Annotated in this window: 39 protein-coding genes (1 of these 39 running past the window's edge); 9 read left to right on the top strand and 30 right to left on the bottom strand. The window is 69.3% G+C overall.

Annotated features, from left to right (window positions below; all coding sequences use genetic code 11):
• On the top strand, nt 1–124 hold the end of the coding sequence (locus AC5592_RS08135) for a GAF domain-containing protein (RefSeq protein ID WP_232329259.1). The gene continues 914 nt to the left of window position 1, outside the view; the window shows 124 of its 1,038 coding nt (coding positions 915–1,038); the start codon falls outside the window, past its left edge; it ends in the stop codon at nt 122–124.
• Between the two features lie 28 nt (nt 125–152).
• On the opposite strand, the gene AC5592_RS08130 is transcribed toward AC5592_RS08135, so the two are convergent.
• Nucleotides 153–962: an S-methyl-5'-thioadenosine phosphorylase gene (locus AC5592_RS08130; protein WP_036498275.1), complete on the bottom strand. Its 810-nt coding sequence runs from the start codon at nt 960–962 to the stop codon at nt 153–155.
• 99 nt (nt 963–1,061) lie between these two features.
• Between AC5592_RS08130 and AC5592_RS08125 the strand changes: the two genes are divergently transcribed.
• On the top strand, nt 1,062–1,445 hold the full coding sequence (locus AC5592_RS08125) for a metal-sensitive transcriptional regulator (protein WP_232329258.1): 384 nt from the start codon (nt 1,062–1,064) through the stop codon (nt 1,443–1,445).
• A 62-nt stretch (nt 1,446–1,507) separates the two neighbouring features.
• Here AC5592_RS08125 and AC5592_RS08120 read toward each other — a convergent pair whose 3' ends face one another.
• Nucleotides 1,508–2,353 carry an LLM class F420-dependent oxidoreductase gene (locus AC5592_RS08120; RefSeq protein ID WP_036498250.1) on the bottom strand — a complete coding sequence of 282 codons (846 nt, stop codon included), beginning with the start codon at nt 2,351–2,353 and terminating at the stop codon, nt 1,508–1,510.
• A 166-nt stretch (nt 2,354–2,519) separates the two neighbouring features.
• Here AC5592_RS08120 and AC5592_RS08115 point away from each other — a divergent pair, with 166 nt between their 5' ends.
• On the top strand, nt 2,520–2,969 hold the full coding sequence (locus tag AC5592_RS08115) for an Hsp20/alpha crystallin family protein (RefSeq protein ID WP_036498273.1): 450 nt from the start codon (nt 2,520–2,522) through the stop codon (nt 2,967–2,969).
• A 216-nt stretch (nt 2,970–3,185) separates the two neighbouring features.
• Here AC5592_RS08115 and truA read toward each other — a convergent pair whose 3' ends face one another.
• The 9 genes from truA to AC5592_RS08070 all read right to left on the bottom strand — a co-directional run bounded on the left by truA (nt 3,186) and on the right by AC5592_RS08070 (nt 9,621).
• Nucleotides 3,186–4,082 carry a tRNA pseudouridine(38-40) synthase TruA gene (truA, locus tag AC5592_RS08110; RefSeq protein ID WP_063063851.1) on the bottom strand — a complete coding sequence of 299 codons (897 nt, stop codon included), beginning with the start codon at nt 4,080–4,082 and terminating at the stop codon, nt 3,186–3,188.
• A 105-nt stretch (nt 4,083–4,187) separates the two neighbouring features.
• Nucleotides 4,188–4,751 carry a 50S ribosomal protein L17 gene (gene rplQ, locus AC5592_RS08105; protein ID WP_063063850.1) on the bottom strand — a complete coding sequence of 188 codons (564 nt, stop codon included), beginning with the start codon at nt 4,749–4,751 and terminating at the stop codon, nt 4,188–4,190.
• 49 nt (nt 4,752–4,800) lie between these two features.
• The gene (locus AC5592_RS08100) at nt 4,801–5,859 is read right to left on the bottom strand and encodes a DNA-directed RNA polymerase subunit alpha (protein WP_030513445.1); all 1,059 of its coding nucleotides are present in this window, start codon (nt 5,857–5,859) and stop codon (nt 4,801–4,803) included.
• A gap of 102 nt (nt 5,860–5,961) precedes the next feature.
• Nucleotides 5,962–6,567 carry a 30S ribosomal protein S4 gene (gene rpsD, locus AC5592_RS08095; RefSeq protein WP_030513444.1) on the bottom strand — a complete coding sequence of 202 codons (606 nt, stop codon included), beginning with the start codon at nt 6,565–6,567 and terminating at the stop codon, nt 5,962–5,964.
• A 21-nt stretch (nt 6,568–6,588) separates the two neighbouring features.
• Entirely contained in the window at nt 6,589–7,002 is a 414-nt protein-coding gene (gene rpsK, locus AC5592_RS08090; protein ID WP_025347281.1) for a 30S ribosomal protein S11, read from the bottom strand.
• A 10-nt stretch (nt 7,003–7,012) separates the two neighbouring features.
• On the bottom strand, nt 7,013–7,384 hold the full coding sequence (gene rpsM / locus AC5592_RS08085) for a 30S ribosomal protein S13 (protein ID WP_036498248.1): 372 nt from the start codon (nt 7,382–7,384) through the stop codon (nt 7,013–7,015).
• 223 nt (nt 7,385–7,607) lie between these two features.
• Nucleotides 7,608–7,721 carry a 50S ribosomal protein L36 gene (rpmJ, locus tag AC5592_RS08080; RefSeq protein WP_025347279.1) on the bottom strand — a complete coding sequence of 38 codons (114 nt, stop codon included), beginning with the start codon at nt 7,719–7,721 and terminating at the stop codon, nt 7,608–7,610.
• 168 nt (nt 7,722–7,889) lie between these two features.
• Complete coding sequence (infA, locus tag AC5592_RS08075; RefSeq protein ID WP_003886926.1) at nt 7,890–8,111, bottom strand: translation initiation factor IF-1; 222 nt, start codon at nt 8,109–8,111, stop codon at nt 7,890–7,892.
• A 241-nt stretch (nt 8,112–8,352) separates the two neighbouring features.
• A complete protein-coding gene (locus tag AC5592_RS08070; RefSeq protein WP_036498247.1) occupies nt 8,353–9,621 on the bottom strand; it encodes an MFS transporter in 1,269 nt (422 codons plus the stop codon).
• 276 nt (nt 9,622–9,897) lie between these two features.
• On the opposite strand from AC5592_RS08070, the gene AC5592_RS08065 reads away from it, so the two are divergent.
• Nucleotides 9,898–12,900: a nucleotide-binding protein gene (locus AC5592_RS08065; RefSeq protein ID WP_232329257.1), complete on the top strand. Its 3,003-nt coding sequence runs from the start codon at nt 9,898–9,900 to the stop codon at nt 12,898–12,900.
• A gap of 9 nt (nt 12,901–12,909) precedes the next feature.
• Here AC5592_RS08065 and AC5592_RS08060 read toward each other — a convergent pair whose 3' ends face one another.
• Entirely contained in the window at nt 12,910–13,902 is a 993-nt protein-coding gene (locus AC5592_RS08060) for a GlxA family transcriptional regulator (protein WP_063063849.1), read from the bottom strand.
• 108 nt (nt 13,903–14,010) lie between these two features.
• Here AC5592_RS08060 and AC5592_RS08055 point away from each other — a divergent pair, with 108 nt between their 5' ends.
• A complete protein-coding gene (locus AC5592_RS08055; protein ID WP_157121668.1) occupies nt 14,011–14,520 on the top strand; it encodes a hypothetical protein in 510 nt (169 codons plus the stop codon).
• Between the two features lie 6 nt (nt 14,521–14,526).
• On the opposite strand, the gene AC5592_RS08050 is transcribed toward AC5592_RS08055, so the two are convergent.
• Nucleotides 14,527–15,048, bottom strand: coding sequence for a DUF4254 domain-containing protein (locus AC5592_RS08050; RefSeq protein ID WP_232329256.1), 522 nt, complete (start codon nt 15,046–15,048; stop codon nt 14,527–14,529).
• A 151-nt stretch (nt 15,049–15,199) separates the two neighbouring features.
• On the opposite strand from AC5592_RS08050, the gene AC5592_RS08045 reads away from it, so the two are divergent.
• Nucleotides 15,200–16,039, top strand: a complete 840-nt coding sequence (locus AC5592_RS08045; protein ID WP_063063847.1) for a GntR family transcriptional regulator — start codon at nt 15,200–15,202, stop codon at nt 16,037–16,039.
• Nucleotides 16,036–16,620 (top strand): GNAT family N-acetyltransferase, encoded by a 585-nt coding sequence (locus tag AC5592_RS08040; protein WP_051024305.1) that lies wholly within the window; start codon nt 16,036–16,038, stop codon nt 16,618–16,620. Before AC5592_RS08045 ends, AC5592_RS08040 begins: the two co-directional genes overlap by 4 nt.
• Before the next feature lies 1 nt (nt 16,621).
• On the opposite strand, the gene AC5592_RS08035 is transcribed toward AC5592_RS08040, so the two are convergent.
• Genes AC5592_RS08035 through eccD form a run of 3 tightly spaced genes read right to left on the bottom strand, consistent with a single transcriptional unit; the run spans nt 16,622 to nt 23,674 of the window.
• Nucleotides 16,622–20,701: a type VII secretion protein EccC gene (locus AC5592_RS08035; protein WP_036498243.1), complete on the bottom strand. Its 4,080-nt coding sequence runs from the start codon at nt 20,699–20,701 to the stop codon at nt 16,622–16,624.
• A 2-nt stretch (nt 20,702–20,703) separates the two neighbouring features.
• Nucleotides 20,704–22,197, bottom strand: a complete 1,494-nt coding sequence (mycP, locus tag AC5592_RS08030; protein ID WP_084506465.1) for a type VII secretion-associated serine protease mycosin — start codon at nt 22,195–22,197, stop codon at nt 20,704–20,706.
• A gap of 7 nt (nt 22,198–22,204) precedes the next feature.
• Nucleotides 22,205–23,674 (bottom strand): type VII secretion integral membrane protein EccD, encoded by a 1,470-nt coding sequence (gene eccD / locus AC5592_RS08025; RefSeq protein WP_063063846.1) that lies wholly within the window; start codon nt 23,672–23,674, stop codon nt 22,205–22,207.
• A 129-nt stretch (nt 23,675–23,803) separates the two neighbouring features.
• On the opposite strand from eccD, the gene eccA reads away from it, so the two are divergent.
• Nucleotides 23,804–25,621: a type VII secretion AAA-ATPase EccA gene (gene eccA / locus AC5592_RS08020; protein ID WP_063063845.1), complete on the top strand. Its 1,818-nt coding sequence runs from the start codon at nt 23,804–23,806 to the stop codon at nt 25,619–25,621.
• Nucleotides 25,622–25,661: 40 nt separating this feature from the next.
• Here the strand turns inward: eccA and eccB are convergent, their stop codons facing one another.
• On the bottom strand, nt 25,662–27,173 hold the full coding sequence (gene eccB, locus AC5592_RS08015) for a type VII secretion protein EccB (RefSeq protein WP_063063844.1): 1,512 nt from the start codon (nt 27,171–27,173) through the stop codon (nt 25,662–25,664).
• 117 nt (nt 27,174–27,290) lie between these two features.
• On the opposite strand from eccB, the gene eccE reads away from it, so the two are divergent.
• Nucleotides 27,291–29,048, top strand: a complete 1,758-nt coding sequence (gene eccE, locus AC5592_RS08010) for a type VII secretion protein EccE (protein WP_063063843.1) — start codon at nt 27,291–27,293, stop codon at nt 29,046–29,048.
• A 74-nt stretch (nt 29,049–29,122) separates the two neighbouring features.
• On the opposite strand, the gene AC5592_RS08005 is transcribed toward eccE, so the two are convergent.
• The 13 genes from AC5592_RS08005 to AC5592_RS07945 all read right to left on the bottom strand — a co-directional run bounded on the left by AC5592_RS08005 (nt 29,123) and on the right by AC5592_RS07945 (nt 57,549).
• Nucleotides 29,123–29,434 (bottom strand): WXG100 family type VII secretion target, encoded by a 312-nt coding sequence (locus tag AC5592_RS08005; RefSeq protein ID WP_036498239.1) that lies wholly within the window; start codon nt 29,432–29,434, stop codon nt 29,123–29,125.
• A 49-nt stretch (nt 29,435–29,483) separates the two neighbouring features.
• Nucleotides 29,484–29,819 carry a WXG100 family type VII secretion target gene (locus AC5592_RS08000; RefSeq protein ID WP_030513428.1) on the bottom strand — a complete coding sequence of 112 codons (336 nt, stop codon included), beginning with the start codon at nt 29,817–29,819 and terminating at the stop codon, nt 29,484–29,486.
• 93 nt (nt 29,820–29,912) lie between these two features.
• On the bottom strand, nt 29,913–30,701 hold the full coding sequence (locus tag AC5592_RS07995; RefSeq protein ID WP_063063841.1) for an ESX secretion-associated protein EspG: 789 nt from the start codon (nt 30,699–30,701) through the stop codon (nt 29,913–29,915).
• An 8-nt stretch (nt 30,702–30,709) separates the two neighbouring features.
• Nucleotides 30,710–31,678: a PPE domain-containing protein gene (locus AC5592_RS07990; protein WP_036498237.1), complete on the bottom strand. Its 969-nt coding sequence runs from the start codon at nt 31,676–31,678 to the stop codon at nt 30,710–30,712.
• 15 nt (nt 31,679–31,693) lie between these two features.
• Nucleotides 31,694–31,990 (bottom strand): PE family protein, encoded by a 297-nt coding sequence (locus AC5592_RS07985; RefSeq protein ID WP_036498236.1) that lies wholly within the window; start codon nt 31,988–31,990, stop codon nt 31,694–31,696.
• 9 nt (nt 31,991–31,999) lie between these two features.
• On the bottom strand, nt 32,000–33,379 hold the full coding sequence (locus AC5592_RS07980) for a hypothetical protein (RefSeq protein ID WP_198163786.1): 1,380 nt from the start codon (nt 33,377–33,379) through the stop codon (nt 32,000–32,002).
• On the bottom strand, nt 33,376–33,690 hold the full coding sequence (locus AC5592_RS07975) for a type VII secretion target (protein ID WP_036498234.1): 315 nt from the start codon (nt 33,688–33,690) through the stop codon (nt 33,376–33,378). Before AC5592_RS07975 ends, AC5592_RS07980 begins: the two co-directional genes overlap by 4 nt.
• A gap of 124 nt (nt 33,691–33,814) precedes the next feature.
• Nucleotides 33,815–34,201: a YbaB/EbfC family nucleoid-associated protein gene (locus AC5592_RS07970; protein WP_232329255.1), complete on the bottom strand. Its 387-nt coding sequence runs from the start codon at nt 34,199–34,201 to the stop codon at nt 33,815–33,817.
• Complete coding sequence (locus tag AC5592_RS07965; protein ID WP_036498233.1) at nt 34,195–34,515, bottom strand: hypothetical protein; 321 nt, start codon at nt 34,513–34,515, stop codon at nt 34,195–34,197. Before AC5592_RS07965 ends, AC5592_RS07970 begins: the two co-directional genes overlap by 7 nt.
• A 47-nt stretch (nt 34,516–34,562) precedes the next feature.
• The gene (locus AC5592_RS07960; protein ID WP_063063839.1) at nt 34,563–35,375 is read right to left on the bottom strand and encodes an ESX secretion-associated protein EspG; all 813 of its coding nucleotides are present in this window, start codon (nt 35,373–35,375) and stop codon (nt 34,563–34,565) included.
• On the bottom strand, nt 35,372–37,315 hold the full coding sequence (locus AC5592_RS07955; RefSeq protein ID WP_063063838.1) for a hypothetical protein: 1,944 nt from the start codon (nt 37,313–37,315) through the stop codon (nt 35,372–35,374). The genes AC5592_RS07960 and AC5592_RS07955 overlap by 4 nt, the downstream gene beginning before the upstream one ends.
• A gap of 196 nt (nt 37,316–37,511) precedes the next feature.
• Entirely contained in the window at nt 37,512–39,140 is a 1,629-nt protein-coding gene (locus tag AC5592_RS07950; protein ID WP_084506463.1) for a hypothetical protein, read from the bottom strand.
• Between the two features lie 100 nt (nt 39,141–39,240).
• The gene (locus AC5592_RS07945; RefSeq protein ID WP_063063837.1) at nt 39,241–57,549 is read right to left on the bottom strand and encodes a WXG100-like domain-containing protein; all 18,309 of its coding nucleotides are present in this window, start codon (nt 57,547–57,549) and stop codon (nt 39,241–39,243) included.
• Nucleotides 57,550–57,671: the final 122 nt, after the last annotated feature.

Here is a 57,671-nt window from a genome sequence, read left to right as displayed (position 1 = left end):
TACGGCCGGGGGGTGGATCACCGTGGACGTGGAGGTCTCACCGCTGCCCCACGGTCCGGACGGAACCGGCACGCCGCATTTCGCGCTCGCCCGGATCGATCTGCGCGAGGCAGGTACCCGGTAGCGTTCGACGCGGTGCGCCGGTCGATCCGTCAGGGCAGTTCGAACGGCAGCGCCACCCCGGCATGCACCGTGCAGTGATCGCAGGTCTCGGTACCCTCGACACCGGCGACCGCGCGGCGCACCAAGGTCTTGAACGGCACCAGGTTGCGCTCGAATTCGGCGAAGACGGCGGCCGCGCTGACGCCCTCCCCGGCCTCCAGGCCCGCATCGAGGTCGGTCACCAAAGCGATAGCGGCATAACACATTTCGAGTTCGCGAGCGAGCACGGCTTCCGGGTATCCGGTCATGTTCACCAGTTCCCACCCCTGTCCGGCGAACCAGCGGCTCTCGGCCCGGGTGGAGAAGCGCGGGCCCTGCACCACGACCATGGTGGCGGCCGACCGCATCGGCAGTTCGGGCACCGCCGCCCGCGTCGCGACCGAGCGCAGGTCGTCGCAGTACGGATCGGCGAAGGAGACGTGGATACCGCCGTTGTCGAAGTAGGTCTGCGCGCGGCCGGAGGTCCGGTCCACCAGTTGGTCGGGAACGGCCACAGTGCCCGGCCCCCAGTCCGCCCGCAGGCTGCCGACCGCACACGGCGCGAAGATCCGCCGCACGCCGATCGACCGCAGCGCCCACATATTGGCCTGATACGGCACCGTGTGCGGGGAATATTCGTGCTTGCGCCCGTGCCGCGGCAGGAAGGCGACCTGGCGGCCCTCGACCTCTCCGACCGTGATCGGCGCGCTCGGCACACCATAGGGTGTCTCTATCTCGAGTGTGGTCGCGTCGTCGCCGAAGAAATCGTAGAAGCCGCTACCGCCGATGATGGCCAGCGCGGGGCGGGGATCCGAACTCATAACCGCAATTCTCGCGTACGCCGCGGCGGCGGCCCCCGCCGCCTCACCCAGCACCGGCTACCCTGACAGTACCCCTCCGATAATGTACCCTAGGGGGGTATGAACTACCAGGGCGGGAGCGAGGAACAGCCGGTGAGCGAGGATCAGATCAACACGGTTCGAACGGCCGAGGCGGCCGCGCAGCCCGGGCACGACCACGCCACCCACGGCTACATCACCGCCAAGGACGACTACCTCAAGCGGCTGCGCCGGATCGAGGGGCAGGCGCGTGGCCTGCAGCGCATGGTCGAAGAGGAGAAGTACTGCATCGACATCCTGACGCAGGTTTCGGCCATGACCAAAGCGCTGCAGGCGGTGGCCATGGGCCTGCTGGAGGACCACATCAGTCACTGCGTGGTCGACGCGGCTGTCCAGGGCGGCCCCGAGGCCGAGGCGAAGATCAAGGAGGCCACCGACGCCATCGCGCGGTTGGTCCGCTCCTGAGCATCGGCGGGATCCCCCACGACCGCCGCTGACCATGGCCGCGGCGGTCGCGAGGGAGACGATCAGACGCGCGCGGCGAGCGCCGGGGCCAGCGCGCGCAGCACCCCGATGTGATCCTCGTCGGTGACCTGGATGGCCACCTGATCGGCGCCGGCCTTCAAATGCTCGACCAGCGCGTCGGCGATCTGCTCGGCCGAGCCGTGCAGTGCCAGCGCGTCGATCAGCCGGTCGCTGCCGGGCGGCGTCAGGTCCTCGTCGCCGAAGCCGAGCCGGCGCAGATTCGCCACGTAATTACGCAGGTTCAGGTAGAACTCCGTGCGCGGGCGAGCGGTCAGGCGCGCCTGGACCGGGTCGGTGCTGAACGAGATCTTGTGTTCGGGCACGAGCAGCGCGTCCGGACCCAGAATTTCGCGGGCCTGCCGGGTGTGTTCGGCGGTCACGAGGTACGGCAGCGCTCCCGCGGTGCGGTCGGCGGCCAGCTTCAGCACCCGCGGCCCGAGCGCCGCGAGCGCGAGCTGCTGCTTCGGGACGCCGTTGGCGTCGAGCACATCGACATAGTCGACGAGCGCGTCGTAGGGCTTGCGGAAATCGGAATCCTGCTCGGGATGCCCGGCGCCGAAGCCGAGGATGAAGCGGCCCGGGAAGCGCCGGTCGATGCGGTGGAACGATTCGGCCACCTGTTCGGCGGGCGCGGACCAGATATTGACGATGCTGGTGCCGACCGTCAGCGTCTCGGTCTCCTCGAGCAACGCCTCCACGGCCGGTAGCTCCGCCGGGGGCGAGCCGCCCAGCCACAACGTGCTGTACCCGAGACCCTCCAGCTCACGAGCCTGCCCCGGTTCGAAGCCGGCGTAGTACCGCCAGACGCCGAATTTGCCGATATTCGTGGTTCGCGCACCCTCTGTCATAGTCGTTGCGAACTCCGTTGCGCGGGCGACTATTCCACCCGGCGCCGGAAAAATTCCCGTCGCACAATCTGGCACTCACACGACGAGAGTGCTAAATTTGGCATCGGACAGCTTCCGGCGCTCGCCGCCGAGGCGGGCGTCACCACTGGATATGGAGGTGATTCCTGTGCTGAGGTTCGACCCGTTCCACGACATCGACACCGTTGCCCGGCAGCTCCTGGGGGATGCCGCCGGAACCACACGCGCGCCGCGTTTCATGCCGATGGACCTGTTCAAGGCCGGTGACCACTACGTCCTCAATGCCGATCTCCCGGGTGTCGATCCCGGTTCGGTCGACGTGAGCGTGGACAACGGCACCCTGACGCTGAAGGCGCAGCGGAGCCTGCCCGGTGACGAGCACGTGCAATGGATCGCGTCGGAACGATTCGCGGGAACGTACATGCGCCAGCTGTCGCTCGGCGAAGGCATCGATACCGACAACATCAGTGCCACCTACAACGACGGCGTGCTGTCGGTGACCCTGCCGATCGCCGAGAAGGCCAAGCCGCGGCGCATCGAGATCGGCGGCATGGGCCGTGGCCCGAAGACCATCGAGGCCGGCCGATCCGAGAGCTGACCCGCCGCGACCGGGATGTGCCCGCGCCATCGGCGAACAGCTGAGTGCGCAAGCCGCACAACACCACTCACCGGTACAAGGTGGCCGGACGCGCGGGCGGAACCGAGGTTCGTCGCAGCGCGAAGGAGGTGAGACACGCACAACCCTCGAATAGCGACTCGTACGGCCCCGTGGACGCCGCGGGGCCGTCGGCCGTCTCGGGGACAGGTCGCGCTGTCAGCTACCGCAGCAGCCGTCCGACTCGGGGATCGTGCGCATCTCCCGGGTTTCGGCATTGCGGGCGGCGAGGTCGGCATCCGCCGGGTAGTCGACGGCGATCAGACTCAATCCGTGGGCGGGGGCCACGGTGATCGAACTCGACCGTTCCCGTTCCGCGAGAAGGCTTTCCACCCACTCGGGAGTGCGGCGCCCCTCCCCCACCGCGAGCACCGCGCCCACCAGACTGCGCACCATGGACCAGCAGAAGGCGTCGGCGCTGACATAGGCGGTGAGCATGGCGGCTTCGCGGTCGGAACCAGCCCGGCCGGGACCACCGATCGGTGTCGTCACCCAATCGAAGCGCTGCAATTCGCGGACCGTCGTCGCACCTTCGCGCCGGCGGCAGAATGCGGCGAAATCGTGCAGTCCCAACAGCTTTCGCGATGCCTCACGCATGGCGTCGAGATCGACGCCGGGACGGCAGGCGACCACGCTGCGGGCCAGCAGCGGCGGCGCCCCATAGGGGGCGGTGGTGAGCCGATACGCGTAGTGGCGGCGGATCGCGGAGAAGCGGGCGTCGAATTCCGGTGGCGCCGAGCGGATCCCGGTGACGCGGACATCCTTCGGCAGGAAGCGCGCCAGCCGGTGCAGCAGCTTGTCGTAGTCGGGCAGCGCGGTCGTGTCGAAATGCGCGACTTGCCCCTCGGCGTGGACACCGGCGTCGGTCCGGCCGGCCACCGTCAGCTGAATCGGTTCGCGCAGGACCTTGCTCAGCGACTCCTCGAGCACACCCTGCACGGTCCGCAGGCCGGGCTGGCGGGCCCAGCCGGTGAAATCGGTGCCGTCGTAGGCGATATCGAGCCGTACTCGAACCGCAACCGAGGTTGCCGCCGGATCCTGCATGGTCACAGCCATTTCCTGGTTAACATGAGCGAAGCCCGCCGACCCGGAGGGGACGGCGGGCTCACTCGTGAATTCCCGACGCAGATCGAGAGGTCCCCGCACGTGGCGGGGACCAACTCATTCCGCCTTGTCCTCGGCGGGAGCCTCGGTGGACTCCGCCTCGGTGGCCTCGTCGGCCTTCGCCTCAGCAGCCTCGTCGGCCTTCGCCTCGGTGGCGTCGTCGGCCTTCGCCTCGGTGGCCTCGTCGGCCTTGTCCTCGGCGACCTCGGTCTTGGCCTGCTGGGCGGCGACCCGGCGAGCGCGATCGGCCTCGTTGGTCACGGTCTTCTCCCGGACCAGCTCGATGATCGCCATCGGCGCGTTGTCACCCTTGCGGGGAACGGTCTTGATGATGCGGGTGTAGCCACCCTCGCGGCCCTCGAACGACGGTCCGATGTTCGCGAAGAGCTCGTGCAGGACATCCTTGTTGCGGATGACCTTGAGCACCTCGCGGCGATCGGCCAGCGTACCGGCCTTGGCCTTGGTGACCAGCTTCTCGGCGTAGGGGCGCAGCGCCTTGGCCTTGGCCTCGGTGGTCGTGATCCGACCGTGCTCGAAGAGCGCCGTGGCCAGATTGGCGAAGATCGCCTTCTGGTGCGACGCCGACCCGCCGAAGCGAGCACCCTTCTTGGGCTTGGGCATTGGTTGTTCTCCTTAGGAAAGGCCGAGCGGGGCTGCCACCCCGGAAGGCCTAGAGCTGTTCGGTCTCGGCGTAGTCCTGCTCGCCGTTGTCTGCATCGCCGAAGGAGCCGCTGTCACTCCAGGTTCCGGTGGCGGCGTCGTAACCGACGACGCTCGACGGATCGAAGGAGGCCGGGCTGTCCTTCAACGACAGGCCGAGCGAATGCAGCTTGACCTTGACCTCGTCGATGGACTTCTGGCCGAAGTTGCGGATGTCCAGCAGATCCGATTCGGTCCGCGCAACCAGCTCGCCGACGGTGTGCACACCCTCGCGCTTGAGGCAGTTGTACGAACGCACGGTGAGGTCCAGGTCCTCGATCGGCAGCGCGAACGAGGCGATGTGATCCGCCTCGGCCGGGCTCGGCCCGATCTCGATACCCTCGGCCTCCACGTTCAGCTCGCGCGCCAGGCCGAACAGCTCGACCAGGGTCTTACCGGCCGACGCCAGCGCATCCCGCGGGGAGATCGAGTTCTTGGTCTCGACGTCCAGGATGAGCCGGTCGAAGTCGGTGCGCTGCTCGACACGGGTGGCCTCGACCTTGTAGGTCACCTTCAGCACCGGCGAGTAGATCGAATCCACCGGGATCCGGCCGATTTCCGCACCCGAGGCCTTGTTCTGCACCGCCGGGACGTAACCGCGACCGCGCTCGACGACGAGCTCGATCTCCAGCTTGCCCTTGTCGTTCAGGGTGGCGATGTGCATGTCCGGGTTGTGCACGGTCACACCGGCCGGGGGAACGATGTCACCGGCGGTGACGGTGCCCGGGCCCTGCTTGCGCACGTACATGGTGACCGGCTCGTCCTCTTCGGACGACACGACCAGGCCCTTGAGGTTCAGGATGATGTCGGTGACGTCTTCCTTCACACCCGGGACGGTGGTGAACTCGTGCAGCACGCCGTCGATGCGGATGCTGGTCACCGCGGCCCCCGGAATCGAGGACAGCAGGGTACGGCGCAGCGAATTGCCGAGGGTGTAACCGAAGCCCGGCTCGAGGGGTTCGATGGTGAACTTCGAGCGGTTCTCGGCCAGTACCTCTTCGGCCAGTGTGGGTCGCTGTGAAATCAGCATGAGGATCTCCTCCTTCAGGGGCGCCCGCTATTTGACGCCCACGAACTGGGGTGTGGATGAGCACGACGGGTACGGTGCTCATCCACCAGCAGCACGAACGGCTTACTTCGAGTAGTACTCGACGATGAGCTGTTCGTTCAGCGGCACATCGATCTGCGCGCGTTCCGGGAGCTGGTGGACCAGGATCCGCAGCCGGTTCGGAACGACCTGCAGCCAGCCCGGGATCGGGCGATCGCCCTGGGTCTCACGGGCGACCTGGAACGGCAGCGTCGGCAGCGACTTCTCCTTGACATCGATGATGTCGTACTGGGAGACCTGGAAGCTGGGGACGTCGACCTTGCGGTTGTTCACCAGGAAGTGGCCGTGCGAGACCAGCTGGCGGGCCTGGCGACGGGTGCGCGCCAGACCGGCGCGGTACACGACGTTGTCCAGACGCGACTCGAGCAGCTGCAGCATGTTGTCGCCGGTCTTACCCTTGCGACGGTTCGCCTCTTCGTAGTAGCGGCGGAACTGCTTCTCCATGACGCCGTAGGTGAAGCGGGCCTTCTGCTTCTCCTGCAGCTGGAGCAGGTACTCGCTCTCCTTGATCCGCGCGCGGCCGTGCTGGCCGGGCGGGTAGGGGCGACGCTCGAACGCCTGGTCGCCTCCGACGAGGTCGACACGCAGACGACGCGACTTGCGGGTGATGGGGCCTGTATAACGAGCCATTTTTCGCTAAATCCTTTCCCGCTAGACGCGACGCCGCTTGGGCGGACGGCAGCCGTTGTGCGGCTGCGGGGTGACGTCGGAGATCGTGCCCACCTCGAGGCCGGCGGCCTGCAGCGAGCGGATCGCGGTCTCACGGCCCGAACCCGGACCCTTGACGAACACGTCGACCTTCTTGACGCCGTTCTCCTGCGCCTTGCGGGCGGCGTTCTCGGCGGCGAGCTGCGCGGCGAACGGGGTCGACTTACGCGAACCCTTGAAGCCGACGTGGCCCGACGACGCCCACGAGATCACGTTGCCCTCGGGGTCGGTGATCGAGACGATCGTGTTGTTGAACGTGGACTTGATGTGCGCGTGGCCGTGCGGGACGTTCTTCTTGTCCCGGCGACGCGCCTTCTGGGACTTCTTGGGGCCCGAGGCCCGACTCTTAGGAGGCATTCAGCTATCCCTACTTCTTCTTGCCGGCGACGGTCTTCTTCGGACCCTTACGCGTGCGCGCATTGGTCTTGGTCCGCTGTCCGCGCACCGGCAGGTGGCGGCGATGGCGGATGCCCTGGTAGCAGCCGATCTCGATCTTGCGGCGGATGTCGGCCTGCACCTCACGGCGCAGGTCACCTTCGACCTTGAATTCCGACGCCTCGATGTAATCGCGCAACCGGGTGACGTCGTCGTCGGTGAGATCCTTCGACCGCAGGTCGGGGCTGACGCCGGTGGCGGCCAGGATCTCGTGCGCACGGGTGCGCCCGATCCCGAAAATGTAGGTCAGTGCGATCTCCATGCGCTTCTCGCGCGGGAGATCGACGCCCATCAGACGTGCCATGTGGCAGCTTCCTTAACTGTTGCGGAGGTCTGCTCCCTGTCCGTCCCCTCGAATGGGGCCCCGGCCTCCGTTCCGGGGGTAGGTCGTCCGTCCGCTCTCCGCTCGTTTCCGAGGCGGCGAGCTCGCCGACGGCGACTGGCGCTGGGAGGTCTTCTTTTCTGTGCCAATCCGAACTGCGTTCGGTGCTTGGCTGGTGAACCCCTGCGTCGGGGTGCAGTCCAGGTCAGCCCTGACGCTGCTTGTGACGCAGGTTGTCGCAGATCACCATGACCCGGCCGTTACGGCGGATCACCTTGCACTTCTCGCAGATCTTCTTGACGCTCGGCTGAACCTTCACGTCCGTCCAATCTGGTTGTGGTTCACAGGGGTGTGAACACAGGTGTTCCCCAGTCGTACGACTGGGGAAGTCTTTTGTCGCAGATCCCGAGGCCGGAGCCACGAAATGCCGCGAGAGCTCCGGAGCCTCGACTCCCGAACTCCCTCCGGGGATCGCTCCCCGGAAAACTCACTTGTAGCGGTAGACGATGCGACCGCGGGACAGGTCGTAGGGAGAAAGCTCCACGACCACGCGGTCCTCGGGCAGGATGCGGATGTAGTGCTGACGCATCTTGCCGCTGATGTGCGCGAGAACCTTGTGACCGTTCTCCAGCTCGATGCGGAACATCGCATTCGGCAGTGGCTCGATAACTCGACCCTCGACCTCGATGGCCCCGTCCTTCTTCGCCATATCCTCCGCGATCCCGCTTACGTTGAAACCCTGTGTGGTCTCAACTCTTCGGCTAGCTTGTCACTGCAGTTACCGGTGCACTCCAGTCGACCCGGTGCCATACTCTTCGTAGTCACATGCGGACATGCAGTCACAGAAACTACACGCATTCGCATGAACACAGACGTCGGGCAGGTGCACCGCCGACCAAGCTTACCCGTGCGTCCACGATCCGGCCAAATGCGGTCCCCCCGCGCCGTCGCTAGTGGTCGGCGAGCGGGCCGCGCCCGGTGAGCGGGCCCCACGCCGCGATCAAGCCGAGCATCAGCACCAGCGCGATCGTGATGACCGTGAACACCGTGCCCGGACCGTGGCTGTCCAGCAACGGAAGCAGCAGGAACGGCTGGATGGCGGTGCTCAGTTTCGACAGAGAATAGGCCGTACCCGAGGCGGTGCCGCGCACGGTCGTGGGAAACGATTCCGGCAGATACGTGTGCAGGGCATTGGAGAAGACGTTGCTGGCCAGGGTGAACAGGCCGCCCGACAGCAGGATCAGCGGCACGCTCGTGGCGAATCCGAAGATCAGGCCGAACAGCGCCATCAGCGCGGCCGACGCCATCACCAGATATTTGCGCTCGACGCGCTCGATCAGCGGAATCGACAGCAGCGAACCCAGCGGATAGCCGAGGTAGGTGACGGTCAGATAGCCGAGGGAGTTCACCACCGTGAACCCCTTGTGCTGCAACACCAGCACCGCCAGCGTGCCGAAGCCGTAATAGCCGAAGACCTGCAGGATCATCACCGCGGAGAACAGCAGGGTGCGCCCGCGGTTGGCGCCGCGCAGGATTTCGGTGAACGACACCTTCGCCCCGGTTGTCGCGGCCTTGGCGTGCTGGGCCTGCCAGTGCGGCGATTCGGGCATGTGCCGACGGGCGACGAACACCAGCGCGGCGCCGAAGCCGCCGAAGACGAACAGCCAGCGCCAGCCGTCGGTGCCGAACGGTTCCAGCGGCACCAGCCACCGGGCCAGGAATCCGACGGTCGGCACCGCGCAGAAGCCGATGGTGTAGGCGATGGCGATCATCCGGCCGCGGACCTGCGGCGGCATCACCTCCGACAGATAGGTGTCGGAGACGGTCATCTCCGCGCCGATGCCGAGTCCGGCGAGCACGCGGGTCGCCATCAGGAACCAGACGTTGGGGCTGAACGCGCCGAGCAGGGTGAACCCGGCGTAGACCCCGATATTGATCATGAACATCCGGCGGCGGCCGAAGAGGTCCGAGAGCCGGCCGATGACCAGGGCACCGAGGAACTGGCCGACGAAGGCCGAGGCGAGGATGCCGCTCAGCTGATAGGTCGACAGCGCGAGTTGCTGCTTCAGCACACCGGTGATGGTGCCGGCGAGGAACAGTTCGTAGAGATCGAAGAACAGGCCCAGGCCGACCAGGGCGACGAGCTTGCGATGAACCGGCCGGACGGGAAGTTCGTCCAACCGCGCCGCGCGGGGATCATCACCCGCGGTGATTGCCATTTCGATACGCTCCCGACCTCGCAAATAAGGGGCAACCGAACCCGCCGGCAGGCGTCGCGGCGCGTCGTCCGACCGGCTCGTCGGCTGTGGGTAGGACGCCCGTCACGGCCGATAGCCCTCGCGTAAACTACCGGCTGTCCAGGAAATCGGTCCAGCAGATCCCAGGGGGACACCCGTGAGCGTGCGCAGCGAGCGAATTACGGACGCAGCGCCCTCGAACCCGATCGGCACGATCCTCGGCGAGGCCCCGACCACGAACCGCGGTGAGGTACTGCCGTGAGTCGCAACAACAACGATCTGCCCATGCTGCCCCCGTGGCTGTCGGAGAGCGACGTCACGCAAACGGGGTACGAAGCGCCGGTCGAGAACCTTCCGCACGAGGAGTACATCCCGGAGGACAACGGTCCGCGGCGGTTGTTCTCCCGCAAATCCGACGACCGGGCGGAGTCCGACAAGAAGGAGTCCGACCGGAAGTGGCGGAAATCCCGCCGCAAGGACAAGGCAGACGCCGAGCCGGCCGCCGGTGAGGGTTCGCCCTCGTGGGGGCCGCCCGACACCGCCCGGCCGCAGGGCGATGCGCAGCCGGGGCCGGAGTCGTTGCGCGGCAACGGTTCTCAGGGCTCCGAGTCCTTGCCGTGGCAGCAGCAGACGCCTGAGGGCTACCGTCCGGACGGCGTCCAGGGCGTGATCCCGGCCGACTTCCGTGCGCAGCAACAGAATCAATTCCCGCAGCCGCCGGTACAGCCGCAACCACCGACGCAGCCGCAGCAGCCCCCGACGCAGCCACCGGGGCCGTGGAATTCGGCGCCGTCGACGCCGCGCCACGACTTCGGCCGGCCGCCCGCTACCGCACAGCCGAATCCCGCTCCGGTGCCGCCGGAACCGACTACGCCACCTCCGAATCAGTCGCCCGGCCCCCTTCCCTCCGAGCCGCTGTCCGGCGAGTTCCCTCCCGCACCACCGCAGGCTTCCGCCCGCCCGCCGATTCCGCCTGCACCGCAGCAGATGTCGAGCACTCCGCTTCCGGCCGCCGACGGCGTGGATGCGGAGATGACCGTGCGGGTGACGCGGCGACCCGACCTACCCCCACCGCCCCAGCAGTCGGCCCCGACTCCGCCGCCGCTGCCCGAGTGGCCGGACCCGGCGCCGCCCACCCGTCCCGGACCGCCGCCACGGCTGGGCGTGCCGGAAGGGTACGAGAACGCGTCGCACGCGAACAGCGCTGTGGGGCAGCAGATTTCACCACTCGGCTCTCCGGTCGCACCGACGGCCGACGCACCGGGCCTGCCGAAGCAGGCGACGGACGCACGCCCCGCCGCTGCCGATATGCCGCCGACCGCGGGCACCGGGACTTCCGGCGTCGCGGAGGAGGCGCCCGCCTGGCTCGGCGGCGCAACGGAGCACTCGCCCGCGCCGGGCGAATCCGCACCCCGGCGCGACGATGCTGCCGGGGCGTCCGCGCATCGGCCGACCGGGGATTCGGGCGCACCCGGCGAGACCGCCGTATCCGATACCCCTGGCGCGGATCTGCCCGTCCCAGCGGACGATACGGGGCAGGGTGGCGGCACGTGGGATGCCTTCGCGGCCGGTGGCGATTCGGCTTCCGGTACGCGGCCTCTTCACCCGCCGACGGTGGGAACCCATGCGCCGGAGAGTGATTCGGGTGCGTCGTCGGTGGTCGGCGGTGTCGGGTTCTACGGCGCCGGTAACGCGGATAGCGGTGCGGTCGCTTCGGCGGGGCAGCAGTGGAGCGGGCGGCATCGGCTCGCCTCAGAGCCGGTGGCGGCACACGATCCCGCCGTGCGGCCCGGGCCGGACATGGGTGGCGCCGTGTGGAACGGCACCGACGCGGCACCCGCGCAGTCCGAAGCGCGGCCGCAGACGCCCGACGCCGCGAGTCCGCAGTACGGCGCGGCGCCGCAGACACCGCAGTACCAGCAGCCGCCCGCTGCGGAATTCGGTACGCACCCAGCACATTCCGGCCCGATGCCGCAGGCGCCGAATGCCGAATCGACGATGGTCGCCGGTCCCCAGGGCGTGTCGCAGCCTCGGATCCCCCAGCCGGCCCCGGACGCGCAGTGGCACAGCGCACCACAACCGCCGCCACAGGTGCCGGGTCCGGCGACCGGTCCCGAACAGCAGTGGGCCGCACGACAGGCGGATCAGTATTCCCAGCCGCAGCAGTACGCCCAGCCGAATCCGTATATGCCGGGGCAGCAGGCCGCTTCGCCCGAGCAGTATCAGCACGCCCGCAACCCGCAGGTCCAGCAGCAGGCTGTCCATCCGCAGGCGCAGTATCAGCAGTACCAGCAGGGTCAGCCGCCGCACCAGTACCCACCGAACGGCGTGACGCCCTCACTGGAGGATGTCCCGATGCGCCGGGCGAAGAAAGCCCCCGGCTCGGGTTGGCGGCGCGCGGTGCACCACATGTCGGGTGGTGCCATCAATCCGGGTATGTCCGCGGAGGAGCTGCGCCTGCAGGAACTGGTGGCGCGCATCCGGCAGCCGGTGCGCGGCGACTACCGCATCGCCACCCTGTCCCTGAAAGGCGGTGTCGGCAAGACCACCACCACCATGGGCATCGGCTCGATCTTCGCCTCCATCCGCGGTGACCGCGTGATCGCCGTCGACGCCAACCCGGACTTCGGCACGCTGTCGCAGCGGGTGCCGCTGCAGACCCGCTCCACGGTGCGGGACCTGTTGCTGGATCAGCAGATTCGCAGTTACGGCGACGTGCGCCGGCACACCTCGCAGGCCACCAGCCGGTTGGAAGTGCTGGCCAGCGAACGTGATCCGGCGGCGTCGGAATCGTTCAGCGAGGACGAGTACCGCCAGGTGCTGCGCGTGCTGCAGCGGTTCTACAACATCATCCTCACCGATTGCGGTACCGGACTGATGCATTCGGCGATGGCGGGTGTGCTGGATCTGGCGCATTCGCTGGTGCTGATCTCGTCGTCGGCGATCGACGGCGCCCGCAGCGCGGCGGCGACGCTGGACTGGCTCTCGCTGCACGGGCACGATCACCTGGTGCGCAATGCCGTCGTGGTGATCAACCTGCCGCGCGAGGGCTCACCGAATGTGGCGATTCAGCATCTGCGCGAGTACTTCCTGGCCCGGTGCCGCGCCGTGCACGTCATCCCCTACGACCCGCATCTGGCCGAGGGCGCCGAGATCGACCTGGCCCGGCTGCACAAGAACACCAAGCGCGCGCTGGTGGAACTGGCGGCGACGGTGGCCGACGATTTCGCCACCGACCATCGGCGGTTCGGCGGTTACTGAGCACCGCGGTTATCGAGCACTGCGGTCCTGCCAGGCCATCGGGGTCGCCCGGACCTCGGCGATGCTGCGGCCGCGGCGGCGCCGGAACAGTCCGCGCAGGGGGCCGGCATTGAGATAGCCGACGCGCGCGGCGACCGTCTCCACGGTGGCATTGGTGGTGCGCAATAGCCGGGTGGCACGCTCGAGGCGGATTTCGTTCACGAAATCCCGTGGTGACATCCCGATTTCGGCCTGTGTCGCGCGCTGCAGGCTGCGCACGGTGACGCCGAGTTCGCGAGCGGCGTCGGTGATCAGGAACTGCTCGGCGATATGTCCGCGCACCCAGCGTTCGAAGGCCGCGACCAGTGAATTCCCGCGCGCGATCACCTGGGGAACGATGTAGTCGCGTTGCTCGCCTCCGCTGCCGGCCAACAGCATCCGGGCCGCGCGTTCGGCTTGAGCGGGACTGCGACCGGCCACCGTGGCCAACGCGAGGTCGAGATGGGCCAGGGCCGCCGCGGCCGTCGCGATGTGACCGGAGCGGCACAGGATGCGTCCCTCGTCCAGGTCGACGTTCGGATAGCGGCGGCGGAAGGCCGGGCCCAGCCACCAGCTCGTCGTCGCGGGCAGCCCGTCGAGCACCCCGGCCTCGGCGAGGAAGAAGGTTCCGGTGCACGCGGCGGCCAACGGAGTTCCCGCGATGTGTGCCTGCGAAATGCGTTCCAGCACCGGCCGGTTGGCGGGTGCGGCGATCAGGTCGACCACCGCGTCCGCGTCCATCGCGAGGACGGCGGGCACGATGATCGGGCCGATGTCGCCGGGCACCTCGGCCAGCGGTGTGGTCGGGATCAGATGGCCGTGGCCGGAGCGGACACTGCCGCCGAGCGCGACGGTGTGCACTCGCCACGGTTCGGGCTCCAGCTCCGGATCGTCGACGAGCGAGTTCGCCGTGTTGAAGACCTCCAGCACGGCGGCGAGACCGAGGTCGCCGACACCGTCCACGACGAACACCGCCACATCCATGTCGCAAACAGTACTGAATGCGTCGGATACGACACTGATAATGCGCACATCCGCCGCCTAGTGTTGCCGTATGACGATGTGGGCGAACAGAGGTGCACGATGCGCATCGTGAGCAGTGTGTGTCACCTCTTCGAATACGAGGTCACCTCGGCGGGGCCGTGCGCGGTCGCGCTGGATCCGGCAGCGGTGCGCGCCCGGAAGTTGTTCGTGGACTGCCTCGTCCTGCAGGTCGCGGTCGAGCCGGGTGACGCCGCGGCACTTCCGGCGGCGGTAGAGGTCGTGAAAACCATTGCGGCACACGACGACGTCGGCTACATCGTGGTCGAAGGTGTGGCGCCGTGGGCGCGAAGCGATCGACGCGGCGCACACGAGGACGTACTCACCGGCCTGGCGGATGCGCTGGACATCGTATCCGAGCTCACCGAGCGCTTGGCGGAACGCGGTGAACTGGTCCACCTGATGCCGTTCGGCTGGAACACGATTCGCTTCACCGAACTGGCCGATGGTTCACGACCGCGGCGGGTGACCCGGCTGAATCCGGCGCCACTGCCGGCGGATCGGTCGCGGCACAGCCGCGCACCGCGGATGGCGGGCTCGTGCCGATCGCTGAGCTACTAGACCTACTCACCAGGTCGGCAGGCGACGCCGTCCGGTGAGGACCTCACGCACCAGATCGTCGTAGCCGTCGGCCAATTCGGCGAGATGATGCCAGGCAGCGTGCAGCACTTCGTCGCTCGCGTCGAGGGTCATCAACGCGTGGTGCGCGCGCACCGACGCCTCGGCCAGCCGGTCGATGACGGCGCCGATCGTTTCGGTGTGCAAGGTAGCGTCGGAGTTCTGCTGCGGGACGGCGCGGACGATCCAGTCGTCGATCGCCATCACCAATTCCATTCGCCGTCTGCCGATTTCGATCATCAGCGCGGAGTCCGGATCCGGGGCGGAACCGCCGCGGCCGAGCTGGCGTTCGAACAGCACCGCCAGGTCGCGCGCGAACCACAGGATCGGGCCGCCGATGACGCGGTGCCCCCGGCACGCGCGCAACAACAGATCCGAACTCGGCAGAACTTCGGTCGTCAGGAAATCGACGGCCGTCGGTGTATGTGGTGTGTCGGGCCATGCCACGACCACCATCGGGGACGTCTCCAAACCAGCCACGTTGCCTCGCCGTCGTCGCCGTACAACCAATGGTCAGGACGTTCATTACAATAAACCTCTGAATGTGTGTGTCAAGGGTCACACTGCCCTGCCAACCAGCAGAGTAGACTTCCGGTCGTTGAAGATACAACCGAGGAGCGAGATGGCCGCCGGTCCGAGGTACCAGCGAATCGCCGACGTCCTACGGGAGGCGATCCGCGACGGCACGTACAAACCTGGTGATCGCCTGCCCAGCCACAACGAGCTGGCCGACCAGATGCATGTCTCGATCACCACCGCGCGCAACGCGATTCAGGTGCTCGTCGCCGAAAACCTGCTGTTCACAGCGACTTCCCGGGGCACGATCGTGCGCAGCCAGGAGGTCCTGGAATCCGTGGTGACCAACCATATTCGACGCGACCGCCCCAAGTCGGCGCACGACATCTTCTCCGAGATCGCGCGCGCCGCCGGGCGTGAACCGGCCAAGCAGTTCAGCGCCCGGATGGAACCGGCCGGAACGGAAGTCGCGCACTGGCTAGGCGTGCCGAAGGACTCCTGGGTCGTCTCGCGCACCGTGGTGCAGTACCTCGACAACGAACCGTGGTCGTGGGAGGTCAGCTACTACCCGCGTGACCTCGCCGAACTCACCGGAATCGATTCTCCGCACGACATTCCGGAGGGCACGACGCGGCGGCTGGCCGCACGTGGCTATCCCGAAACCGCCCATCGGGATACGGTCGTGGCCCGCCCTGCGAGTGCCGACGAGGCCGCTGTCCTGGGTGTCGGAGCCGGCACCATGCTGCTCGATCATCTGCGCATCGGCGCCAGCAGCACCCGCATCATGCGGGTCACCCGCCAGCGGTCGCCGGCCGCACGCAACCGGCTGGCCTACGAACTCGGTGACGACGAGGGCACCGCCCTGATCCGCAAAACCCTGGGGGCGCCGCATCCGCCGGGCAACTCCCATTCCTTCGGTAACTCACTGGTACCCGGATCGCCATGAACATCCGCATCCGCCAGGCCCGCTCGGCCGACCTCGGCACCATCTGCCGACTACGGCTCCAACGCACGGCCTGGCTTGCGGCACGCGGCTCGGACCAGTGGACCCGGCAGGGCCGCGGGCTGCCGATCGAACGGTTCGCCCACGCGGTCGGATGGTCGGTCTCGGCCGGGGAGACCTGGGTCGCGGAGGTCGGCGGCGAATTCGCGGGAACCGTCACCGTGAACGACCGCGCGGATCCCGGGCTGTGGTCGCGGCGGGAGATCACCGACGCGGTGATCGTGCACTACATGATCGTCGATCTGCGCTTCGCCGGATCCGGTGTCGGCCGCGCACTGCTCACCCACGCCGCCGGGCTGGCCCTTGTCCGGCAACGCAATTGGGTGCGATTGGACGCCTGGACCAGGAATACCGAGCTGCACCGGTACTACCGCTCGGTGGGATTCCGGCTGGCGCGCATCGCGAATCCGGCGGTCAGCGGACCCTCGGCGGCGCTGTTCGAGCGCCGCGCCGACAGCTGGGGCCTACCGGAACCGATCGTGCGACGCCATCTGCACGCGGACCGGGGCGATCCGGTGCGCTGACTCAGACCGGCGGCAGATAGCTCACCTGCACCATCTCGTTCTCGCGGGCACGGGATACGAGCGTGCCCCGGCCGGGTGCGAGCTTGGCCGACCGCACATCGCCGAGCAGTTTGCCCTCGTCCTTGGGCGCCGACATCAGCAGCGCGTCCACCGAGAGGTCCTTCAGCATGCCCAGCACCTTGTCGTACAGCGCCCGGGAGGCGCCGCCGGAGCGCCGTGCCACGATCAGGTGCATACCGATATCGCGGGCCTGCGGAATGAATTCCAGCAGCGGTTCGAGCGGGTTGCCCGCACCGGTGGCGACCATGTCGTAGTCGTCGACCACGATGTAGATCTCCGGCCCGGTCCACCAGCTGCGGTCCCGCAGCTGCTGCGGGGTGATGTCCGAACCCGGAATCCGTTGCCGCAGATAGGCGGCGACCTCCTTGATCATGTCGAACGACGTCTGCCCCGAGGTGGAATAGCCGGCGAGCTGCTGCCCCTCCAGCACGCCGAGCATGGTGCGCCGGTAGTCGATCAGGATGACGCGCGCCTGTTCGGCCGTCGAATTCTCGGTGATGCCGAGCACGATGTTGCGCAGCAGCGTGGTCTTGCCGCACTCCACGTCCGCGAAGGCCATCAGATGCGGCTGCGCGTCGAAATCCATGACCAGCGGCGCCAATTCGTTCTCGCCCAGACCGACCACCACCCGGGTGGCGCTGCATTCGATGCCCTGTTCCGCCGCCTCGGCGAGCACCTGTTCGCGCGGCACCCGCAGTGGCAGCATCCGGACCGCCGGTGCGCGCCGGTCGCCGTAGAGTTCGGCGAACTGGCTGCGCGCCAGCGCGATACCGTCGGACAGAGTCGCCGGATCGGAGTTGGAGTCCAACCGCGGCAGGGCGATCAACATGTGCAGCTTCTCGGGGGTCAGACCGCGGCCGGGACGACCCACCGGCACCAGAACGGCCGTGCGCCGGTCCATTTCGGAGTCGCTCGGGTCACCGAGACGCAGTTCCAGCCGGGTGCCGACGAGATCCTTGACCGCCGGCCGGATCTCGCCCCAGCGGGTGGCGCCGATCATCAGGTGGATGCCGTAGGACAGGCCCTGCGCGGCCAGCGCGTTGAAGGCCGGCTCCAGCACGTCGAATTCGGCACGGATGGTCGCCCAGCCGTCGACCACCAGGAACACGTCACCGAACAGATCCTGCGACAGTGGGTCCGCCGCCCGCTCGGCCGGACTCCGCTGCGCCAGTTCGGCTTTGCGGCGCCGGAACTCGTGGATCGACTCGATGCCCAGTTCGCGGAAGCGCTCCTCGCGCTGATGCAGCAGGGTCACCATCTCGGCGACCGTGCGGCGCACCCGGTCGATGTCCATGCGCCCGGCCACCGAGCCGACGTGCGGGATGTCGGCCAGACCCGCCAGCGTGCCGCCACCGAAGTCCAGGCAGTAGAACTGCACCTGCTCCGGCGTGTGGGTGGCCGCGGCCGCCATGATGATCGACCGCAGGGTGGTCGACTTACCGGACTGCGGACCGCCGACGACGGCCAGATTGCCCTGTCCGGCCGACAGATCCACGATCAGCACATCGCGGCGCTGCTCGTACGGCTTGTCGATGACACCGATCGGCCACCACAGCCGGCCATGCCGGTTCACCGGCGAGCGCCAGTCCGGATCGGGCAGCAACATGTCCACCGACGGTGATTCGTCCAGCGGCGGCAGCCACACCTCGTGCGCCGGGCGGCCGTGACCGCGCAACCGGTCCACCACCACGTTGAGCAGCGTCTTGGGCACCGTGTCGGCGGGTGTGCCGGATAGTTCCCGCTCCGCCTCCGGCGATCCGGGCGGCGGCGGAAGTTCGGGCCGGCCCAGCGGTCCGCGCGCCGGAGCGACGGCCACCGGTGTGCGCACCGGCACCGGCGCCGCGGTGAAGACCACCGGCTCCTGTCCGCCGCCACGCTGCCCGCCGCCGGTGCGTCCGGGCGCATTGCCCGCGGGTGATTCGTAGGCGCCGGAGACGTAGCAGGCGTTGAACCGCAGCGGATCGTCGGCGTCGCTCTTGAGGTAGCCCGAACCCGGCACACTCGGCAGGTGGTAGGCGTCGGTGATGCCGAGGACCGCGCGTGATTCGTTGGCGGAGAAGGTGCGCAGGCCGATCCGGTAGGACAGGTGCGAGTCGAGGCCGCGCAGTTTGTTCTCCTCGAGCCGCTGCGAGGCCAGCAGCAGGTGCACGCGCAGCGAGCGGCCCAAGCGGCCGATCATGACGAACAGATCCGCGAAATCCGGCTTCTGCGAGAGCAGTTCGGAGAACTCGTCGACGATGATGAACAGCGCGGGCAATGGGTCGAGCGCCGCGCCGGCCGCGCGGGCTCGCTCGTATTCGGTGACGTTGGCGAAGTTGCCCGCCGAGCGGAGCAGTTCCTGGCGCCGGGTCATCTCACCCGACAGCGCGTCCTTCATTCGATCGACGAGGGCGATCTCCTCCTCCAGGTTCGTGATCACCGCGGCGACGTGCGCCAGCGATTCCAGTCCGAGGAAGGTCGCGCCACCCTTGAAGTCGACCAGCACCATGTTCAGCTGATCCGGCGAGTGGGTCGTCACCATGGACAGCACCAGGGTGCGCAGGAATTCGGACTTACCCGAACCCGTTGCGCCGATGCACAATCCGTGCGGTCCCATACCGTTCTCGGCCGACTCCTTGATGTCGATCTCGACCGGCGTGCCGTCGGGAGTGATGCCGATCGGCACCCGCAGCCGCTCGCGATCGTTGCGCGGGCGCCACACCGACGCCGGATCGATCTGCGCGGCGTCGGGAATCTTCAGCAGTTCCATCAGGCCGGGCACGGCTCGCGATTCGTCGCCGAGGCTCACGATCTGGGCCGCGGTGGCGACCCGGTAACGAGCCAGCGCCCGCGCCAGGGTCTGCGCTTCGGCGATGGACACCGGGTCGCAGGTGGCGAACTGCTCCACGCCCGCGGCGGATCTCGCGGCGACGGTACCGTCGGCGACCACCAGTTGCAGGCCGCGGCGCACCGCGAGCCCGGCCTGCGGCGCGGTCAGGTCGAGCACGGTCACCGAATCCAGTCCGGCGTCGCTGACGATCCGCTCGGTTCCGCTGACGTAGCCGTCGTCGATGATGACCAGCAGGTGGATGCGCCCGGCGGTGGGCTGCGCGTTGCGCATGAACCGGCCGCGCTCGAGCAGTTCGGCCGCCATGGAGGTCTCCAATTCGGCCAGCGACCGGTACATCATCCGAGCTGCCCCCATGCCGTCGCGGTCGACGGGATGTTGCAGGTGCGGAAGCCATTTCGCCCACGACCAGGCCTCGGCATCCGGGTCGGCGCAGATGATCGCGACCGCGGCGTGGTCGGGTCCGTGGAAGGTCACGTATTCCATCAGCATGGCGCGCACCAGCATGCGCGTCTCGTCCGGGCGGCCCTCGATGTTGATCGCCGGGAACGCCCGCAACGACAGGGCCGTGGGCAGGCCGTGCACCACCGAATGGGTACGCACGAAGCGACGCAGCGCCACCGTGGACACCGGTTCGAGGTCCTCGAGCGGACCGGTCTCCGGCCGGGCCAGTTTGGTGGCCAGCCGGTGACTGCCGACGCCGACGCGCACATGCCCGAAGTCCGGGTCGTTGGGGCGGCGCTCCCACATCCGGCGGGTACCGGCCACGGCCCGCAGGTCGGCGGGTTCCGGATGGCTCCAGATCAGCGATTGCAGCTGTGCGCCACCGGTTTTGCGGACATCGCGGCGGACCTGGTCGAGGTAGCGGAAGTAATCCTTGCGTTCCTCGTTCAGTTCGGCGGCGCGCTTGGGGCCGCCCGAGCCGCGCATGCCCGCCATCATGCCGACCATCGACATCAGCATCATCATCGGGAACATCAGCATGAAGGGGTTGGCGAGCAGATTGCGCCCCATCATCACCATCATCGCGATCATGCCGACCACCGCGACCACCATGACCACGGGCATGAGTCGCATCAGCAGCGCGGGAGGCACCGGCCGCGGAATCTCCGGCGGGGCGGTCAGCGCCACCTCGCCGCCCGGTGCCCGCGGCGGGGCGATCCGCGGTCGGCGCACGAATCCGTCGGTGGACATGCCTACTCTCCTCGAGCCGAGTCGGTCCCGGTGGGAGCCGGGGTGGCGGAAAGGTATCCGGCGGCCGGATCGTCGGCGGCTGCTTCGGGCCGCCTGCGCCGATACGGCAGAGCGGCGGCCCAGCCGACGGCCAGCAACGCCAGCAGTGTGCCGGAGCCGATGATCGCCACCCGGCGCGGCAGTGGGTCGGGGCGGCGGTCCGGGTCGGGCGGCGCGATGGCACGCGGCACCTGCGCCGCCGGTCCGGGTGGCGGCGGCAGCTGCGCGGTGAGGGCCGCCAGCGGATCGATGAGCCCGAATCCGACCCGATCGTCACGGCCCGCACCGGGATTGTGCGCGGTCCGCTCGATCCGATCGATCACCTGCGCCGCGCTCAGATCCGGAAATCTGCTGCGCACCAGGGCCGCCAGGCCCGAGACGAACGCCGCCGAGAAGCTGGTGCCGTCGATGGTCAGCGGCCCCTCGTCGCCGTGTTCGGTGTCGACCAGGCCGGTTCCGCCCGGCTTGCTGTCGAGCGAGATGATCGAGCGGCCGGGTGCGGCGACACCCACCCACGGGCCGTGGATCGAGAACGGCGAGGTCGCTCCGTCCGGATCGGTCGAGGCGACCGAGAGCACGTACGGGGAGAACCAGGCCGGGCTGATGACGGTGCGCACTCCGTTCCAGCCGCTGGTGTCGTTCTGCGCCGAGCAGGCGGCCTGGTCGAGATTGCCGGCCGCGGCGACCACGACGACATTGCGGTCGGCGGCGTATTTCACCGCCGCGCCCAGTGCGCCGTCAGCGGTTTCGGAACCCGCTGGGGTGCAGGACACTTCGGAGATGTTGATCACCGTGGCGCCCATGTCGACCGCGCGCACCACGGCGGCCGCCATCGTCAGTACATCACCGTATCCGCCGGCGGCGACCTTGCCGGTCTCGTCGTTGTTGCGGTTCTTCGCCTCGTACTGCAGGCTCAGCTGCCGGATGGCCAGGATCTGTGCCTCCGGGGCGACCCCGGAGAAGGCGTCGGAGGGGTTCGGACGTGCGGCGATCAAGCCGGCGACCAGGGTGCCGTGACCGTCGCAATCCTCGGTGCCGTCGCCGGCGGTGACGAAGTCGCCACCGGGCTGCAGGTCCGGCAGGCGTGGATGGCGGTTCACACCGGTATCGATCACAGCGACCTTCTGCCCGGCGCCGCGACTGAACTTCCAGGCTCGGTCCAGATCGAGAATGCGCTGCGGCAGTGGCGGATCCCGCGGAATCGCGCCGGTCAGATACGGTTCGGCGCAGACCGCACGCTTCTCGGTCTGGTCCGGCGGACCGTTCTTGGCGTTGACGGCCAGCGCCTGCCCGAGAGCGCCCTCGTCGATCGCCGGCGGGGCGACCGCGGTCGCGGGACCGCCCCCGAACAGCGACGCGCCGAGTACCGCCGCGGCAGCGGCCACGCGCAGCCCGCGAGCGGCCCGGCGAACGAAACCCGCTATCGGACAATCGTTTCCGTAGCGCAGCACAGTCATCGCCCGATCAGATGTTCCGCGCGGCCGAGTAGACGTCCATCAGCCGCAGCGACAGCGGCACGATGGCGATGATCAGCAGGTATTCGAAGATTTCGATCGCCCGCCGCAGCACCGGCGACACATCGGCGCGAGGTCCGAGCACACCGAAGGCGACCACCGCCGCGGCGACGATCAGCACCAGGCCCGCGCCGATGGCGCGCCAATCCTCGTGCGCCACAGCGGTACCCGCGATGACGGCCAGCGCCACCACGGTGCCGCCCGCGATCATCGTCGACGCCTGGGTGAGATCCGCGTACGCCCGGCCGCGCAGGCACAGCACCACCGCGGTGATCGCCGCCAGCACCAGCCCCTGCCAGCGCGCCTCGCCCAGCGGATCGGCGCCCAGGATCGCCCCGAAACCCGCTGCGAGCGTGGCGGCCACGAGAATTCCGGACTGGTACTGGTTGGCCGCCCGGGCGCGGCGCTCCAGTCCCGCCGCCGAGGGCAGTGCGGTCGCGCCGATGACGCCGATGTCGGCGATCGTCGGGCGGGGTTCGTGATCGGTGGGATCGATGGCGCCGCCGGCGGTCGGCACCGGCGGAACCGGCAGGCGCGCCGCGGCGACGGCGGCCCGGGGAGCCATCGTGATCAGCACCAGGCCGGCGATCAGCACGCCGACAGCGATCTTCGCGATGTCGAAGTCCCACACCATCCGTACGGCCGCGGCGACCGCGAGCACCGCGGCACCGGTGACCACCGCGGCGACCACGAGCGATCCGGCGCGGGTCATCGAATACAGTGCCAGCGCCACGACCAGTGCCGCCACCGCCGAGAACAGCAGGTGTGGCGACCCCACCCGGCCCGGGGTGAGCAGGCCCGCGCTCGCGCCCAGCAGCGCAATCGCGAACAGCGACAACACGATCGCCGTCGTGCGCTCGGCCGGATAGCGGCGCGCGACGATCACGGCGGCGCCGGCGGCGAGCACCCCCGCGCCCAGCGCGATGAATCCGTTCCAGATGCCGGTGCCCTTGCCAGACACCAGAACCGCGACCGCGACGAATACCGCGATCAGTCCGGCGCCCAGCCCCATTCGCCGCGCCGCCGTCGGCGACCAGGCGTTTCCCGATTCGGCGGTGAGCCGCGAGACGGCGTCGATCACATCGTCGAAGAGCGCGGGCGCCTCCTTGGCGGTCACCGAGCGCAACACCAGCAACTCACCGTCGAAAACCTCTGCGTCGGTGAGCGATTGGTGCGGCGGGATGGGGTCGCGGCCGATCCGCGCCAACGTCCAGTGCTGTGCGCGTACGGGCGCGCCCTCGTCGTGTTCGGTCAGGTCGGGATTGCGGGAATCGATCAGCTCGACCAGGTCGGTGATGTACGCCGCGACCGGCACGGTCGCGGGCAGGCCCACATCGAGTTGAGTATTTCCGCCGATCACCGACACTCGGCACAATTCCGGGTCAACGGCCCCCACGCCGCTGCTCGACGACTCGGTCACGGATTACAGAACTCCCTACGATTTTCGTCGCTGTATTGCGACGTTCCAAACTTAACCGAGATCGGCTGTCACGGCAGCCGGTATGCTGAGCGAGAATTAGCACATTCACGCGTTTAGGGGACTGTCCGTATGACCGGCAACCGCCAAGCACAACGCGCCTTCGATGCCGGCGTATTGTCATTGGGTATCGCTATCGACGGCCAGGAATCCACGCCCGATCTCGAATATGCGAAGCTCGCATTCCAGCGCGCCACCGAATGGGATCCGGGCATGTGCGACGCCTGGCTGGGCCGGGCCGCGGCCGGGGAGATCACCCCCGAGGTGGTGTTCAACCTCTACAAGACCAGCGGCTCCACCCTCTACCGCGAGCAGCGCCGGCTCGGCCTGGCGCCGCGGCAGCTGGCGGGCCGGTTCGTGGTGGGCCAGTACATCGACTATCCGCTGGCGGGGTACACCGAGATCTGGCTGGCGCAGGCGACCCAGCTCATCTCCGCCGGCGATTACGACGAGGCCGAGCAGGTGCTCGACGAGCTGGCCCGGCATCGCGCGGGCCTGCTGTCGCAACCCGATCAGGACCTCGACGACCGGATCTGCCAGTACGTTCGCGGCCTGCTGCACTACACGACGCAGCGCTGGCCGGATGTGATGACGGTGCTGGCCGGTTCGGCGGACTGGCAGGACTCCTACCTGGCCGCGGGCGCGCACGTGATGGTCGGCACGGCCTGTGCGCAGCTCGGCCTGTTCGGCGAGGCGATCCGCCGGATGGAGGCCGCCGAGAACGGCCCGATTCCGGCTGCCGCCACCACCGCCCGGTTCTGCCGCGGGTTGTGCCTGCGCGAGATGGGCCGTGAGGACGAGGCCCAGGCCCTGTTCGAGAAGGTGTTCTCGGAGGCGCCCGACTTCGCCGCGAACACGCAGGCCATGCGCGATCGCAAGTACCGCCTCACGGTGACCTCGAAGGAGCTGATCGACGCGCGCACCGACCGCTGGGATCCGGCTTCCGCGCCCACCGCCGAGCAGGTCGAGACCGAGGAGCGCGGCGACCGGGCCAAACGCCTGCTGGAGGTCGCCCGCGCGGAGCTGGACGAGCAGATCGGCCTGGCCGCGGTGAAAACCCAGGTGGCGAAACTCCAGGCCACCGCGCAATTGGCGAAAATCCGCGCCGAGAAAGGTATGTCCAGCGCGCCACGCGGACAACACCTTGCGTTCACCGGCCCGCCAGGAACCGGTAAGACGACGATTGCCCGAGTGGTGGCGAAAATTTACTGTGGGTTGGGTTTGTTGAAAACCGATCGACTGGTAGAGGTAAAGCGTTCGGATTTCGTCGGTGAACATTTGGGAAGCACCGCGATAAAAACGAATAAATTGATCGATTCCGCGATGGACGGAGTGCTGTTCGTCGACGAGGCGTACACACTCGTTCAGACCGGTCTGTCCGGTGGCGACGCCTTCGGCCGCGAGGCGGTGGACACCCTGCTGGCCCGGATGGAGAACGACCGCGATCGGCTGATCGTCATCATCGCCGGATACGACGGCGAGATCGACCGCTTCCTCGCCTCCAACGACGGTCTGGCCTCCCGCTTCGCCAAGCGCGTGAAGTTCGAGTCCTACACACCCGAGGAACTGGGCCGGATCGGTCAGTTCATTGCGAGCAAACGGGATTCGGAGGTCGCCGAGGATGCGCTGGAACTCCTGCAGGCCGCATGCCGCGAACTCTACGAGCGTCAAGTGGTGGACCAGAGCGGCGAGCAGCGACGCGCGGTGGACCTCGCCGGAAACGGCCGGTTCATCCGCAATGTGATCGAGGCCGCCGAGGAGGAGCGCGAATTCCGTTTGGCCACCGACGAATCCATCGATCTGTCGGCGGTGGACGAGACCGTGCTCATGCGGATCGAGGGCGCCGACATGGCCAAGGCGCTGGAAGGTGTGCTCGGCGGATTGCGCTGAGCGGCGGTGTGATCGCTACCGGCCGGGCGGCCGGTGACAATCAGTTGTTCTTGCCCGGCGGTGGGATCGGGCGGGCGCAGGCCATAGCGCTCGGGCCCGCGTCCGGGCACTGCGGCAGGCTGTCGTGACTCATCAGAGCGTCCTGCCGGGTCAGCGCCGGGCCCGCCGACAAGGCCTCCACGATCGGTTTCGGCGCCGGCTTCGGAGTCTTCGGCATTCCGAGGACCTTGGCGGTGTCGGCATCCGGGATTCCGTAGCGAATTCCGTTGTCCCCCACGTAGAACAGCGGGCCGTTGCTCACTGCACCCGGCTCCGCTCCGACCGACCGCACGAACTCCCCGGTGCCCGGGCGCAGATAGACGCCGTCGATCCGATCACCGGCGCCGTCCGCGGTCGCCGGGACGACCGGCTCCGCATCCGCGGGCAGCGGCAGCGCGCGGCCGGCCAGCAGCGTCACCGTGGCGCGCGGGTCGTCGGCGGCACGGGTCCACGACAGGCAGGCCACCGGATCCGCGTCGGGTGCGAGCACGGCCGGAACCTGCTGCGGGAAATCGTCTATCGGCAGCCGGTGCAGGACCGGAATACCGACGATGCGGTCCGGCGGGACAGTCGAGATCTCGTTCATATCTTGCGAATTCGCGTCGCGGATCAGACCCGCGGCGAACGGCGTGACTCGTTGTACGCCGTCGGTGAGGACCACGTACAACTCGTCGGCGTCCACGCCGTGGACCCTGATCACACCGCCCACCGGCACATCGGACAGCCTGCCCGGGCCTGGTGCGCCGTGCCCGCCGATCTCCGGAACAGTCAGCGGCGGAACAGGTTCGGTGGCGTCGAGCAACGCGCCGCCGATCGGGCGTGGGCGCTGGTCACGCAATCCGAGTGAGCGGATCAGAACGGAATCGCCGGGATCGATCTCGGCCCGCTTACCGTCGTAGACCAGAAAGGTCTTGCCGCCGTGGGTGGCCAGCAGCGCCTGATCCGCGCGCACCGGCACCGCGTGGGTACCGCCGGCCGGATTGTCCAGCGGCCCGGCGATCACCGTGGTGAGCGGCCCCGTCGCGGCGGCGCCGCCACCCGTCGAGGGCGGCAGCAGGTTGTCGCACATCGTCCAGGTGGACCGCCGGGGATCACCCGATCCGGACAGTGCGCCGGGCGCGCCGGGAATACCCAGCAGCGGACCGCGCGGCTGCGTCAATTTGCTGTCCTTGACCGAGGACGGGGAGGCGGCGGCGCCCGTGATCAGACGCGCCGAGGCCAGGTTGAGCACCGGATGCAGGGTTCCGTCCACGAGGACGTAGAGCGCGCCGGAGTCCTTGCCCATCACGATCTTCGAATCACCCACGGATCCCTGCGGGTGCAGGAAGGCCAGGATCGCGGCGCCGGCCACCCCCAGCAGGCCCAGCACGGCGCCGATCACCAGCGAGCGGAACTGGGTGCGCATGGGATCGTGCAGCATCCGCACGTCGCGCCGCACCAGGGCGTGTTCGTAGCGCTTGAGCAGGAACCGGTAACCGTTGACTTGGGCACGGGTGGTCAACTGCGCCGGCACAACCGCCTCCCGATACCCACTAGCTGATTCCGATGACCCGATTCGAGTGCGCGAACCGTATCCGGCCGCGCTTCGACAGACTAGCGAAGCCGAACGAGTTCGGTCCATTATGTGCGCATGAACTCCACCACGCGCGGAGATAAAGCCACACCGTCCGACGACGATTCATCCGACGCCCCCGAAACCGGCTCGAACGCAGCACAATTGCGCTCGACGGAATTCTGGCTCTTTCACCTTCTCCCTCTGCGTCTGGTGCTTCCGGTGCTGGTCACGGCGGCTGCGGGCGCGTTCGTCGCCAGGGTTTTCACCCCGTTGTGGTGGGTTCCGGTCGTCGTCGCCGCGGCGGTGACGATCGTCGGGCTCACGCCGATTCGCGGCACCTCTCTCGCACAATCCCTGGCGCGTGGAATTACCTTTCGTTGGCAATTGTTTCGTAATCGTTCCACCACCGTTCAACATTCGCCATTCAATGTTCCACTGGCCGAAGGCGGAAGTTACGGAATGCGCTGGGACGGTGACCGGCTCATCACCATGTTGCGGATCGACGCCCAGCCGCGGACGGTGACCCGGCTCAGCCCCAGCGGACTGCTCGGCGACGATATGCTGCCGCTCGCCGAGATCGCCCGCTGTCTCGATCAGTTCGACATCCGGCTGGCCGCCATCGATGTGATCAGTACCGGATCGCGCAGTGCCGGCACCGGTGCGGTGGCCCGCGCCTACGAGAGCATCCTCGGACCGCTGCCGGCCGTGGCGCATCGGACCGTCTGGGTCGTCCTGCGGCTCGATCCCTTGGCCAACGCGCCCGCCGTGGATCGGCGGGGCGGAGGGGCGGAGGGCACCTTGCGGTCGGCGGTCGTGGCCACGCGGCGGGTGGCCAACCGGCTCGCCGCGCGAGGTCTGTCGGCGGTCGCGCTCTCGGCGACCGAGATGAATCAGGCGGTCGCCCAGCTGACCCTCGGCGCGGCGCCGGAGGAGTTCGAGGAGACCACGGACAGCTTGGTCCACAACGGTTTTCACCACACCACCTACCGCATGACCCCCGAGGCCCTGGGTTCGCGCGGCATCGCCGAGGTGTGGTCGACACCGACGGTGACCTCCACGATCACCGTGCGGCTGCAGCGGGTGCCCGACACCACCGCGGCCGCGACCACCGATCCGTCGATCGCGGTGACGGCCACCGCACACTTCGCGACTCGCGACGCGCCGTGCCGGGTGCGCTCCGCTGGACTGGTTCCGCTGCCCGGAAAGCAGCGGCGCGCACTGCTTTTCAGCCTGCCGCTGGGCACCGGAGTGCCGGCGCTGCCGCTGGACAGCTACCTCGGACCGCCGGACGCGCTGGATCGGGTGCCGATGCCGATCGCCGGATGCGGACAGCTCATCGGGGCCGACAATTCGGGCCAGGGCGTGGCGCTGCCGCTGGTGAGCCGGCACGTGCGCCGGGTCGAGGTGATCGGCTCACCGCTGGTCGCCAAACAGGTGATCCTGCGCGCCATCGCATTGGGCGCGAGTGTTGTGGTGCATACGAATCGGCACGACGAATGGCGGCCGATGGTCGGCTATGTCGATATGCCGCAGGCGCTCACGCTCGCGACCTGGTCGGCCGGTTCCCAGCAGGCCAGTTCGTATCGGTTCGCGACCATGGTGGTCTTCGACGGTATCGCGCCGAGCGGGCACCACTCCGATGCCACGGTGATGGTGCTGCGCCAGCACGGGCCGGTGACCGACGGCTTCGAACCCGATGTGACGCTGATCGAGGACCCCGTGACCGCGAATATGGTCACCGTGCGCACCGAGAGCGGGGAGACCAGCGTGTACATGGTCGCCACGCCCGAGGAACTGCGATACGTGGGGGCGAATCCGGCGGTCCCGGCCTGAACGACGAAGGTCCCGCCCGATCTGGGACATCGGGCGGGACCTTCGTGGTGAAAACAGTTGCGGCTGTGCCGGACTCAGCCGCCGAAGCCGTTGGCGACGACCTTGTCCGCGGCGGTCGCGTTGTTCATCGCGGCGGAGACGGCCTTGGACAGCGCCGACACCTTGCCCATGGCGGTGCTGGGGTCGCTGTCGCCGTTGATGTCACCGAACTGCTGGTCCCACTTCTGCTTCGACTTCTGGAACGCCTCGAGACCGGCGTTGCCCTCCCACGCCTGGGCCAGCTTGGCCGCGCAGTCCTGCAGGTTGCTCGCCTCGGACTGCAGGTCCTTGTGGAAGCCGTTCAGCAGGTCGGAAAGCTCCTGGAGAACTGTTCTTTCGTAAAGCATGTCACTACCTTTCGTACGTGTGCGGTGGAACGGTTGTGCTGGATTCGCCTCAGACGCCGAGGTTGGTCAGACCGCCGGTCTGCGAGATGAGCTGACGGAACTCGTTCTCGTTCTCGCTCTCCAGGCCGGTGTAGGTCTTGTTACCGTGGCCGACTTCCTCGGTCATCTCGTTGAGGATCTGGTTCAGCTTGGCCGCTTCCTCGTCCCAGTCCTGGGCGGCCTTGTTGCACGCCGAGAACGCGTCGCCCTGCCAGCCACGCTTGGCGGAGTCGACCGCCTCGGTCACGCGGGCGATGGTGGCGCGGATGCGATCGACCGAGTTGGCCATATCGGTCTGCGCCTGCGAAGTACTCGCTGCATCGTTACTGATTTGCTGTCCGGCCATCGTCGGGCCCCTCTCTGTGTTTTCCGGTATTGCGGCGTTTTCCGGTCATGCGGTTCGGTGGTACAGGTGGTCACTGGCACGGGATTTCGCGAGCTAGGGCATCCACCTTCCCCCGGGCAAGGTGCCGATCAGCGCCGTAATCGCCTGTGCGACGCGATGATCGGATCCCGGCGTGAAGGTGGTCCACATCCGCTGGTCGGATGCGGCGCCCGGGCTGGCCGCGATCCGGCCCCGGGCGGTGTCGTACACCGCCACGGCGCCGGACGATCGGGTGGTGATGCCGTCGGCGTGGACGTAGGCGACGATCTCGGCGTGCGCGTGGCACTGCGACAGCGCCATGCCGAATTCGATCGCCGCGCGTTCGGCCACGTCCGAGCCGTACAGCGCCTCGGCGAATTCGATTGCCGCCGTGGCGTTGTCGAGACGCTGCGCGAGCTCGTCGGTGACAGCGCTGAAGCTCGCGATATCCGCGGGTTCGGCGGGACCGAGTACGTCCAGGACCGGGCGGGCCAGCGCCGCGCCGCCCTCGTCGGCCCAGACGGTGCGGACGTCGATCTCGTCACCGGTACGGACGGCGACCGCGTGCCCCGCGCCGCGCCGTACCACCGACACTCGGCGCACACCGGCCGCGGTGACGATCCGCGCCGCGAGTTCGGATTCGGGCCGGGCCAGAATCGACAGGGCCGCACCGAGTTCCGGGTCGACGTCGTCGTAACGGTCCACGAGTCCGGCACCGCGCAGCCCGCGCAACGCCTCGGCTCGCGCGGCGGTGAAGGCGTCGATCGAGTCCTGCCGCGGACCGACCGCGAGCACCAGCGGCAACGTCTGCACGCCGAGCAACTCGGCGACGGCCAGGACGGCGTCGTTGGTCAGGGTCGCCATGACTCTCCTTACGCGGGACTCGCGGTTCCGGTCGCGGGCGGCGCCTCGACACCACCGAGGACCGCTGGGGCGGCGGCGAATCCAGCATCGAACTCGAAGTCGCCGACGCCGGATGCGTCCGCCACCCCGGCCCGGGCGGTGCGTTCCTCCTCGGACTGCGCGCCGGCGGGACCGGCCGCGGCGGGGACCGCTTGACCGGCTGCCGTGCCGGTCTGCGGGGGCGAGGCCTGCAACGCGGTGAATTCGGTCGATTGCGTGACCCGGGCGACGGTCTGGACGCGGGTGCCGGTGAGGACGCGCGGCATCTCGAAGGCGGCCAGGTTCGGCATGGCGGGCATACCGGCGATCGCGGACATCGCGGGCGCCGATTCGGCGGCCACCGCGGCGGCTGCCTGCTCCCCCGCGAGGGCGTCGCCGGTGGCCAGCACCGGCGGCTCGAGCTGCTGCCACGGCATCGCGAGCGGTTCGGTGGCGGCCTCGTAGGTGCGCATCACCCGGGCCGCACCGGCTTTGGCGACGTCCTGATCGGCACTGATGTCGGCGGCGGCGCCGACCAGCGGCGCGCCCATCGCGGCCCCGATGGCCTGCACGGTGTGCATCGCCTGTTCCAGCGCCGCGATCTCCGCGATATGCGGCATCGCCAGCCGGGCCACCTCGTACGCCGCGGCCTGTTCGGCGGCGTGGGTGGCATTGCGCCCGGCGGCGGTCGCGGCGTCGAGCAGCCAATCCCGCATCCGCGCGATACGTTCCAGGACCTCGTCACTGCGGTCGGACTGCCAGTGGCCGCGGATATCGGAGACGATCCGGTCGTAATCCAGCACGGCGGCACCGAAATTCGCGGCCAGGCGCCCCCAGGCGGAGGCGGCCTCGGCCATCGGCACCGAGCCCGGGCCCGTCGTCAGCTCCCGCGCCAGCCGCTCGGTGGGTCGGGCTTCCCAGACCACCCCGGTGAAGCCGTCACCCGGCGGTTCGACCATGTCGTCGTGCCCCGATCAGGCCGTGGCGCCGAGGTCGGCGGCGTTGTCGCTGTCCATCCGGGACAGCCCGCGCGACTGCGCCCGGAGGGTGGCGGCCAATTTGCGCAGCTCCTGGACGCCGAGATGGCCGGACGAGTCGAACGACGCGCCGACCTCGGTCAGCGTCGTCGCCGCGCGCAGCGACACCTCGTCGACGCCGGGTGCGGCGACCGACAGCGCGGGAGTGTCGGCCTGCAGGCCCGCCTCCAGACGGTCGGCGAGTGCGTCGAGATCGGCGGCGGTACGCGCCGCGACTACGGGATCGAATTCCATCGCGAACTCCTAGAGGGTGAGAGCTTTGTCCGGTGGCTCGGTGTCCGGGGTGGTGGTGACCGCATCGGCGGCGCCGACCACGGGAAGGGAGACTCCGGCGATATCGCCCACGACGTCGTTACCGTGGGCGGCCGTGACGAGCTGACCGCGCACCGCATCGCTCGCGCTGCCGGAATCCGAAGCGGCGCGGGCCATTCCGGCGGCGCCCGCTCCGGGCGTCATCGGCATCATGCCCGGACCGCCGGTCGTGCCGGTCGAGGCGATCGCGGACTCGGTGCCGGCGGTGACGGCCGCCTCCGTCATGATCGACGGGGTGCGGGCGGCCTGCAGCGGCGACGACATCTCCGGTGCGCCGGCGGCCGGAGCGCCGATTCCGCCGGGTGCGCCGGCTCCGGATGCGGTGGCGGCCGGAGCTCCGCCCGACGGCGGAACCGGCGCCGCGATCGGTTTCGCGGCGCGGCCGGTGAGGTTCGTGGCCGCCTGCGCGCCCGCGCCGCCGACGGCGGACAACGATTGCACCATCTGCAGTGCCTGCGAAACATATTGCGTCGCAGAGCTCGCGGCGCCGCCCGAACTCGACGCGCCGGTGGCCGGCGACATGGCGGACGGGGTAGCGCTGAGCCGGGACGTGGTACCGGCCACGGACTTCAGCGACGACTGCGGCACCGGCACCCGCTGCGCGGCGACATTCGAGACCCCGTGCGGCACATTGGTGATCTTGACCTTCTGCCCCGTGTGCGCCATCTTCGCGCTGTGCGCGGTCAATTCGACTCGCGTCTTGGTGACCACGGCGAGCGCCTCGGCCAGCGTCTGCGCCGACATCGCCAGCACGAACACCTGCCCCGGCGGGGTCACGATGAACGGGGCCGCCGCCGCGAGCGTGGTCAGATACTGCGAGGTGATGCCCGTCATCAGCGCATTGCCGGTGAAGACGCTGCCGGCCGCGGCGGTGGTGCCGAGCGACATCTGCGCCCCCTGCCCCGCCACCGCGGTTCCGTCGGCGGCCGCCTGGGTCGATGTGGCAGCCGCCGACAACGCGCCCGCGCCCTGCCACAGCGACATCGCCGTCTGTATCGCCGTGATGCCCAGCTGAACGACGGTCTGCAAGACGGCCGACACCTGGGAGAGCACCTGCGTCGGATCCGCGCCCGAGCCGAGTTTGCCGGTTCCGAAACTGCTGGCCAGATCCGTGATCGGTTTGGTCAGCGCGTGCAGGTCGAGCACCGGCAGCGGCGGAAGCTGCGGCAGCGGCGGGGCCGGCGGCAGCTGCGGCAGGCCCGGCAGCCCCATGTCCCGCAGTACGTCGTTGACCGGCCGGTCCACGATCGACCCCATCGCGCTCTGACGCAACAGGTCGACGATCGACCGGTCCAGGCCCGGTTCCATCACGCGCGACCGATTCCGCCGAGCAGGTCGGCGTTGTCCTGGTCGGTCGCCGCGTAGGTGGCGGCACTCTGATGCGCGGTGACCGCGGTTCCGGCGTGCACGGTTGCCAGCTCCACGACCGAACTCAGGTGATTGGCCTGCGCCAGCGCGTATGTCGCGAGAAAGTCCTGACCGATCAGTCCGAAGACCGGAACGGCCGCGGCGATCGCCACCGCCTGGTTCACGGTGCCCGCGGAGAGTGTTTCGGTGGCCATCGCGGCCGCCGTGTCCCCGTAGCGACGGATCGCCTCCGGTACTGCTACCAACTCGCCCATCTGAAAGCCCCTGCCCGGTAAGCCGATTCGCGCTCGCGTAACCGGCGGATCGAACATCTACCGAGCAATTGCAACAGGCGACGACGTAGATTGGCACGCGCGCAGCTTAAGAACGCGTTACGCGTCAGTGAATCTCGCGCGTACCCGCGCCGTTCTCCTCATTGAATGCGGCGACCAGATCACCGCGTTGCGCGAACGCCCGGGCGGCGGCGCTGCGCGCGGTGGACACTACCACCTGCTCGAATTCCGCTGGGGTGAGCCGATTCACCAGCGGTGAGAAAATGAGATCGAGTAATGCGCCGTTACCGTCCACCTCCACCGTGACGGCACCGTCCGGTGAGGTCTCGCGGGCGCGCACAGCCGCCATCCGATCGCCGAGATCGCGCATGCGTTCCAGTTGCCGCTCCGTGCGGGCGACCAACTCGTCCATCACCGAAACACCGTTCGGGTCGGGCGGATTCGCCATCTGCTCCCCCTCGTTCGCGTTGTCTCCGGCCTCGTGGGCTACCACTCCACCGACCTCAGCCAGCTCTGCGGCTCCGTGTCGTACTCCTGCTCGTCGATCAGTTCCTGCCGTTCGACCTGCTCCGCCGTGGGCAGTCCGGTCAAGGCGAGCAGATCGCTGCTCACTCCGGCCTCGGCGAGTTGCCGTCGCCGTGCGAGTCCGGCCCGATCGGCCGCGCGCGAGCACAGCCGGAGCAGTTCGGCGGCCAATTCGGCAGGGTCGCGGCGCAATTCGCTCGCTTCGATCGAAATGCGCAGCGGCAGGCCCTGTTCGGTGGTCTCGACCGCTATCGCGCCCGATCTGGTTGTCGCGGTGGACATCGTGCTCCTCGTTCGTCGGTCGGAATTCGGCTCGTCCGGCCGCGGGATCAGACGCGCTCGTCCTTGATCGCGCGGACGACGGTGATGATCTCGGCGTTGACGGCGGCGATCAGTCCCTGCCGGTCCACGCCGGTGGCGGTGCGCGGCGGGCCCGCCTGGATCACGTAGCGGCCGTCGCCGGACAGGTCGCGCCAGTCCAGATGGCGGACCGTACGACCACGCGGGCCGAAACGCGAGACGCCCTGGGCGATTTCGATCGTCCCGGAGCGTTCCGGGACGATATCGAGAAAGCGCTGCCCGGCGGCGTCGGCGGGCTCGTCGTAGCTGTCCCACAGTTGCGGGGCGCCGCCCGCGCTGTCGGCCGATATGTAGTGCGCTTCGGCGGCGCCTGCCGCCGATTCCGGATCGGGCGGCAGCAGGATGTGCCCGGAGACGCCCGCGTCGACCGGCGGCAGCGCATCCGCGACCATATCGGCCAGCCGCAGCGGATCGCACTGCACCATCGTGAATCCCCCGGCGTGCAACAGGGTGCGGCCGGGCAGCTGGGTGAGCAGGTAGCCGCGGTCCTCGCGCCGGGCTGCCAGCAGGCGGACCACCCCCTCGCCGCGATGGGGGTCGTGGCCGTCGAATCCCGTGACCAGGACCGCGAGATCGGGCCGGGTGCAGTCGCGCACCGCGTCGAACAGGGTGTGGTCGGGCCGCGCCAGCATCCGGTCGCGCAGCCGCGTGCATTCGCGCTGGAAGTCGTCCTCCAGCGGAATGTCGGTGGTGTAGACGAATGGACGCGGTGGCCCCTCGTCACCGAAATGCCGCCACAGGACGACGAATTCGAGATCGGTGAAGCTCCAGCTGCGTGTCATTTCTCGACGACCGGTTTCACGACCACGGGCGCATCGCCGAGCGCGTCCTCGAGATGCTCGACCGAATCCAGATAGGCGGGCCGCTTGTGCTCCTTGCCCTGCTGATTCTGCGCGCCCGCACCGGCCGCCCCCGGCGATCCGGGAGTGCCGGCCATCGGCGCGGCGCCGGCCCGGCCGGTCGCGGAATCGACGGTGTTGGCACTCAGCGCCGTGCTGAGCGTGCTCGCCCGCGGGAACAACTTGGAGGCCTGCGCCAGATCGCGACTGAGCGCGGGCAGCCCCGGCACCCCGGCACCGCCGCCGGGCACACCGCCACCGCCGCCGCCCGCACCGCCTCCGGCCAGGGCGGACAGCGGATCCGAACCGTCCATACCCGGAATACTCAGCCCCGGAATATCACCGAGTCCGGCCTTGGCGAGCGCGTCCTGCTGCTGTTGCTGCGTCAGGGTCTGGGCAACCTGCTGGAACGCCTGCATCAACTGCTGCACGCCCTGCTGCGCGGCCGACATCAGCTGCTGGACAGCGGACATGACCTGCTGCTGTTGCTGCTGTTGCTGGGCGGCCGCCTGCTGCTGCTCCTGCTGCTTCTGCAGCTGTTCCTGCTGCTTCTGTTGTTGTTCCTGCTGCTTCTGTTGCTGCTGCTGTTCCTTGTGCTGCTGCTGGGCTTCTTTCTGCTGCTTCTCGAATTCCGCGGCCTGTTTCTGCTGCTGCGCCAACGCCTCCCGCTGCTGCCGGGCCGCCGCCTGCTGCGCGGCCTTGGCCTGCGCGTCGTCGGGTGTGCCGCCCGGAGTCGTACCGCCCGGCGGGGTCGAGCCGCCGGGTGGGGTGCTGCCGCCCGGCGGGTTCTGACTACCGGGCGGGTTCTGACTGCCCGGGGGATTCTGGCTGCCCGGTGGGTTCTGGCCGGTCGGGTTGTACGGGTTGGCGGGAATCTGGCCGAATGCCGCGGCGGCCGCGGGCAGTACCGGGACGTGCGACGAGGACTGGTTCATCCCGAAGACATAGGTGCGCCGGAAACTTTCGCGAACGGTTTGGATCCACTGCTGCTGCGTCTTCGCGTCGGCTTCGTTGTTCGGCGGCATGCTGTACTGGGTCTCGTTCAACCACCCAGAGCTGTAGACGAGCAGATCGCCGGTGCCCCTGATCGCGGTGGACAGCCCCGGGATGCTCTTGCCGTAGGCCTGCACCGCCGCCACCGCGGTCTCCTTACCCGGCCCGCTCCACTTGTCGACGGTCACCGAGTCGATCTTGTTGAGCAGATCCGAGTACACCTTGTTCACCTCGGTCGCCATCCACCACCAGGTGCCCGCGTGGTTGGCGAGATTCTCGGCCACCTTGTTCACCCGGATGTAGTTGCCGACCTGGAACAGGTCGTACCAGCTCATGTAGTCGGGCGCTTCGGGACTGATGGTCGAGGACTGGAACGACTGCAATCCCGCCTTGTTGTCCATCGCGTTGACGGGATTCTTCAAATCGTCGGTGGTCCCCGGCACTTTCGGCGGATCACCCATCGGATCCAGGCCGTCGGCGTCCCACATGTAGTCCGGTTTACCGCTGACGTTGTCGAGCAGCGCGGAGTTGAAGCCGTCCATCTTGCCGTAGGCCTTGCCGGCCGCGATGAACGTGTCGATCATCTGGCCGAGGATCGTCTTGTGGTCCTCGAAGACCGTCTTCAGATCGGTGGCCTCGGTACCGAACTTCTTGCCCAGCGCGGTACCCGACGCGAGATTCGACACCGGCGAGCCGGCGGTGAGGTCGTCGGTGTAGAGCTGCAACGTCTTCAGCGCGGCGATCGTGCTCTCCGCGGCCGCGGCCACCTCCAGGGCCACGTCCGGCTCGAACTTCAACGCATCCTTGCCGGACGTGTGGTTCTTCGTGTAGTCACTCAACGCCGGCCACGGATTACCCGTAGCGACGGGCGTAGTCGGATCGGGCGCCATCGGTCGTGCTCCTCGAATTCGATACCAGCGGACGCGGCGCGTTCACCCCGTCGGCGATACCGGCCGGAGGTGGTCCCCCGTCCCGACCGGTATGCCGAATAGCAAGTCCCGCATCATCTTTCGAACATGCTGCGACCTGCGAGCAACACCGGCGGCAACGGCGGTTGAACGCGGGGTGAAACACCGGCGGCGAGTGTCATCCGGCCCGCAGGGCGCCGCGCCGCTCCCGGAACCGCTGTTCGAAACCCTCGACATACACCGACGGCGCGATCGAGGACGAGGACTGTTCCAGCACGCCGTCGTCGGCGACGTAGAACACGGCCCGCCCGATCGCCACCTCGTCGGGTTCGGCGGGCACGTACACCATCCAGCCCACCGAGATCCGATCCGCGTGCAAACGATCCAGCGGATATCCGTCCGTCGCGATCCCGGCCTCGTCGAGATGACCGCGCACCCGCTCGAGCGCCTCGGGCTCGGGTAGCGGCGCCGGACCCGTCGACGTCGCACCGGCCAGCGTGAGCTGGTTGAAAGCGCCGTCGACATCGAAGCCGCCGTCGTCGCCGAAGACGGCGACCAGGGTCTCGCGGGTCACCACATTCGCCTCGGCTGCGGCGACCAGCGTGTCCACCGCGGAGCGCAATTCGTCGTCGGCCTCGCCGTCGATCAGGCCACGGATGACCTGCGCGACCGTGGCCGAGGTCCACACGCCCGGCAGCGCGTCGCTGAGGTGATCGGCCGACGGCGACTCACCGCGATACCACCGTCCGTCCTCGAACCAATAGCAGAACGACAGCAACCCGTCGCCGAAGCGCGGATTGAGCACCGAATTCGACACCCATTCCGGTGCACCGGCATACAGTCCCGGCAGCGGTGCGCCACCGTTGTAGGCGGCATCGAGCGCCGGCGCCTCCCACACCCCGCCGGAGAGTACGGCCCGGCCGCCGGGCAGGAGATACAGCGTGCTGCCGCCGCGCCGGGCGCCCTCGAACCAGCCCAGCGAGGGCAGTACGCGCGGCCCCCACTGTGATCCGGCGGCGACGAAGGCGGCCGCCATCACCGCCCACCGGCTCCACAGTGTGGACAGATCGGGAAAGTCGTCATCCGACACCTCGGGCACCACACCCGCGGCTCGATCGGCGCGAGCCTGCCGGGCCGCGACCGCCGGCGGGCGGGACTGCCGGTCTCCGTGCCCGATATAGGCGCCCAGCCAGACCGGCACCCGATCACGCGGATACGCCTGCAGATCCGCCAGATACGCCTCCGGCGCCAGCAGTTGATCGTCGGGGAACGGTTCGTCGCCGTAGTCGTAGTCCACCTGGAGATGTCCCGCCCGATCCAATCGGACGAACAGGCGCCACCAGGGACCGCTGGCGAAGGCCGCCGACAGATCGCGGTGTTCGCGCACCAGCTCCAGGACGGAGTCGGGCGGATCAGCGCGCAACATGCGGTCCTGGTCGTCGGTGAAGACGACCTCACCGCCGCCGACCACCACCGTGATGGCGAAGACAGCGGTCAGCTCGTGCCAGCCCTCGGGCGCGACCGCCGCCAATTCGCGGGCGATCCCGTGCGCCAATTCCCGGGCGCGAGCCTCCGGATCCACTGCCGCCGCGACGGATTCGGGCTTGCCGCCACCCAGGGTGAAGCCGACGTCCGGTTCGTCGTCGGAGGCAGAGACCGCTTGGTCGTGCGACGGGAGATCGGCCCGGTCGTCTGCGGGATCCGGTGCGGAGGCCGCCGGTGTGCTGACCGGTCGGACCGACGCCGGTGTGGCATCCGGATCGGATTCCGGTTGCGAATCGGGATTGTGCTCATCGGGGCGGGTCACGTCGCGGTGTTCTCCTCGTTCGCGTCCATCGTCCGGCGCGGCCGGTTGCGGACATCCTCATCGGTGCGATGCTCGGTAACAGTGTGCGGTGCTGCGCTTTTCACCGCACACCCCGGACTTCGGCGAAGATCTGCGTACGGCGGGCGGGATTGTCGAGCACATCGCGAATCCACAAGCCGAGGTCGAGTTCCGGTTTGCGCTGGCGGTAGCGCACCGTGCACACCGCCAGTCCCGCCCGGGTCACGGTGAACTCGGTATGCCGACGCCCGGCGCGCTGCCAGTGCACGATGACCGCCAGATCATCGGCATCGATCAACTGCCCCGCGACGCGCAGGAACAGCCGATCCTCGGTGCGGAAGAAGACGAACTCCACGCCGTCGAGATCGCCGTACACCCCACTGAACGGGCCCATCGGCTCGGCCGACTCGTGCAGCGACCCGGTGAGCGGATCGACCTCCGCACAACGATGACCGTTGAACTCCTGCACCAGGATTCGGGACGGTGCGGCAGTCGGCGCGCCGGTCGGGTGCGCGTGGTGACGTGCCGGAGTGGAGGCGGAGGCCGCGTTGTTGCCGTTCGGCATCGGTGGTGCGAACGGTGGGAAACCGTTCTGCGGGAAGTTGTTCTGCGGTTGGTCAGCCGGAACCGGTTGTACCTGAGAGTTTCCCGTTGCGCCGACGGCCGGATCACCGAGGGAGAACGGGCGATCGACCGGGAATCGCCGGTCGTGGACATTCCCGTATCCGGCTCCCGGATCGTATCCGGTGCCGCGGTGGTTTCCATTGCCGTACCGGTCGGCGGCGCCAGGGCCCTGCTCGACGCCATGATCCGGCGGGATCGCTGCGTGTGAACCGTCGGATACATGCGGTTCAAGGGCCGGCTGCTGCGGAACCTGCTGTGGGATAGCAGGTTCAGCCGTATGAGGCAGCGCCCCCAGCGGTGCACCGAACGGGTTGAGCCCGGTCGCAGCGGGGTTCACATTCCGCTCGGTACCCGCGCTCGGCAGCGGGAACGGTTGCGAGGCGGCATTGCCCGGGGCGACTGCGTCCGAAAGCCACGGCGGTACCGGGATGTTCGGGTGGGCCTGCGAACCCGGCAGATGGTGGTGGTGGCCGTGATGATGGTGGTCACCATGCTCGTGGCCGCCGTGGTCGTGACCCCCGTGATGACCGTGGCCACTGTGGTGGTGGTCATGACCGTGGCCGCCGTGCTCGTGCCCACCGTGGCCGTGATCCCCGTGATGGCCGTGGCCGCCGTGGTGGTGGTCATGACCGTGGTCGTCGTGCTCGTGGCCACCGTGGCCAGGATCCCCGTTGTGGCCGCGGCCGCTGTGGTGATGGTCGTGGCCACCGTGATCGTGGTCATTTCCGTCGTGGTCGTGATGACCGTGATCATGCCCGGGGCCGTGCCCTCGGTGATCGGGGTCGTGATCGGGGTCGTGACCGTGATGGTCGTGATGGTCGTGATGGCCACCGTCCGGGTCGTGATGACCTACGCCGGGCTGTCCCGGGCCGGGCTTTCGCGGTGGCTGATGCGGCGGTGGCTGATGCGGCGGCGGCTGATGCGGCGGCGGGGTCGGAATCGGGGCGGGCGGGAGGTTGACGTCGATGCGCTTCGGTGTGTAATCCGGCCACTCGAATTCGGCGTCGTGCGGGACGTGCGGGACCGGCGTGATGTACGGCTGGCGCGGATCGCGTGCACGCGGGTTCGCGCCGCCCGCACGATCGGGCTCACCACCGTCCGGCGGCTGCTGCCCCGCCCGCCGGGCGGTACCCGTTCCGCCCCCGGATTCCCCGGCGTCGGCATCGCCCGGCGATCTGCGAGCCGTATCCGATTCGCTCCCTTCACCTTCCGAAGCGAGGCCGGGGCGCACCGGTGCTACCGGCCGCTCTCCACCGTCGTCGGCATGCCCCGGCCTGCTCCGACTGCCTTCCGGAGCTTCGTCGGTTCCCGCCTTACCGGCCTCGGTGTCGTCCTCATTCGGCCGACTCTCCGCTTCGTCGAGAACACCGTCGGCAGCACCAAGGTCCCGATGCTCGCCGCCGACCGCACCGTCGGCACCATGCGGTGCGCGGGGCGCACTGTCGACACCACCGGCCCCGCCGGACTCCCGACGTCCACCGTCGGGAGCGAGGCTCGGCGTATTCGCTGAATCCGCCTCATTTTTCGCGGTACCGCCCGGTTCGGCACCGGCTTCTCCGGGCGGAGGATCGGCGGGTGCCTGCTCGTCGCGGTCCGGTCGGTGCGGTGCGGCACCGGTCTCGTCCGGAGCGGGCGGAATGCGGTGGGCATTCGATTCCGTCACGGGCGGCGTGGTTCCGGAGCCCGGTTGCCGCGGACGCGGCGCCTGGGGCGGCGCTTCCAAGGCGGCGACGAAGGCCCGGCCCTGGGAATCCACGGTCAGGCGGAGGTACCGGATCTCGACGTCCGGATCGGCCAGAGCCTGTGCCAGTTCCGGATGAGCGACGACGGCGGCATCGAGTACGGCACGGTGCGGAGACCCACCGGAGCCGTCGGAGCGCAGGCCGACCACGATCACCATCGGATGGTCGCCGTCGATGATTCCGACCCGGTTCGTCACCGGCCGCGCACCCTGCGCCGCGAGGAAATCGGGTCCGGCCACATCGGTGATTCGCTCGGTGAGGGCGAAGACCCGGGTACGTACCTCCTCGTAGGCTCGTGCGGCGCGCTCCCGCTCGCTGCCGGTGGCGGCGTCCCGTTCGGCGCGCAACAGGCCCAGGTCGTCGGCGAGACGGGCACGTTCGGTCGCGAGCCGCTCGACTTCGGTTCGGCCCGAGGACAATTCGTGTGGTTCCATCGGCCCGGGCTGCCGCAGCGGGCCGTCGCCGGATGCCGGCCGGCCCTCACCCGGATGCGGCGCCACCGCACCACCGGAATCCGAACCAGGGCGATCCGGGCGATCCGGTTTCACACCGCTCGCGCCCGTATCCCCCTCGTCCGTGCCGCCTTCGTCCGGACCACCGAGAGCGGGCCGGGCCCGATTCGTCTCGCCGGCCCGCTCATCGGGCCGGGCCGCGCCGAGGTCGTCCAATCGGCGGGTGAGATCGCCGCGCAGGCGCCGGAGAGTGTCGGGCAGTTGCCTCGGCTCGACCGCGGCTTCGGGTTCGCCGAGGCGTTCGGCCCAGACGAAGCGCTCGCCCGGGTCGGCGGCGTCGGCGAGCTGTTCCACGCGGCCGGCATGCAGCAGCAGATCCAGCAGCGGGTCTCGGGCACCGGGGGCGGGCAGGGCGCGCAGCGGTCCCGCATCGCGCGCCGCCAATTCCTTCAGTGCCGCGACCGGATCGCGCGGCAACCCCGGGAAGCGTTGCCGCGCACCGGTTTCGTCGAGAATCTCGGCGGCGCGGCGTTCGCGCGGTGAGAGCCACGACGGGTCGGGCGCGGGTGCGTCGACCGCGTACGGAATCCGCGACATCCGCAGTGTCTTGTCGCGGTCGTGCTCGGGCGCATCGGGCGGCAGTTCGTCGGGATGGACCGGCACGCCGTCGCGGATCACGAGATGTCCGCTCAGGCGGCGCCGGTTGGTGTCCCAGTCGTACCCGTGCCGGGCCGCTTCCAGGTCGGCGTCGTGCCAGGTGGCGTCGTCGTGGTCGGCGAGGTACTCGGCCTCGACGTAGGCGTCGTCGAGCAGCAGCAGATCTTCGTTGTACGGCGTGGTCCGGCCGTCGCCGTCGCCTTCACCGGTGAGCCGCAGCCAGGCGTCGGCCACGTGCGGGAGCCGGTCGTAGGTCTTCTTGACCATCCGGCCCGTCGGATCGGCGTGGTCGCGGACCCACATCTCGTTGCGCATGAGGTGGTCCTTGACCAACTGGATGCGCTCGGTCAGTTCCGCGCGGGTGAGCGGAGTGCCGTCCGGATGCCGCGCCAGGTTCAGCGCCTCCAGCCGGGCGCCGCCGGGATCGGCGGGGTCCAGCAGCGGATCGCGAGCCCGGGTCAGCAGGTCGACGATCCGGTGCACATCGGCATTGCCGGCATCGTCGGCGAATCCTCCGATCACGCGATCGGCCCAGCGCTGCACCGCATCCCAGCGCGCGACATCACGGTCCTGACGCGGCGTGGACCACTCCACCCGGTCGCGGGGCGGCACGTGATCGGCGGCCGACCACGGTCGATGCGGCGGCTGCAGATCGATCCGGGGCCCGGCCCGCCAGCCCTTCCAGCCGCGGAACGAGCGCACGACCGGGATCTTGCGCAGCACCGGATGATCCGGATCGAACGCGCCGTCGGGCAGCCAGGTGGTGTGTCCGCGCACCCACTCCCCGATCTCCGGCCGGCGCTGCAGCGGACCCAGCACCCACGGGTGTTTGCGAGCCATGTCGTAGAGCTGCACCCACCGCTTGCCGATGGTGTAGAGCGCGCCGTCGAGCGGCATGCCGTGATGGGCCTCTTCGTCCCAGCCCGGCGGCGGTTCCGGTTTGGGTCCGGGTCCCTGATGCCACCACAGTTCGGCGCGGCCGGCTTCGCTCAGCGTCAGGATCTGCTCGTAGCTCAGTTCCGGCCAGTGATCGGTGAGCAGCCGAAGTACCAACGGCTCCACCATGTTCTGGAACGGTTCGGCGCCGAGTGTGCCGCTGAATCCGTCCGGCATCTTCTCCTCGCGCTGCCGGTACGGGATGTGGGAGTTGTCCGTACCGCCGAAAGCCGCCCATCCCTTGGGCGGCAGCCGCCAGCCGTCGACCTCCTTCTGCCAGTATTTGTCCAGCTTGGTGCCGCGTGGCAGTTCCGGCTGGTAGGCACGGAAACCGCGGGCCTGGCCCTCTCTCGTGTCGTGCCACTGTCCGTCGGCGCCGCGCCAGCGCACCATCGTGTCGCCGGCGAACGGCAGAGTGTCCTCGCCCAGGCGGCCGTGCGCGGGCAGTCCCGTGCGCTCGATCTCCACCGGCGCCATGGTCTCGACCCGAGCGCGGATCTGACCGGCGCCGTCACGATCGCCGCCGGTCAGTTCACCGGTGACCGTCAGCCGATCGATGGTGGTGGCCGGATCCTTCAGCAGCGGAGCCAGATCGGGATGCCGGGCCAGCGCATCCAGCAGCGGCGCGTCGAATCGATCGTCGGCGGGCCGGCGCGGACCGGCCGGATCGTCGGCACGGCCCGGCACGTCCGGATGGTCGAATCCGGCCCGTCCGGCGACGACGATGAAGCGCGCCGGGCGGGCGCCGGTACCGTCCTCATCGGGTGCACGACCGTGGTCCAGCCACACGTTCTCGCTGATCCGGCGCAATGCCGGCGTCTCATCCGTGCCCACTGCGGCCCGCCAGTGGTCGGCGACGGCCTCGGGCCACGCACCGGTGAGCGCGACCCGCTCGTCGTTGAAGTGGTCGATCCGGTGTTCGGCGCGCTCCACCGCTTCCTCGGCGTCGGCGAGCCGGCGCAGGTTCTCCGGTGTGCGCTGCGCGGGATCGTCGAGAAGCCTCGACAGCTCATCCCTGATGCGGCGCAACGGTTTCGCCCGCTGCACCGCCGCGCGATGGTCGTCGGCCACCCGGCCGAGTTCGTCGCGGACCGCCTCGGCCTGCGACGCGTCGTGGCGGGCGCCCCGCTGCTCCAGATCGTGGATCTCGCGGTCGATGGCGTCCAGCCGGTCCTCGAAATGGAACAGCCGGTCCAGCGCCTCGGCCAGTTTGTCCACGTGGTCGGTCTGTTCGCGCTCCTGCTCCGGATTGAGCTGCTCGTGCCGGGCGACGTCGGGACTGTCCGGGCCCGCGCTGTCGCTGACGTAGCGCCCGGTGTCCGCGCGCAACTGGCGCAGAGTTTCCGACCAGCGGTTGCGGCTCAGATCCACATCGCCGAACGGGTCGGCGCGATGGTCGACCTTGGTGCGCCAGAACTCGAGATCGGCTGCCACGTGAGCACGTTCGCGCACCTTGGCGTCGAGAGCGGCCTGCGGATCGGCCACCGGCGCGGTCTCCGCCGGTCGGGGCCGCTCCGCATGCGGCTCGGCCGAGTCAGGCGCTTGCGGCTCGGTTCCGGTCCGCTGCGGCTGCTCGAGTTCGGCGGGCCGGCGGCCGGCCGCGTCGAGTTGCGATGGCGGCTGGTGCATGTCGTCGAACCGAACGCGGCCGTCGGCATCCACGCGAACCTGCCGGAACACGAATTCGCCGTCGTCACCGAGCACTGCGCGGCGGACAGCGGGATCCAGGACATGATCCGGATCGGCGCCCGGCGCCACCACCACGAGCCGGTCCGGTGCGCCGTCGCGGCCCGGAACCAGCCGCGCCACTTCCGGTTTCGGATTCGCCGGGTCCACGGGGCGTCCGCCGGCGTCCAGCGGAATGCCGTCGTGGCCGGCCAGGACATCGCGGGCAGCGAGTAGCGCGGCGTCGGCCGCCACCCGGTCACGCGCGGCCACCAACGTCTGATCGTGCACCCGCAACAGTCCCAGCAGGGCCTCGCCGAGCGATTCGGTCTCCTCGGCTCGCGCTTCCTCGGCGCGGCGGTCCTCGAAGAACTTCCGCAGATCGGCCCGTGGGATGTCCGCGCGGTTCCACAGTTCGTCGGCCCGCGCCCGGCGCCCGACGATCAGATCGCGTACCGCACCGGCCAGCTCGCGCGGCCGCATCCGCCACGCGTCGTCGATGCCCAGATGTTCGGCGAGCTGCACGATCTTGGCGAAGTTTCTGTCCACCTGATCGTTTCGCCGGCCCAGCTCCGCGCCGAGGTCGCGCAGCTGTCTGCGCAACGCCCGGGTGCTCGGCTCGTGTTCGTGCTCGCCGCCGGCGATCCAGTCACCGGGACGGCGCGCCGGAGCCGGCCGCGTGGCAACGGGTTCCGTCGACACCGGATGGTGCTCACTCACCCAGATCCGGCCGTTGTGGTCCAGTTCGAGCCGGTAGTAGACGGCGTCGAACCCCTCGGCCGCATGCCGGACCCGCTCCCGCGCGGGCAACCGGAGCTCCGGATCGCGGCCCGCGCCGACACCGACCCACCGGCCGCGCTCGCCCGGTGCGCCGTCCACCCGCATGTGGTTGGGGGCGTCGAAGCGGAAGCGGCGATAGGAGACGCCGGAGATGCGCGGGCCGCGATCGTCGAAACCTGCTCGCAGCTGCAGCATTTCGCGTTCTGCGGCATGCTGGGCGGCGGCCCGGCGAGCGGATTCGTTCGCCGCCGCCGTGCGATACCGGTCCACCAGCTCGACGCTCGCGCGGCGCTGCCGCTCGGAGATGGGGGCGCGATGGTCGTTCACCGCATCCCGGACCGCACGTTGCAGTTCCGGTCGCGACAGCCCGTCCGGATCGACGCCGAATTCCCGGGCGAGCCGCTCGAGCCGGCCCAGGTCGACGGTGCGCCGATCGTTGAGTTCGATGGACAGTTCGGCACGCCGCTGGGCCGGCGGTGCCAGCCGATCGCGGATCGCATCGGCGACCTGATGGTCGGACGGCAGCGCCACACCCAGGCGCGCGGCGCGCCGATCCACCTCGAGCCGGGGCGCGCCGCGGTCGAGATCGCCCAGCAGATCACGCAATTCGTTCCGGATCGCGGGCGCGGTGCCGGCGGCATCGGCGGTGCGGGCGATCGTCTCGCGCAGGATCTCGCGCCGGATCTCCTCCGGCCGCAAGCCGAGATCATGAGCACGGGCGGTCATTCGCGTCCAGGCGCGGGCCCGCGTGGCACCGGCATCCGCCAGATCCCGCAGCGCCTTACGCAACGCACGCGTCACCGGACGATGCTCACGCTGCGGACCGTTCTGCTCCCACGCCTCACGCGCGGGCCGTTCGCCGCCGTGCGGCGCGGGCGGGTCCGACCGGCGCGGAAGCGGCAAAGTGTCCGAATCCTGTTGCACCGGCAGGTTTTCGGCGCTATCGCCGCCGTCCGTTGGCGGGCTGCCCTCGTCGGAACCTCCACCCGCCGGAGGCTTACCACCGGCGCCACCGTCGATCCCACCACCGGCCGCATCGGGCGCGGGTTCCGCGTCCGCCTGCGGCGCCGCGCCACCGGGCCGGTCGCCACCCGGCTTCGCGGGCGAGCCACCCGTGCCGTCGTCACCGGAATCGGCACCCGGCTCCTCGCCCTCGTCTCCGCGTTCTTTCGCGGACCACTCGTTGACAGTCGGCAGCTCCGCACCGGGCTTCGCGACAGATTCGTCACCAGCCGCCACAGCACCTTCATCAGATGCGCTCCGGTCGTCACGGTTCGCGGCAGAACCCTCCCCATCGGCGGTCCGCTGCTCGGCACGACTCACCACGGAGCCTTCTGCATCCGGCGCGTCGGCGTCACCGGGTTCGGTGGCAGGGCGGCGACCGTCGCCGGACGCTCGCTCGCCGGATCCCTGTGCGCGCTGGGGGTTCGCGGCCCGCAGTTGCCGTTCTTCGATCCGGGCAGCTTGGTAGTCCCGGGCGGCGCGCATCGTCTCGCGGCGCAGGCGGTACAGCTCGTTCAGCCGCTGCTGGGCCCGATCGCGGGCGGCGGCCCACTGGTCCGGACGCAGATCGTTGCGGGCGATGGTGGCCTGATGGTCGGCCGACTCCTCCTCGATCCGGCGGAGGATCGCCGCCTCCAGATCGCGCGCGTTGCCGTGATCGGAGAGGCCGAGTTCCCCTGCGATCCGGCGCAACTCGTCGTGCGCGGCAACCTGCCGGGCAAGCGCGGCGTCGATCTGTCCGTCGTCATCTGCCTTCGGTGCGGGCTCACCGTCGGTCACCTGCTTCGGTGCGGCGACGTCTCCAGGCCCCGGCTCGTCGGCGTCCGACTTTCGCGCCGCAGCGTCTCCGCCCTCCGGCTGAGGACCGTCCGGGATTGTCGCCTGTGTTCCCAATTTCGATTCGGCTGCAACGTGTTTCGGCTCGCCGCTCGATGGCGGAGGAGACGGATCGGCGGGCCCGCGGTGGTCGCCGACGATCTTCCATAGCCAGTCGGCGTGCTCGGCGGCTTGCCGCGCCTCCCATTCCGCTTGATCGGCGCGCATCCGAGCGGCCCAGGACCGGGCGCCCTCGGGACCGTCCGGATCGCGCGCGACCATCTCGTCGGCGAGTTCGCGCATGCGCACGGCATGCCGGGCCGCCATGCGCGCGTCCCAGCTCGCATTCTCCGCGCGCATCCGCATGCCCCACTCGGTGGGCGATTCGATACGCGGAGGTGCGGTCGCATCGGAATCCACACCATCCGAGTCCCCGCCCTCGGGCTCCGGCGGTTGCGCCCCGTCGCCCGGTGAACCGGGCGGCTTCGACGGAGGTCCATGCGGCGGAGCGGCGGCCGCGCCGTCGTCGCCTTCGGACAGCTCCACATCACGTTCCACGGCGGCGCGCAGTTCCGCGTCCAGATCCGCGACCCGCACATCGTTGTCGTGGAATCTGCGTGTCGCCTCGAACAGCGCGTCGTGCCTGCGCGAGAACTCCTCGAACCGCCGTCGATAGTCGGCGAGATTCTCACCCCGGACGGTGCGCGAACCGAGTTCACCGAACAGATCGTGCAGGGCCGAGCCGTCTTTCAGGCCGTCGGACAGCAATTCCTCCGGTGTGACGCGGAGTTCGTAGGCATGGTCCTCGATATAGCTGCGGGCCCGTTCGCGCTCGGTCCACGCCGCCGCCCATTCCCGGCTGATCCGATCGATGGTCGCCTGCCGGTTCTCCGGCAGGTCGGCGACCGCCTGGTGGTAACGATCGTTCAGTTCCGCCAGCGCCCGCAGATCGGCGGCCCGCTGCCGCACCTCGTCGCGCAGTTCGCGCTGCACCTGCTCCCGCTGCGCCGGGGTGAGCCGCTCGTGCTTCTCGATCTTGCCGTCGCGGTAGGCCTCGTAGGCCCGCACGTACTGTTCCGGCGTGGCGTCGGTGAGGTCGTGGCCGAGCAGCCGGGCCCAATCGCGATTCGGCCGTGATCCGGACGCGACCGGCTGATCCGGGTCGGGCGCGCCGAACAGTCGCTGCCCGTCGCCGATGACCTCCCGCAGGTGGGTCAGCGCCTCCGGATCGTGCATCGGCACTTCACCGTCGAACACCCGCGGGTCGGTCCCGGGATCGAAACGCAATCCGTTCGTGAACGGGTCCGTGTCCGCGAGGGTCCGGACGAAATCCGCGAGCGCCGCGGCGGTGCCGGGGTCGCGGAGCCGCCCGCGGATCAGCGAGGTCAGCTCACCGGGGTCGATTCCCTGTGGATTCCGCTGATAGTCGAGTTCCTTCGAGTACTTCTTCGGGAAGACGTCCTTCGGTTCGCCGCCGAGAGCGCGCACGAGGTTGTCGCGGGCCTCGACCAGGTGAGCCGGATCCTCGCCGCGCCCCTTCAGATAGCTCGCCAGTTTGTCGTAGTACTTGACCAGCTGCTCGACCTGCTGTTTGCGCAGCGCGTTGCGGGTGCCGCGGTCGGCGATCGAGTCGGCGACCCGCTCGGGTGTCGCGTGTTGCGCGTCGTCGATACCGCTGGTCTGCGCGAGCCGGTCGCGCGCGTTGGCCAGATCGTGGAAGGTCTCGATGGCGTCGCTGCTGCGCGCGTGGTCCAGCAGCGCCTCGATCTGGAGGGCGCGCAGGTCGTTGGCGCGAAGTTCGTGTTCGATGAGTTCGGATGTGATCTGGTCGGGGTCCAGGCCGAGCTCGCGCGCGAGATCGTCTCGCACGGAACGGATTCGCTCGGGGGTGCGGGCGTGCGGCGCGACCGGGGCAGGCTCGGCGGGCGGCTGGGTGACGTGCCAGTTGCCGTCGGCGTCGTGGACCAGCAGTCCGTCCAGATGCCGGCCCTCGACGTCCACCGAGATCGCCCGTCCCTCGATATCGCCGAGGTGACGGACGTGCGCCTGATTGTTCGCGTCGACGACGACGGTCCACTTCTCCGCCCGCACCTCACCGTTGTTGAGGCGCGCGGCGAGCCCGGGATGGCGATCGAGCGCGCCGGCGAGCGTCTGTTCGTGGTCGCCGTGCACGTCGAGGATCACCAACCGGCCCGGCTCGCCCGGTCGCTCCGGCGGCAATTCCCGGACATCGCTGGCGGGGAAGCGGTCCCGGAATTGCGCGACCCGGTCGGCGAAATCGCGGATCGCCCCGGCTCGTTCGTGCACTCCGTCGCGCAGGTCGTTCAATGCGCGGTCGAGCTGATCCGGTTCGAGCCGGGACAATTCGGCGGCGAGCAGGTCGGCCCAGGTCGCGCGCTCGTCGCGAATCTGGTCGCGCCGCAGCGCATTCTCGAAATACGTCCGCAGGCCCTGGTCGCGGCCCGACTCGTCGTCGGGGTCGTATTCGATGCGCTCGTCCGGGTTCTCGACGTTCAGCACGTCGAAGTCGCGGCCCGATTCGGCGCCGTTGTTCACGCCACGCCAGTTCAGCAGGCCGGGATCGTCACCCTGGGCGATGATCACTTCCTTGAGGAAGCGCCCGAGCGGATTGTGGTCGGTGATCGACTGCGGCCGGTACGGGATATCGGCGTGCTCGGCGTTGTAGCGATGTGCCGCGTCGCGCAGGGCTTCGATGACGGCGGCCCGGCGTAGATTCTGGTATTCGGCGGTATCGAGTGCGCGGCGCAGCGTTTCCGAACTGATATCGGACAGATCGACGCCCAGACGATCGGCGGCGGCACGCAAATCATCGGCCGGATTGCCCTGCGGCGCTTCGGGTTCGCCGAGTTGCGGCGCGGCACGGCCGGGTAGGTCGTGCGGCTGCGATTCGTCGACCAGATGACCGAGGCCGATATCGCGCAGATACTTGTGCATCGCCGCGACCTCGGCGGGGTCCGCGTCCTCGTTCCAGTACGCGTACTCCCGCCCGTCGCGGGCGTGCATCGGAATGTGTTCGCCCGCTTGCAGATCCATCCGAGCGATGAGGTGGTTCAGCAGCGGCGCGTGCTCACGGTTGATCCAGAGGGTGAACGACTCCTTCAGCAACCGCGCGTAATTGATGCTGATGTCGTGGTCGCCGAGGGTCTCGAGCGCGTGAATATCGAACAGATGCCCGAAATCCTCGGTCATCTCGGTCTGATATTTGCCGTCCTGACCACTGCCCGACGGATATTTCGGATAGTGCCCCTCGTACCCGCCGGTGAACCGCTGCCACAGCGAACGCAGCCGGCCGGGTTTCGCCGGCTCGACCTCACCGCCGGCCGCCTGCTCGCCTTCCCGGACCGGCTCCACGGACTCGACCCGCCACCGCCCGCCGCCGTCGGCGACCAGCCGCAACCGCACGTGCTCACCGTCGACGGTCACGACGACCTCACCTCGCCGCGGTGGCTCGCCGGGGGCCGCACCCGGCGTAGGCGTCTCGCCGGGCGGACGACCCGCACCGCCGGCACCGTCGGGCAACTCCGGACTGTCCACGTGCGGTGCGCCGTCGACCCCTTCGGGATGCCGGAAAAGTACTGTGACGCCGGTGTTCTCGCCCAACCGTCCTTCGAGCCCGGAATCGCCCGGCAGATCCGGATCCCCGAAGGTGACCTCGGTGTAGCCCAGCTCCTCGGCGAGGGTGCCGGTGAAGGTCCGGCGCGCGGCCTCCTGCGGCGTGAGCCCCTCCTGCACTCCCGCGTTGAAACTGTCCAGATTGTCGGTGAGCGCCCCGCCGTCGAACCATTCGGCCTGGATCGCCTCGACGCGGTCGCCGAGTTCGTTCATCAGATCCCGGAACATCTCGCGCCCGGACGGAGTATCAGGGCCGACACGCACCTCGACGTGCAGCACGCCGCTCTCGGTCACCCACCCCTTGATGCCGTAAGCGGTGTCGCCGCCGTAGTGGTTGGCATAGCTTGTCCCGCCCCCGTCGCGCTGCTCGGGCGGACCGGCCGGCGGGCGAGGCGGCTGCCCGGTGGGCGCGTCCTCCCGGGGCGGATGCGCGGAATCCCATGCTTCGCCGTAACCGTGCGCGTAACTCGCACCGCCGTCGGGCGCGTGATCACCCATGGCCGGGCGGATCGCATCGACGCCGGCCTGGTTCGCGATCCGGTCCAGTTCGGCGGCCCGCGTCGTCGCATCGCCCGGCAGATCGTCCCGCGCGGCCGCCCGTTCGCGAGCCGCGGTGAACGCGTCGCGGTAGATCCGCTCGAGCGGGCTGGTCGCGATGTCGTGGCCCGCCTCGCGCAGCTGCGCGAGCGCGTGGTATTCCATTGCGTGCGCGTCGGTTTCCTCGTCCAGCATGTGCGAGACGTAGTCGTCGCGCGACATCCGATCGCGGTCGAGCACACCGTCGCCGGTGCTGCGCTCGTGCGCCCGCTCGGCATGGATGGCGGCATGCACCAGGGCGGCCATCTGCTCGCCGTCGGTGCCCCCGATGTCGAGGGTGAGCCGGTTGCGCGCGGGCTCGTAGCGATGACCGCCGCCGGAGTCGTGTTCGATGGTCACGCCCCGCGCGTGCAGGGTATCGACCGCCCAGGCGCCCACCGGCACCTCCGCCAGCTTCCGCCGCAGCTCGCCGATGATCGCCTCGGACGCCTGGGCCGCGAGGTCCTGCGGCTCCACGGGTTCGGCGGGATCGTCTCGAGCGGGCCCCGGCTGGTCGACCCGCTCGTAGCGGATCTCGCCGTTGTGGCGGGTATCGACGTTCAGGTGTTCGGCCTCGGCACCCGGGCGGGCCAGTCGTTCTACGATCTCGGGCGGCGCCGCCCGCATGACCCGCTCGTGATCGCCGGGCGCCGCGGCGACCATGATCCGGTCCGGCTCACCGGGAATCACCGCGAAGTGATCGCCGACCAATTCCGCACCCGGGGCGTCGGCGATCATGTCGCCGAGCAGCCGCGCGACGTCCGCCGCGGCGCTCGCCCGCAGCCGGTCGACCTCGGCCAGGGCGTTGTGCCGGCGATCGACGAGATCCGACATCCGCCGCAGATCGTGGGCCAGCCGCTGCAACTCGGCACGGCGCTCGGGCGCCAGCCCGTCGCGCCCGAGTTCGCGGCCGATGGTGCGCAGCTGATCGGAGATCAAGTGCTGCAACATATCCCGGCGCATCGTCGGGTCGTAAGGAATGCGATCGGCCACCCGATCGGCGACGTGGGCCAGCTCCTGCGCATGCTCGTTCAGGCGGACGGTGGCGATATGCCGTTCGAGAGCGGCCGAGCGGATGCGGTCGCGGACCACCGGATCGTCCGGCACGTAGCGGATGCTCCGATCGGTCGGCGTGCGGGCGCCGTCGTGCGCGCGATCCCAGATATCGCGGTAGTGATCGGCGTAGGTCCGGCCGCTGTCGTTGGGCGGGATATGTTCGAGGTAATTGCGCAGATGGTCGACCGCCACCTCGTGCGCGATCTCGTGCGCTCCCGTGCCCTCGAGTCCGCGCAACGCGCGCTCGTAGGCATGGCGGTAGGCGACCTCGGCGGGATGTTCGGCGATGTCGTAGCCGAGTTCGCGCAACTCCGCCGCCAACTGGAATCGGCGTCCGGAGGCCATCGCCTCCTCGTGCACCATCTCGCGCACATAGTCGTCGCGCGAGAGCTCGAGAGGCCGATCGGCGGGCGATTCGCCGTTGAGATACCGCTCGGCGTGCACGCTCTCGTGCGCGAGAGTGAGTGCCTGAGCGATCTGGCCGCGTCCCTCGGCATACAGAACCGCCGTGATGTCGCGGCGCCGGAACGACCCGGATCTGCCGTCGCTGTGCGACCCCTGATCGATGTGCTCCCGGTAGCGGCGGTCGGTGAGTTCGCCGAGAATCCTTCTGCCGGTGGGTGTTCGGAGCAGCAGTTCGTGGACGCGTCCGACATTGTCGTCGAGCGCCTGCCGGATCCGCACGGCGGACGGATCCTGCTGTCGCGCAAGCGCTTCGCGGTGTTCCGGGGTGAGCGGATGGATGGGACGCCCACGGTGGTCGAACAGGATCATGTGGGTGTCGTGCAGATCCGCGGGCACGCGCGCCGGGTGGTCGGTCACCACCCCCGTACTCGGATCGCGCACCACGATCCGCCCGCCGCCCTCGTGGACCATGACGTAGGCGTGCGCACCGACGACTCGGCGGCCCGGACCGGCGTGATAACCGTCGACCACCAGCGCCGACGCCCCCTTGCGCATCCGCGAGAGGCGCCGCGCGATCGCGTCGTGGTCGCCGACCTTCACCATCCGCCCACCGGCGTCGGCCTGCACCTCCGCGGCGGTCATACCTTCCGGCCCGACCGCCCGCTCGGGCAGCCGGATCGTCTTGCTGCCGGTGAGATCGCGAATCAGCTTCAGCGCCAATTCGGCACAGCGACCGCGGGTCGACTCCGGACGAGCGGAGGCCGGTTTCGCCGCTTCGGGCGCACCGGCGTGATCGGACTGCTCGCTCCGCCCGGACCGCACCGGCTGATGATCACCGACCTGCGCCGGCATCGGCGGGGCCCCGGGCACCAGCTGGTCTTCGGGCCGGTCACCGTTCGCGTCGTCGCGGTCGTGCCGGGTGCCTTCTTCGCCGGACTCGTCGCGGACCGGTTTGCGCACCGTACCGTCGTGGTTCGTATCGACCGCCGGGCGCCGTCGCGGTTCGTCAGGTGCAGCCGATTTCTCTTGCGTGCCATCATGTTCCACGCGCGAGTTGCCGGAGTGGGACCCGTCTCGCGCCGGATCGCCGGTGTCGTCGCGCGGTGTGCCCGCGGCGTCGTCGGCCGTATCGTGTCGCACCCCCGGCTCGTCCGTGCGGTTCGACGCACCCGCATCCGCATCGCGGGGTGCGGCCGCATCGGCGTCGCGAGGGACCGACGAGTCGGCGTCGCGCGCGGTAACGGACTCGTCTGCGCTTCGTCCGGTCTGGTCGGACTCGTGGGACGGCACGCGCTCGTCGTGCGGGAGTGCACCATTCGAATCACGCGGACCGGCATGTTCGGCATCCCTCGGACCGGCATGCTCGGAAACTCGAGGCTCGGCGCTGTCGGTCTCGCGCGGGCTGGATGTGTCGGCATCACGCCGCTCGGGGTCCCCTTGTGCGGGCTCGGCCGTATCGCGCGGATCCTCGCCGTCTCTGCGCGCGGTATCGGCAGACTGCTCCGCCGGATCGTCGGAACGTTCGGTCCGATCACCCTGTGCCGCATCGTGGTCGGCGGTCTCCGGTTCCTCGGCACGACGCGTTCCGGGCTCGTCCCCCACGGTCGTCTCGTCCCGCGTCCCGGCCTCGTTACGTGCAGCGGGCTCGTCACGGGTCTCGACCTCGTCGCGTGTTCCGGCCTTGTCACGCGTCCCGGCCGCTTCAGGATCGTGGAGTGGCGTGGACTCGTGGTCGGGGGCTCTGGTCTCGTCGCGGGCGGCTGCTCGGTCCGGCCTCTGCGCGACGGGCTGGTCGGATTTGGTTGGCGTGCGGGTGGTTTCGGGGCGTTCGCCCGCACCGCGCGGCGGTTCGGTACCGCGTCCCTGGTCGGTGCGCGGTCCGGCACCGGCGCGGTCCCGTGGCTGGGCGGTCTCGCCACGGTCTCGCGGTTGGGGGGCTTCTCCGCGGTCTCGCGGCTGGGCGGTGTCCGCGCGGTCCGGTTTGGCGGTGATCCGCTCGCCCTCGCTCCCGCCGGCTCGGCTCGCGGCGCGCGGGCCCTCGGAGTCGCCGACCTTGGCCTGGACGCGCGGATCGGCGGCGGGGCGGGCCGCGGACGCGTCGGCCGCACCGGCTCTGCCTTGTGGCCGAGCGTCGGTGGCGGAACCTCGGCCGAGATCGGAGGCGGCGCGGCCGTCGGCGGCGGTTCGGGCGTCCGGAGTGCGCACCTCGCCGGTCCGGGGAGTCTCGGTACCGCCGGACGCGGGTCCGCGGGCGTCGATCGGCGAGGCGCCGGAAGCTGAGGTGGATCCCGTCGATGCGCCGGTTGTCGCGCTCGAACCTGTCGACGCTCCGGGTGCGGATGCGCTCGGACCCGACGACGCGCTCGGGCCGGACGACGTACTCGGGCCGGAAGAGGCGGCCGGACCCGACCCAGCGGCGGAACTCGCCGACTCGGCCGGGCCGGACGAGGGGGAAGGACCGGCCGCCGCACCAGCTTCGCTCGCGGCAGAGGTGGCGCCCGACGCATGGGCTGCCGATTCCGAACCGGGTGTCGTTGCCGGAGCGGCGGTTTCGTGCGGGCCGCCGCTCAACGAGCCAGTGGTGTCCACGGTCGTGGAGTCGTGTGCGCCACCAGGCACCTCGTTGCGGGCCGGTGGAGTCGGTGACGAGTCGGATACCGGACCGCTGGATGTCGCGGATTCGGACGGCGAACTGGCCCCCTCCGACCCGGAACGCGCCGCCGAAGTTGACGGTCTGCTCTCGGTGGTTTCCGAACGATCCTGTGGCGCAGTCTGTTCCGGCGTGCCACCGGTCTCCGATGCCGGGCGCTCATGCGTGCCCGCCGTCGTTGTCGGCGCACCCGCGTGGCTGTCGTGACCATTGGTCACCGGCCCGCCGCGCACGGGCCCGGAAGATCCCCGCTCGCCGCCCGCACCGGCAGTTGAATCACCGTGTGGCACAGCGCCGTTGCCGTTGGCGAGATCGACGTGCGCGTTCGGCACGGTGCCGTCGTGGGTGACACCGTGCAGGTCCCCGATATTGCCCAGATCGGCGCGCGGCGCGTTCAGTTTCCAGAACGGTGAATTCTCGAAATGACTGTGCGCGAAATTGTGATTCAGCGCCGACGCCCCGCCCGTTATCGCACCGGCGCTGAACATGCGCCAATCGACGTGGGTGTTCTTCAGGTTCTTCAGCGCGGTATCCAGATCACCGTGTGCCAGATCGGAGGCGAACTGCCAGCCGACCGAGCCGCCGAAGGCCGCCACCGAGTTGACCAGGCCCGATCCGGCACCGATTCCCGCGCGGGTCAGATTGACGCCCCATTTCGAGGTGACGTCGCCGACCTCGTTACGGAAGGCGTTGCCGAATTTCTTGCCCATCGCCTCGCCGAAGGCGCCACCGGCGGCGCCACCGACACCGGCGGCGAAGGTGGTGACCTCGAGCTGCTGCCAGTCGATGCTCTTGCGGTGCCCCTCCCACACCTGCCACTGTTGCACCGCGAAATCCTGAATCGCCCCGAGGGCCGCGTTCAGCAGCACATGCCGGAACATGAAGCGCACCAACGCGTTCTCGGCCAGCCGGCCCGCCCAGCCGGCCATCGCGTCGAGCATCCGGCGCATCATCATCCGCACCGCGACGCGGGTCGCCACGATGATGCCGGCTTCCTCCGCGGGCGCGGTCGGCGGGAAGATCCATACCGCCGCGATATCGGCGGCGGTGATCACCAGCGTCGAATAGAACATCAGCTTGGTGTATTCGATCTGCGTACCGCCGCCGTAGACCGAATCCCCGACCTGATCGAAGTATCCCGCCAGCGCCTCCAGCGAATCCTTGCCGTGGCGCATGCTGTCGAATGTGTCGATCATCTGCTGCTGGCCGTCGCCGGATGGATAGGCGGCCAGCGTGGCGGACTTGGCGTCGTCCATCAGGCTCAGGATTTCGCGCAGCTCGCCGGCGGCGGTGTGCCAGTCGCCCGCCAACGCCCACATATCGTCTTCGTTGCCGTGCGGCCATTCCATTCCGATGGCCGCACCCAGCCACTCGAGCCAGCTGGGAAACTCGATCATGCGCCGTTACCTCGGGTCACCAACTGGAGTCGGTGACCCGGTGTTCCGGTTCGACCGGATAGGTCTCCGCATCCGCGAACCGGAGCTCGTCCGCGCCGTAGGCGGCCGTGCGTTCCGGCGAA

The sequence above is a fragment of the Nocardia violaceofusca NBRC 14427 genome (assembly GCF_963869435.1).
In the GTDB taxonomy this organism is placed as follows: Bacteria; Actinomycetota; Actinomycetes; order Mycobacteriales; family Mycobacteriaceae; genus Nocardia; species Nocardia aobensis.
Note: the sequence above shows the minus strand (reverse complement) of the source record. Positions and strands in the feature narration are given on the sequence as shown.

Coding starts and splice junctions, on each gene's coding strand:
- infA (WP_003886926.1), bottom strand. CDS start 8,111: ATGGCGAAGAAGGACGGGGCCATCGAGGTCGAGGGTCGAGTTATCGAG.
- AC5592_RS08100 (WP_030513445.1), bottom strand. CDS start 5,859: ATGCTGATTTCACAGCGACCCACACTGGCCGAAGAGGTACTGGCCGAG.
- AC5592_RS08005 (WP_036498239.1), bottom strand. CDS start 29,434: ATGCTTTACGAAAGAACAGTTCTCCAGGAGCTTTCCGACCTGCTGAAC.
- eccA (WP_063063845.1), top strand. CDS start 23,804: ATGACCGGCAACCGCCAAGCACAACGCGCCTTCGATGCCGGCGTATTG.
- AC5592_RS08045 (WP_063063847.1), top strand. CDS start 15,200: ATGGCCGCCGGTCCGAGGTACCAGCGAATCGCCGACGTCCTACGGGAG.
- AC5592_RS08070 (WP_036498247.1), bottom strand. CDS start 9,621: ATGGCAATCACCGCGGGTGATGATCCCCGCGCGGCGCGGTTGGACGAA.
- truA (WP_063063851.1), bottom strand. CDS start 4,082: ATGGCTGTGACCATGCAGGATCCGGCGGCAACCTCGGTTGCGGTTCGA.
- AC5592_RS08060 (WP_063063849.1), bottom strand. CDS start 13,902: ATGGATGTGGCGGTGTTCGTCGTGGACGGTGTCGGCGACCTCGGTCTC.
- rpsM (WP_036498248.1), bottom strand. CDS start 7,384: ATGGCACGTCTGATGGGCGTCGATCTCCCGCGCGAGAAGCGCATGGAG.
- AC5592_RS08000 (WP_030513428.1), bottom strand. CDS start 29,819: ATGGCCGGACAGCAAATCAGTAACGATGCAGCGAGTACTTCGCAGGCG.
- AC5592_RS07960 (WP_063063839.1), bottom strand. CDS start 35,375: ATGACACGCAGCTGGAGCTTCACCGATCTCGAATTCGTCGTCCTGTGG.
- AC5592_RS07990 (WP_036498237.1), bottom strand. CDS start 31,678: ATGGTCGAACCGCCGGGTGACGGCTTCACCGGGGTGGTCTGGGAAGCC.
- rplQ (WP_063063850.1), bottom strand. CDS start 4,751: ATGCCCAAGCCCAAGAAGGGTGCTCGCTTCGGCGGGTCGGCGTCGCAC.
- AC5592_RS07985 (WP_036498236.1), bottom strand. CDS start 31,990: ATGGAATTCGATCCCGTAGTCGCGGCGCGTACCGCCGCCGATCTCGAC.
- AC5592_RS08040 (WP_051024305.1), top strand. CDS start 16,036: ATGAACATCCGCATCCGCCAGGCCCGCTCGGCCGACCTCGGCACCATC.
- AC5592_RS07965 (WP_036498233.1), bottom strand. CDS start 34,515: ATGTCCACCGCGACAACCAGATCGGGCGCGATAGCGGTCGAGACCACC.
- AC5592_RS08130 (WP_036498275.1), bottom strand. CDS start 962: ATGAGTTCGGATCCCCGCCCCGCGCTGGCCATCATCGGCGGTAGCGGC.
- AC5592_RS08035 (WP_036498243.1), bottom strand. CDS start 20,701: ATGTCCACCGACGGATTCGTGCGCCGACCGCGGATCGCCCCGCCGCGG.
- AC5592_RS07995 (WP_063063841.1), bottom strand. CDS start 30,701: ATGGCGACCCTGACCAACGACGCCGTCCTGGCCGTCGCCGAGTTGCTC.
- AC5592_RS08125 (WP_232329258.1), top strand. CDS start 1,062: ATGAACTACCAGGGCGGGAGCGAGGAACAGCCGGTGAGCGAGGATCAG.
- rpsK (WP_025347281.1), bottom strand. CDS start 7,002: ATGCCTCCTAAGAGTCGGGCCTCGGGCCCCAAGAAGTCCCAGAAGGCG.
- AC5592_RS07955 (WP_063063838.1), bottom strand. CDS start 37,315: ATGGCGCCCGATCCGACTACGCCCGTCGCTACGGGTAATCCGTGGCCG.
- AC5592_RS07945 (WP_063063837.1), bottom strand. CDS start 57,549: ATGATCGAGTTTCCCAGCTGGCTCGAGTGGCTGGGTGCGGCCATCGGA.
- AC5592_RS07975 (WP_036498234.1), bottom strand. CDS start 33,690: ATGGGCGAGTTGGTAGCAGTACCGGAGGCGATCCGTCGCTACGGGGAC.
- rpsD (WP_030513444.1), bottom strand. CDS start 6,567: ATGGCTCGTTATACAGGCCCCATCACCCGCAAGTCGCGTCGTCTGCGT.
- eccE (WP_063063843.1), top strand. CDS start 27,291: ATGAACTCCACCACGCGCGGAGATAAAGCCACACCGTCCGACGACGAT.
- mycP (WP_084506465.1), bottom strand. CDS start 22,197: ATGACTGTGCTGCGCTACGGAAACGATTGTCCGATAGCGGGTTTCGTT.
- AC5592_RS08120 (WP_036498250.1), bottom strand. CDS start 2,353: ATGACAGAGGGTGCGCGAACCACGAATATCGGCAAATTCGGCGTCTGG.